At 72.9% G+C, this 55,697-nt stretch carries 53 protein-coding genes and 1 riboswitch (1 of these 54 running past the window's edge); of the genes, 33 read left to right on the forward strand and 20 right to left on the reverse strand.

Annotated features, from left to right (window positions below; genetic code table 11):
* The first annotated feature begins 67 nt into the window (after positions 1–67).
* The 3 genes from ACFC0D_RS22520 (at position 68) to ACFC0D_RS22530 (ending at position 1,204) form a co-directional block, all read left to right on the forward strand.
* Positions 68–619, forward strand: a complete 552-nt coding sequence (locus ACFC0D_RS22520) for a DUF5994 family protein (RefSeq protein WP_376438826.1) — start codon at positions 68–70, stop codon at positions 617–619.
* Positions 620–623: 4 nt separating this feature from the next.
* The gene (locus tag ACFC0D_RS22525) at positions 624–833 is read left to right on the forward strand and encodes a hypothetical protein (RefSeq protein WP_376438691.1); all 210 of its coding nucleotides are present in this window, start codon (positions 624–626) and stop codon (positions 831–833) included.
* A gap of 104 nt (positions 834–937) precedes the next feature.
* Complete coding sequence (locus ACFC0D_RS22530; RefSeq protein WP_376438694.1) at positions 938–1,204, forward strand: hypothetical protein; 267 nt, start codon at positions 938–940, stop codon at positions 1,202–1,204.
* Positions 1,205–1,294: 90 nt separating this feature from the next.
* On the opposite strand, the gene ACFC0D_RS22535 is transcribed toward ACFC0D_RS22530, so the two are convergent.
* Together ACFC0D_RS22535 and ACFC0D_RS22540 are read right to left on the reverse strand one after the other, a co-directional pair.
* The gene (locus tag ACFC0D_RS22535) at positions 1,295–2,101 is read right to left on the reverse strand and encodes a hypothetical protein (RefSeq protein ID WP_376438696.1); all 807 of its coding nucleotides are present in this window, start codon (positions 2,099–2,101) and stop codon (positions 1,295–1,297) included.
* Positions 2,102–2,292: 191 nt separating this feature from the next.
* Positions 2,293–3,549, reverse strand: a complete 1,257-nt coding sequence (locus tag ACFC0D_RS22540; RefSeq protein ID WP_376438699.1) for an aminotransferase class V-fold PLP-dependent enzyme — start codon at positions 3,547–3,549, stop codon at positions 2,293–2,295.
* Between ACFC0D_RS22540 and ACFC0D_RS22545 the strand changes: the two genes are divergently transcribed.
* From ACFC0D_RS22545 to ACFC0D_RS22570, 6 genes are all read left to right on the forward strand, one after another.
* Positions 3,548–5,011, forward strand: a complete 1,464-nt coding sequence (locus tag ACFC0D_RS22545) for a PLP-dependent aminotransferase family protein (protein WP_376438702.1) — start codon at positions 3,548–3,550, stop codon at positions 5,009–5,011. The genes ACFC0D_RS22540 and ACFC0D_RS22545 overlap by 2 nt on opposite strands.
* 37 nt (positions 5,012–5,048) lie before the next feature.
* A complete protein-coding gene (locus ACFC0D_RS22550; RefSeq protein ID WP_376438705.1) occupies positions 5,049–5,504 on the forward strand; it encodes a hypothetical protein in 456 nt (151 codons plus the stop codon).
* Positions 5,505–5,689: 185 nt separating this feature from the next.
* Entirely contained in the window at positions 5,690–6,172 is a 483-nt protein-coding gene (locus ACFC0D_RS22555; protein WP_376438708.1) for a hypothetical protein, read from the forward strand.
* Positions 6,172–6,822, forward strand: a complete 651-nt coding sequence (locus ACFC0D_RS22560) for a hypothetical protein (protein WP_376438711.1) — start codon at positions 6,172–6,174, stop codon at positions 6,820–6,822. The genes ACFC0D_RS22555 and ACFC0D_RS22560 overlap by 1 nt, the downstream gene beginning before the upstream one ends.
* Before the next feature lie 2 nt (positions 6,823–6,824).
* On the forward strand, positions 6,825–11,552 hold the full coding sequence (locus ACFC0D_RS22565) for a putative T7SS-secreted protein (protein WP_376438713.1): 4,728 nt from the start codon (positions 6,825–6,827) through the stop codon (positions 11,550–11,552).
* A complete protein-coding gene (locus ACFC0D_RS22570; protein WP_376438715.1) occupies positions 11,549–12,148 on the forward strand; it encodes a pentapeptide repeat-containing protein in 600 nt (199 codons plus the stop codon). Before ACFC0D_RS22565 ends, ACFC0D_RS22570 begins: the two co-directional genes overlap by 4 nt.
* Before the next feature lie 13 nt (positions 12,149–12,161).
* Here ACFC0D_RS22570 and ACFC0D_RS22575 read toward each other — a convergent pair whose 3' ends face one another.
* From ACFC0D_RS22575 to ACFC0D_RS22585, 3 genes are read right to left on the reverse strand one after another with little or no spacing between them, the layout of a single operon-like run.
* The gene (locus tag ACFC0D_RS22575; RefSeq protein ID WP_376438718.1) at positions 12,162–12,680 is read right to left on the reverse strand and encodes a GNAT family N-acetyltransferase; all 519 of its coding nucleotides are present in this window, start codon (positions 12,678–12,680) and stop codon (positions 12,162–12,164) included.
* A gap of 35 nt (positions 12,681–12,715) precedes the next feature.
* On the reverse strand, positions 12,716–13,306 hold the full coding sequence (locus ACFC0D_RS22580; RefSeq protein ID WP_376438721.1) for a helix-turn-helix domain-containing protein: 591 nt from the start codon (positions 13,304–13,306) through the stop codon (positions 12,716–12,718).
* A gap of 44 nt (positions 13,307–13,350) precedes the next feature.
* Positions 13,351–13,650: a hypothetical protein gene (locus ACFC0D_RS22585; RefSeq protein ID WP_376438724.1), complete on the reverse strand. Its 300-nt coding sequence runs from the start codon at positions 13,648–13,650 to the stop codon at positions 13,351–13,353.
* A gap of 162 nt (positions 13,651–13,812) precedes the next feature.
* On the opposite strand from ACFC0D_RS22585, the gene ACFC0D_RS22590 reads away from it, so the two are divergent.
* Positions 13,813–14,556: a PP2C family protein-serine/threonine phosphatase gene (locus ACFC0D_RS22590; protein WP_376438727.1), complete on the forward strand. Its 744-nt coding sequence runs from the start codon at positions 13,813–13,815 to the stop codon at positions 14,554–14,556.
* 14 nt (positions 14,557–14,570) lie between these two features.
* Here the strand turns inward: ACFC0D_RS22590 and ACFC0D_RS22595 are convergent, their stop codons facing one another.
* Entirely contained in the window at positions 14,571–15,878 is a 1,308-nt protein-coding gene (locus tag ACFC0D_RS22595) for a hypothetical protein (protein ID WP_376438729.1), read from the reverse strand.
* 185 nt (positions 15,879–16,063) lie between these two features.
* Between ACFC0D_RS22595 and ACFC0D_RS22600 the strand changes: the two genes are divergently transcribed.
* From ACFC0D_RS22600 to ACFC0D_RS22615, 4 genes are all read left to right on the forward strand, one after another.
* Entirely contained in the window at positions 16,064–17,023 is a 960-nt protein-coding gene (locus ACFC0D_RS22600) for a D-2-hydroxyacid dehydrogenase family protein (RefSeq protein WP_376438829.1), read from the forward strand.
* 71 nt (positions 17,024–17,094) lie between these two features.
* Positions 17,095–18,048 carry a nucleoside hydrolase gene (locus ACFC0D_RS22605; RefSeq protein WP_376438731.1) on the forward strand — a complete coding sequence of 318 codons (954 nt, stop codon included), beginning with the start codon at positions 17,095–17,097 and terminating at the stop codon, positions 18,046–18,048.
* A gap of 70 nt (positions 18,049–18,118) precedes the next feature.
* Entirely contained in the window at positions 18,119–19,735 is a 1,617-nt protein-coding gene (gene abc-f / locus ACFC0D_RS22610; protein WP_376438832.1) for a ribosomal protection-like ABC-F family protein, read from the forward strand.
* Positions 19,732–20,214 (forward strand): hypothetical protein, encoded by a 483-nt coding sequence (locus tag ACFC0D_RS22615; protein WP_376438733.1) that lies wholly within the window; start codon positions 19,732–19,734, stop codon positions 20,212–20,214. The genes abc-f and ACFC0D_RS22615 overlap by 4 nt, the downstream gene beginning before the upstream one ends.
* Positions 20,215–20,260: 46 nt before the next feature.
* Here ACFC0D_RS22615 and cobN read toward each other — a convergent pair whose 3' ends face one another.
* Complete coding sequence (cobN, locus tag ACFC0D_RS22620; protein ID WP_376438736.1) at positions 20,261–23,869, reverse strand: cobaltochelatase subunit CobN; 3,609 nt, start codon at positions 23,867–23,869, stop codon at positions 20,261–20,263.
* 34 nt (positions 23,870–23,903) lie between these two features.
* A riboswitch (cobalamin riboswitch) is annotated at positions 23,904–24,047 on the reverse strand.
* Between the two features lie 63 nt (positions 24,048–24,110).
* On the opposite strand from cobN, the gene ACFC0D_RS22625 reads away from it, so the two are divergent.
* From ACFC0D_RS22625 to ACFC0D_RS22640, 4 genes are all read left to right on the forward strand, one after another.
* A complete protein-coding gene (locus ACFC0D_RS22625) occupies positions 24,111–25,646 on the forward strand; it encodes a cobalamin biosynthesis protein CobG (protein WP_376438738.1) in 1,536 nt (511 codons plus the stop codon).
* Entirely contained in the window at positions 25,643–26,296 is a 654-nt protein-coding gene (locus ACFC0D_RS22630) for a precorrin-8X methylmutase (RefSeq protein WP_376438740.1), read from the forward strand. Before ACFC0D_RS22625 ends, ACFC0D_RS22630 begins: the two co-directional genes overlap by 4 nt.
* On the forward strand, positions 26,293–27,795 hold the full coding sequence (locus tag ACFC0D_RS22635; protein ID WP_376438743.1) for a precorrin-2 C(20)-methyltransferase: 1,503 nt from the start codon (positions 26,293–26,295) through the stop codon (positions 27,793–27,795). The genes ACFC0D_RS22630 and ACFC0D_RS22635 overlap by 4 nt, the downstream gene beginning before the upstream one ends.
* A 122-nt stretch (positions 27,796–27,917) precedes the next feature.
* Positions 27,918–29,612 carry a fibronectin type III domain-containing protein gene (locus ACFC0D_RS22640; RefSeq protein WP_376438746.1) on the forward strand — a complete coding sequence of 565 codons (1,695 nt, stop codon included), beginning with the start codon at positions 27,918–27,920 and terminating at the stop codon, positions 29,610–29,612.
* On the opposite strand, the gene ACFC0D_RS22645 is transcribed toward ACFC0D_RS22640, so the two are convergent.
* Positions 29,602–30,327, reverse strand: coding sequence for a cobalt-precorrin-6A reductase (locus ACFC0D_RS22645; protein WP_376438748.1), 726 nt, complete (start codon positions 30,325–30,327; stop codon positions 29,602–29,604). The two genes, ACFC0D_RS22640 and ACFC0D_RS22645, sit on opposite strands and share 11 nt — an antisense overlap.
* Before the next feature lie 12 nt (positions 30,328–30,339).
* Between ACFC0D_RS22645 and ACFC0D_RS22650 the strand changes: the two genes are divergently transcribed.
* A complete protein-coding gene (locus tag ACFC0D_RS22650) occupies positions 30,340–31,458 on the forward strand; it encodes a cobalt-precorrin-5B (C(1))-methyltransferase (protein ID WP_376438751.1) in 1,119 nt (372 codons plus the stop codon).
* A 94-nt stretch (positions 31,459–31,552) separates the two neighbouring features.
* Here the strand turns inward: ACFC0D_RS22650 and ACFC0D_RS22655 are convergent, their stop codons facing one another.
* Positions 31,553–32,230 (reverse strand): hypothetical protein, encoded by a 678-nt coding sequence (locus ACFC0D_RS22655; protein WP_376438754.1) that lies wholly within the window; start codon positions 32,228–32,230, stop codon positions 31,553–31,555.
* A 98-nt stretch (positions 32,231–32,328) separates the two neighbouring features.
* Here ACFC0D_RS22655 and ACFC0D_RS22660 point away from each other — a divergent pair, with 98 nt between their 5' ends.
* Positions 32,329–32,403, forward strand: coding sequence for a 50S ribosomal protein bL37 (locus ACFC0D_RS22660; protein WP_099895366.1), 75 nt, complete (start codon positions 32,329–32,331; stop codon positions 32,401–32,403).
* A 154-nt stretch (positions 32,404–32,557) separates the two neighbouring features.
* On the opposite strand, the gene cobM is transcribed toward ACFC0D_RS22660, so the two are convergent.
* Genes cobM through ACFC0D_RS22675 form a run of 3 tightly spaced genes read right to left on the reverse strand, consistent with a single transcriptional unit; the run spans position 32,558 to position 34,722 of the window.
* Positions 32,558–33,307 carry a precorrin-4 C(11)-methyltransferase gene (gene cobM / locus ACFC0D_RS22665; RefSeq protein ID WP_376438757.1) on the reverse strand — a complete coding sequence of 250 codons (750 nt, stop codon included), beginning with the start codon at positions 33,305–33,307 and terminating at the stop codon, positions 32,558–32,560.
* Positions 33,304–34,545 (reverse strand): precorrin-6y C5,15-methyltransferase (decarboxylating) subunit CbiE, encoded by a 1,242-nt coding sequence (gene cbiE / locus ACFC0D_RS22670; RefSeq protein WP_376438759.1) that lies wholly within the window; start codon positions 34,543–34,545, stop codon positions 33,304–33,306. Before cbiE ends, cobM begins: the two co-directional genes overlap by 4 nt.
* 48 nt (positions 34,546–34,593) lie before the next feature.
* Positions 34,594–34,722 (reverse strand): DUF6126 family protein, encoded by a 129-nt coding sequence (locus ACFC0D_RS22675; protein ID WP_329118674.1) that lies wholly within the window; start codon positions 34,720–34,722, stop codon positions 34,594–34,596.
* 184 nt (positions 34,723–34,906) lie between these two features.
* On the opposite strand from ACFC0D_RS22675, the gene ACFC0D_RS22680 reads away from it, so the two are divergent.
* From ACFC0D_RS22680 to ACFC0D_RS22695, 4 genes are read left to right on the forward strand one after another with little or no spacing between them, the layout of a single operon-like run.
* Positions 34,907–35,983 carry an LLM class flavin-dependent oxidoreductase gene (locus ACFC0D_RS22680; RefSeq protein ID WP_376438762.1) on the forward strand — a complete coding sequence of 359 codons (1,077 nt, stop codon included), beginning with the start codon at positions 34,907–34,909 and terminating at the stop codon, positions 35,981–35,983.
* A gap of 3 nt (positions 35,984–35,986) precedes the next feature.
* Positions 35,987–36,613 carry an FMN reductase gene (locus ACFC0D_RS22685; RefSeq protein WP_376438765.1) on the forward strand — a complete coding sequence of 209 codons (627 nt, stop codon included), beginning with the start codon at positions 35,987–35,989 and terminating at the stop codon, positions 36,611–36,613.
* 53 nt (positions 36,614–36,666) lie between these two features.
* Entirely contained in the window at positions 36,667–37,089 is a 423-nt protein-coding gene (locus tag ACFC0D_RS22690) for a universal stress protein (RefSeq protein ID WP_376438767.1), read from the forward strand.
* Between the two features lie 45 nt (positions 37,090–37,134).
* Entirely contained in the window at positions 37,135–37,506 is a 372-nt protein-coding gene (locus tag ACFC0D_RS22695) for a VOC family protein (protein WP_376438770.1), read from the forward strand.
* Here ACFC0D_RS22695 and ACFC0D_RS22700 read toward each other — a convergent pair whose 3' ends face one another.
* The 3 genes from ACFC0D_RS22700 to ACFC0D_RS22710 all read right to left on the reverse strand — a co-directional run bounded on the left by ACFC0D_RS22700 (position 37,507) and on the right by ACFC0D_RS22710 (position 40,496).
* Complete coding sequence (locus tag ACFC0D_RS22700) at positions 37,507–38,373, reverse strand: ABC transporter permease (RefSeq protein WP_376438772.1); 867 nt, start codon at positions 38,371–38,373, stop codon at positions 37,507–37,509.
* Complete coding sequence (locus tag ACFC0D_RS22705) at positions 38,370–39,446, reverse strand: ATP-binding cassette domain-containing protein (protein ID WP_376438775.1); 1,077 nt, start codon at positions 39,444–39,446, stop codon at positions 38,370–38,372. The genes ACFC0D_RS22700 and ACFC0D_RS22705 overlap by 4 nt, the downstream gene beginning before the upstream one ends.
* A 288-nt stretch (positions 39,447–39,734) precedes the next feature.
* Entirely contained in the window at positions 39,735–40,496 is a 762-nt protein-coding gene (locus tag ACFC0D_RS22710) for an SDR family oxidoreductase (protein ID WP_376438778.1), read from the reverse strand.
* A gap of 124 nt (positions 40,497–40,620) precedes the next feature.
* Between ACFC0D_RS22710 and ACFC0D_RS22715 the strand changes: the two genes are divergently transcribed.
* Positions 40,621–43,908 carry a BTAD domain-containing putative transcriptional regulator gene (locus tag ACFC0D_RS22715; RefSeq protein ID WP_376438781.1) on the forward strand — a complete coding sequence of 1,096 codons (3,288 nt, stop codon included), beginning with the start codon at positions 40,621–40,623 and terminating at the stop codon, positions 43,906–43,908.
* A 51-nt stretch (positions 43,909–43,959) separates the two neighbouring features.
* On the opposite strand, the gene ACFC0D_RS22720 is transcribed toward ACFC0D_RS22715, so the two are convergent.
* The 4 genes from ACFC0D_RS22720 to ACFC0D_RS22735 form a co-directional block, all read right to left on the reverse strand.
* Positions 43,960–44,400 (reverse strand): hypothetical protein, encoded by a 441-nt coding sequence (locus ACFC0D_RS22720; RefSeq protein WP_376438783.1) that lies wholly within the window; start codon positions 44,398–44,400, stop codon positions 43,960–43,962.
* A gap of 72 nt (positions 44,401–44,472) precedes the next feature.
* A complete protein-coding gene (locus tag ACFC0D_RS22725) occupies positions 44,473–44,886 on the reverse strand; it encodes a RidA family protein (RefSeq protein ID WP_376438786.1) in 414 nt (137 codons plus the stop codon).
* Positions 44,883–46,070 (reverse strand): MFS transporter, encoded by a 1,188-nt coding sequence (locus ACFC0D_RS22730; protein WP_376438789.1) that lies wholly within the window; start codon positions 46,068–46,070, stop codon positions 44,883–44,885. Before ACFC0D_RS22730 ends, ACFC0D_RS22725 begins: the two co-directional genes overlap by 4 nt.
* A 79-nt stretch (positions 46,071–46,149) precedes the next feature.
* Complete coding sequence (locus ACFC0D_RS22735) at positions 46,150–46,623, reverse strand: RrF2 family transcriptional regulator (protein ID WP_376438835.1); 474 nt, start codon at positions 46,621–46,623, stop codon at positions 46,150–46,152.
* A 192-nt stretch (positions 46,624–46,815) separates the two neighbouring features.
* Between ACFC0D_RS22735 and ACFC0D_RS22740 the strand changes: the two genes are divergently transcribed.
* From ACFC0D_RS22740 to ACFC0D_RS22775, 8 genes are all read left to right on the forward strand, one after another.
* Entirely contained in the window at positions 46,816–47,595 is a 780-nt protein-coding gene (locus ACFC0D_RS22740; protein ID WP_376438792.1) for an alpha/beta fold hydrolase, read from the forward strand.
* Between the two features lie 163 nt (positions 47,596–47,758).
* Positions 47,759–48,193 (forward strand): hypothetical protein, encoded by a 435-nt coding sequence (locus tag ACFC0D_RS22745; protein WP_376438794.1) that lies wholly within the window; start codon positions 47,759–47,761, stop codon positions 48,191–48,193.
* Positions 48,190–48,633 carry a hypothetical protein gene (locus tag ACFC0D_RS22750; protein ID WP_376438797.1) on the forward strand — a complete coding sequence of 148 codons (444 nt, stop codon included), beginning with the start codon at positions 48,190–48,192 and terminating at the stop codon, positions 48,631–48,633. The genes ACFC0D_RS22745 and ACFC0D_RS22750 overlap by 4 nt, the downstream gene beginning before the upstream one ends.
* A 4-nt stretch (positions 48,634–48,637) precedes the next feature.
* Complete coding sequence (locus ACFC0D_RS22755; RefSeq protein ID WP_376438799.1) at positions 48,638–49,645, forward strand: endonuclease/exonuclease/phosphatase family protein; 1,008 nt, start codon at positions 48,638–48,640, stop codon at positions 49,643–49,645.
* A gap of 27 nt (positions 49,646–49,672) precedes the next feature.
* Positions 49,673–49,912, forward strand: a complete 240-nt coding sequence (locus tag ACFC0D_RS22760; protein ID WP_376438838.1) for a DUF2630 family protein — start codon at positions 49,673–49,675, stop codon at positions 49,910–49,912.
* 333 nt (positions 49,913–50,245) lie between these two features.
* Entirely contained in the window at positions 50,246–52,207 is a 1,962-nt protein-coding gene (locus ACFC0D_RS22765) for an FUSC family protein (RefSeq protein WP_376438802.1), read from the forward strand.
* Between the two features lie 199 nt (positions 52,208–52,406).
* Positions 52,407–53,879, forward strand: a complete 1,473-nt coding sequence (locus ACFC0D_RS22770; RefSeq protein WP_376438805.1) for an APC family permease — start codon at positions 52,407–52,409, stop codon at positions 53,877–53,879.
* Positions 53,880–54,021: 142 nt separating this feature from the next.
* A complete protein-coding gene (locus tag ACFC0D_RS22775) occupies positions 54,022–55,011 on the forward strand; it encodes a hypothetical protein (protein WP_376438808.1) in 990 nt (329 codons plus the stop codon).
* Positions 55,012–55,050: 39 nt separating this feature from the next.
* Here the strand turns inward: ACFC0D_RS22775 and ACFC0D_RS22780 are convergent, their stop codons facing one another.
* Positions 55,051–55,697, reverse strand: partial view of a PhoX family phosphatase gene (locus ACFC0D_RS22780; RefSeq protein WP_376438811.1) — the 3' end only. It continues 1,420 nt past the right edge of the window; the window shows 647 of its 2,067 coding nt (coding positions 1,421–2,067); its start codon lies off the right edge, out of view — the gene reads right to left on this strand; the stop codon is at positions 55,051–55,053.

Here is a 55,697-nt window from a genome sequence, read left to right on the forward strand (position 1 = left end):
GACGTCGTTTCCGGCGATCAAGACACTGGGCCGCCCTGCAGGACGGCCCGGAGACGGGTCCGCGATCATGACGACCTTCGCACCCCCTCTTTCGGCGCGCCTTTCGCTGACGCCGAAGACCACACTCACCGGCCTGTTGGACGGTGCCTGGTGGCCTCGTTCGCGTGACCTCACCGCCGAACTTCCGCCCCTGGTCGACGCGCTGGAGGGCCGCTACGGGCGCATCACACGCGTCATGGTGAACCCCACCCGCTGGCCCGTCGTCCCTCACAAGGTTCCCGTCACCGGGCACACCGTGCACGTCGGCTGGTTCACCGAACAGGATCCCGACAAGATGATCCTGCTCTCCTACACCGTCGGCCGCTGCGATCTCCTGGTGATCCCGCCCGAGAGCGAACCCGCCGCAGCCGCCCGGCTCATGACCGCCGCCACCATCCCCGGCAGCGCCCTCACCGCCGGTGTGCTGATGTCCGACGAAACCGCGACCGGCCGCCGTATGCGGGACGCCCGAAACAGCGAGGACGCCTGGGAGACCGAAGGCGGGTCCGCCATACCGCCGCTCCGGCACCCGGTCGTCGGAGCGCGGATGATCCCACTACCGGGGAACCCGCGGAGGTGACGTCATGGAGACCTTGATCGCGCTCGCGGCAGGCGCCCTCCTGATCGCGCTCGGCATGCGCCTGATCCACCAACTCAACGCCCAGCACGACGCACGCATCGCGGCCTACCACTTCAGCGACCCCTATCCGGCCATCGCCCGTCCACCCGGCCACAGCCACCACCCGTCGACAGGGAAGGCCCCCAGCCGCCGGCTCACGGGTACCTGGCCCTGACCACCTCGGACCACTCCTCCGACCGAAGGCCGCGGGTGGGGCACCCGACACCCGGGACAACCCACCCGCCGGCCTCTCGCTCACCCGTGAAGGGACCAAGCCCCTTGTACCCCAACGACACCCCGACCCTGCCCTCGGCCGGACACGCCGAGATCCGCATCGTCGCCGCCACCCCCGAAGCCGCCCGCGCGGTCGCCGAAGTCATCCGCCGCTGCTTCGCCGGGACGGAACAGCGCAGCTACCCCGTACCCGAAGGCGGCACCCGGCTCCACCTCACCGTGGACACCGAGTCCGCCGCAGGACCCGCCCTCTCCTGGCTCACCACCAGCAGACCGCTCACCCGCACCGGCGCCCACGTCGACGAAGTCTGAGAAGCGTCGGACCTTCGCTCGGACCAAAGGACTCGATCAGGAGGAAGAACGCGGCTGAGCCGGACTGCCCGATGGCACGCCCTCCCGACGTCATGTCGCCGCCCGGTGCTGGTGCCCCACCTCGCGTGCGAGGTCCAGTCCGAGGACGCGGTCGAGGAAGGCGAACGTCTCGAACTTGGCACCGGCCGGTACGTCGGCGCGCGTCGCCAGGGTGACCAGCGCGTCCAGGACTGCGGGGACGCCGAGGTCGTCAGCCAGCACGGCATGGGCGTGTCGCAGTACGTCGGCAGGGATCGGCCGGGACGGCTCCTGTGCCCAGTCGGCCACCAGCTGCCGCCAGTCCGCCAGCATCCGCCGGGCCTCGTCGAGGGCGGTACCGGTGACCACGACCGGCTCGCGGTGGGCGTGCCCGAGCATCAGCATCCTCACGGCCAACGGATCGGGCCCGTCCGGGTCGACAGGGTCCAGAAGTCCGGATGAGAGGAAGTCGGCACGTTCCGGGCCGACTCGGCCCACGTCGATACGGACCCCGCCGCCCGCGTCCTGGGTGGCGTTCCCGTACGCGTGGACGTGTACGTCGGCAGCGGCGCAGAGCGTTCCGTTCGGATGGTGAACACCGACGGTGGCGGGCGGGTGGATGCCAAGGGCGGACATGGCGCGCTCAAGCGCCTGGTCCTGCTCATGCGGCAGGTCCGGCGTGGTGACGAATGTGCGGGACTGCAGGCCGTGCAGCTCCGCGGTGCGCGCCAGGACGTCACCGACCAGGAGCGTCCGCAGGTCCATCGTGCCGATCCCGGTGTCGCCGGCCGGCAGGTGGACGCAGATGCTCAGCAGATGGCGGCTCACGGAGGGAATCTCCACGAGGTGGCCGGTACGGGTGTCGACGATACGCAGCATGATGCGGAGGCTAGTCGCGGAAACCTCCGGCACCGGGGACGAGCCGACGAGCCGGTGGCACGGGTCGGATTCCCGTCATCCACTCCTGAACGAAGGCCCAGGTCACCGACCTGGGCCTTCTTCCTTGTCAGGTCAGGCCGCGGACCCGGACACCGGCTCCGCGGTGTCCGTCCGTGTGGCGACGGTCGGCGTCATCGTCGTCCCTGGCTGCGGTCGGGGGCCTGGCGGGCGAGGTCGGCGACCGTGGCGGCGACGTGGTCCACCTCCTCCTCGGTGTTGTAGTAGTGCGGCGACAGACGCAGGCACCAGTCGACGTCCTTGTCCCCGAAGTCGAACTGGGCGAACTCGCGGAAGCTGAGTGCCGAGTTGATGCTCCGGGCGTCCAGGGCCGCCTTGAACGGCTGCGGCTGCCAGCCCTCCACCGCGAAGGTGACGAGCGCGGCCAGCCGCGGACCGCGGTCGAGCACCCGTACCCCCGGGATGGGCTCGAGTCGTTCGCGCAGCCGGGCCGCGAGCGCGGGTGTGCGCTGTTCGATGGCCTCGATGCCGACCTCGCGGGCGTACCGTGTGGCGGCCGCGCTGCCGAGCACCGTGGCGTAGGGGAACTCCCATTCCTCGAACCGGGCTGCCGTCGGGGCGGGCTCGTAGGTGCTCGGCCCGGTCCAGCGGGCCCCGTGCATGTCGATGAACAGCGGCTCGTGGCCCGCCCGCAGGACGCGATCGGACACGTACAGGAATCCGGAGCCGCGCGGGCCGCGGAGGAATTTGCGGCAGGTGGCGGTGAGGAGGTCGCAGCCGATCTCCTCCACGTCGATGACGAACTGGCCCACCGACTGGCAGGCGTCCACCAGGTAGAGCAGGTCCAGCTCCCGGCAGTGCCGGCCGATCTCGGCGATCGGCGAGACCAGTCCCGAGTTGGTGGGGACATGGGTGGCGGACACGAGGCGGGGCCGGTGGGTCCGCATCAGCGCGGCCATCGCCTCCACGTCGACGCCCCCGTCGGCGGTGTCGGGGGCGTGGACGATGCGTACGCCGAACCGCTTGCGCAGGGACAGGAAGGCGATCTGGTTGGAGACGAAGTCGTCGCGGGTGGTGAGGATGACGTCGTCGGCCTCGAAGGGGATCGAGGACAGCGCGTTGGCGTAGGCGTGGGTGGCGCTGCCCGCGAAGGCGATGTTGTCGGGCGTGGTGTTGATGAGCGCGGCGATCTCCGTGTAGAACGCGCGCACTTCGGTGGCGCGGGCGGCCGACGCCTCGTAACCGCCCATCCGTGCTTCGAGGTTCAGATGGCCGACCATCGCGTCGAGTACGGGGGCGGCAAGCAGTCCGCAGCCCGCGTTGTTGAAGTGGATGACGTTCCGACACCCCGGGGTGTCGGCCCGCAGGGCGGCGACGTCCAGCTGAAGTGCTTCTCGACCAGGGCCAGTAGCGCTATTCTTGTCTCTCATGAATGACGGTAGCACTTCTGGGGAGTTGGCCGACAGGCTTCGGCCGCTCCTCTCCCGGCTCTCGCCCGGTGACCGGCTGCCGAGCAGTCGTGAGCTGATCAAGGAGTACCGGGTCGGCCCCGCGACGGTGGCGCGGGCCATCGCCGCACTGGCCGCGGAGGGCGCGGTGGTGACCCGTCCGGGCAGCGGGACGTACGTGGCGCAGCGCACCCGCCCCCGTGACGAGGACTCCGACACCGGCGCCGGCACCGACTGGCAGACGGTCGCCCTCACGGACCGCGCCGTCGACACGCACCTGATCGCCGACCCGCTCGGCCCCTCACCGGCCGGGACCATCCCCCTGGACGGCGGTTACGTGCACCGCTCCCTCCAGCCCACCCGGGCCCTGAGCTCGGCACTGGCGCGGGCGGCACGCCGTCCGGACGCCTGGGACCGCGCCCCGGCCGGCGGTCTGACGGCGCTGCGCACCGTCTTCGCACGCATCGTCGGCGGCAGCGTGGCTCCGCAGGACGTCCTGGTCACCGCCGGCGGACAGAGCGCCCTGTCGATCGCGTTCCGGGCCATCGCCGGACCCGGCAGCCCGGTCCTGGTGGAGTCGCCCACCTACCCCGGCGCCCTGACCGCCGCACGCGCCGCGGGGCTCCGGCCGGTGCCGGTCCCGCTCGACTCCGACGGCTTGCGGCCCGACCTGCTGGCCGACGCGTTCGCGATGACCGGCGCCCGGCTGCTGTACTGCCAGCCCGCCTTCCAGAACCCGACCGGTACGGTGCTGGCGCCCGAACGGCGCCGTCAGATCCTCGATGTGGCGCGCGCCTCGGGCGCGTTCGTGATCGAGGACGACTTCGCACGGCACCTCGGACACGGCGGCGCCGTACCGCGGCCGCTGGTCGCCGACGACCGCGACGGCACGGTCGTCCACGTCACCTCACTCACCAAGCCCGCGGCACCGAGCCTGCGGATCGGGGCACTTGTGGCCCGCGGACCGGTCATGGAGCGCATGCGCGCGGTGCGCCTGGTCGACGACTTCTTCGTCACCCGCCCGCTCCAGGAGGCCGCGCTGGAAGTGCTCAGCTCCCCGTCCTGGGACCGGCACGTCCGCTCCCTCGGCACGGCACTGCGCGAGCGCTGCGCCGTACTGGCCGCCGCGGTCGCCCAGGAGATGCCGGGCGCGGCCCTGTCCGGGCTGCCGACCGGAGGCCTTCACCTGTGGGTCCGTCTGCCGCCCGGCGTGGACGACACCGTCCTCACGAGCGCCGCCCGGCAGCATGGTGTCGCCGTGAGCGCCGGCAGCCGCTACTTCGCCACAGAGCCGCCGGCGGCCCACCTGCGCCTCGGGTTCGCCGCCACGGCAGACCATGCGGAACTGACGCAGGGAGTACGCCGACTGGGAGCCGCGCTCGACCACATGATCGACGACACTGTGACGGTCCGGACCGAAGCGCATCCCGGCAGGAGGCCGTAACGCCATGATCCACCGCTCTTCTCGTGTTCTCGGGGCCATGACCGCCCTCGTGGTCCTCGGCGGGACGGTGAGCGGCTGTGGGTCCGACCTGTTCGAGCGTTGTGTCCCGGAGGAGTCCTCCGCGGCGAGCTCGGCCGATCTCACCGGCACGTTCGAGGGCGAGCTGGATGCCGACGGCGCACGGCTGACCCTCACCACCGCCCCGGGGCAGGCCGGCGGCACGCTCACGGCGGAGAACTGGCCGACCGGGGACCGTCATCTGGCCGAACTCGGCGACACCTTCGACGGTTCCGGCACGTGGGAGGTCGACCGGCAGTCGGACCCGGACGACATCCCTCGGTTGCGGCTGTATTTCGAGAAGCCCGAGGGCATTCTCCGCGGGGACACCGTGGACCTCCTGACGATCACCGCGGACTCCGAACGCACGGTCGTCTACAAGCACGACGACCCGGACACCTGCCCGGACTTCGTCCTGGAGCTGAAGAAGCCCTGAGGGAGCCGCCACCGTGGCGGCCGTGACCCATACCTTCCGGCCCCGTCCGGCGGAGACTCGGGTAGCGGCGTCGGGCGGGTGCACGCTCACCGTCCTCACTCCTCCGTTGCGGAACCGATCCCCCGCGCCAGGCGTGTTCTCCTCTCAAAGCGGGGAGGCGCAAAGCGACGTCGGGAGGAGAGCCGATGAGCGACGGTGCGGCACTTGCGGAACGGATCGCCGAGCGGCGGGCCGGGCGGGGCGATCCCAGGGACATGGTGGGGGAGTTGCGTCGGGCCCTGCTGCTGGTACCGGTGGACTCCCGTGGCCTGTGGACGGCGGAGCTCGGCGGCGTGCGCTGGATCTGTGCCTTCACCGACGAGGCCTCGCTCGCCCGGTTCGCCCGAGCCCGCGGCGCTCACGTGCCGGAAGAAGCCGCTGTGCCTGAGCGATCCGATGGGCCTGAGCGATCCGATGCGCCGGAAGGGCCGGCGGCCGGTCCTCCCTGGGAGTTCGCCGAGCTGCGCGGCGCCCGTCTCCTGGACGAGATCATCCCCGCCATGGCCGTCCCCGCCGGAGTCGCCGTCGACATCGCCGATCCCGACGGGGCGATGCTCTTCCCGCCTGCCCACGGCATCGTCCCCGACGCCGTCGCCGTCGACGTACCGGCCGAGGACGGGGGCCTCTGATGGGCGGCGGCGGACCCGAGGACCTGCGGTTCGACGCGGAGAGCATCAAGCAGGTCACCGAGGGCCTTCGGGCGGCCACCGCCGAGCTGCGCGACATCGGTTCGGGCACGGGCGCCGTGCTCGGCAAGGGGTTCTCGGACCTGTCGATGACCGGCATGGAGGCCGGGCACCACGGCCTCTCCGTGGACTTCGAGGACTACTGCGAGCGCTGGGAGTGGGGCGTACGGGCACTGGTCCAGGACGCCAACACCCTCGCGGCGGCGCTGGGTCTCGCCGCCGGGATCGTCTGGGAGGAGGACCAGTACCTCCAGGGCACGTTCAAGATCGCGGTGAACGCCGCCGTCGGCAATCCGCACGCCTCCGAGGCGGATGTCGTCAAGCAGAACTGGGGTGACGTGTTCACCCCCGACTACCTGAACCCCGACTGGAGCGCCGAGTCCTTCGAGCGCGCCGGGGACGAGGCCGCGCAGACCTGGAAGGACACCGGGCGGGCGCTCGTCACGGAGGGGAACGGCGGGCGCCAGTCGCGGATCCTCAACGAGATGCTCGGCGTGGACCAGGGCGCCTTCGACCGCGCGGTGGACGACACCTTCGGCCCGTCTCCCGAGGAGCGTGCCGCCCAGCAGCAGCCGAACGCCGGGGGGAACTGACCGTGGGCATCGGGGATTTCGTCAGCGACATCACGCCCGACGTCGTCGAGGACGCGGTCGAGGACGGCGTGGAGTGGGCCGGGAACCGGGTCGAGGACGCCGGCAACTGGACCGCGGACCGGCTGGAGGACGTCGGCTGGGAGTCCGGCGCGGACTGGGTGCGCGAGCAGTCGCGCTCGCTGGCCAACCGGATGGGCGCCGAGGTCGACGAGATGGACCTCGGACAGACCGAGGACAAGACCAAACTGATCTACGGCAGCCCGACCAAGCTGCGCTCCACAGCCTCCCACCTGCGGGATCTCCAGTCGTCCTTCGACAAGGTGGGCAAGGGACTCAAAGGGCTCGACTCGTCCGCCGTCAAGGGTGAGGCCGCGGACGCGTTCCGCGAGAGCGTGGCGATCGAGCCGCCGAAGTGGTTCAAGGGCGCGGACGCCTTCGGGAAGGCCGCCGACGCCATCGCGAGCTTCGCGCTGACGGTGGAGTGGGCGCAGATGCAGGCGCAGATGGCCATCGACAAGTGGAAGGCCGGCACCAAGGCCTCCGAGAACGCCGCGAACGCGCACAACAAGCAGGTCGACGACTACAACAAGGCCGTCGACGGCTACAACGCCCAGCCCGCCGACAAACGGAACCCGTCCTCCCTGCCGCCGAAGCCGGGCACGTTCAGCGATCCCGGCAAGGCGCAGATGGAGGAGGCGCAGGAGATCCTCGCCGAGGCCCGCAAGCAGCGGAACTCGGCCGCCGAGACGGCGCGTACGGCGGTCCGCGCGGCCCGGGACGAGGCCCCGGCCAAGCCGAGCTACGCCGAGCAGGCCATGGACGGCCTCGAGGAACTGCAGGTGATGAAGGACCACTTCGGCGCCGGCATCATCAAGGGCACGGCCGGCCTGGTCACCTTCGTACGGGGTATCAACCCCACCGACCCGTACAACATCACCCACCCCGCCGAGTACCTCACCAATCTGAACAGCCTCGCCTCCGGCCTCGTCCTCGCCGCCAACGACCCGTGGGGCACGGGCAAGGCGATGATCAACGACTTCATGAAGGATCCCGCCGAGGGCTTCGGACGGCTCGTGCCCGACGCGCTGCTGACCGCGGCGACCGCCGGTGCCGGTGGCGCGGTCAAGGGCGTACGGGTCGCCGCGGACGCGGCCGACATGGCCAGTGACGCCAACCGGGCCCGCAGGCTGCTCGACAACGGACCCAACGGCACCCACAACCGGCCCGACGGGCAGCGGCTGGTCGACGAGACCGACCCGGTGGACCTCGCCTCGGGGCGGATGTTCCTGCCCCAGACCGACGTGGTCCTGCCGGGCACGTTGCCGCTGGCCTTCACCCGGCGCGTCGAGTCCGGCTACACCGCCGGCCGCTTCTTCGGCCCGTCCTGGTCCTCCACCGTGGACGAGCACCTGGAGATCGACGCCCGAGGGGTCGTGCATGTCACCGACGACGGCCTCCTGCTCACGTACCCGCATCCCGTGCCCGGCGTCCCCACCCTTCCCGAGTCGGGCACCGTGCGCCGCCTCCTCACCCGCGACGCGAGCGGCGACTACGTCCTCACCGACCCCGAGTCCGGCCTGACCCGCCACTTCACCGCGCCGCCCGGCGTCGAGCCCGGGGACGACGGGGACGCCTGGCTCGTCCACACCGCCGACCGGAGCGGCCACACCGTCAGCGTCGACCGCGGTACGGACGGCACACCGCTCACCCTCGCCGACTCGGCGGGCCGCCGCCTGGCCGTCGCCACGGCGGACGGCCGGGTGACCGGCCTGGCCCTGGAACTCCCCGACGGCGCCCGGCAGGACGTCGTCCGCTACGCCTACACCGACGGCAACCTCACCGGCGTCACCCGGCCCTCCGGCGCCACCCTCACCTTCGAGTACGACGACCGGCGGCGGGTGATCGCCTGGATCGACTCCAACGACAGCCGCTACGACTACGCCTACGACGAGCACGACCGGGTGATCGGCGAGGGGGGCCAGGCCGGACACGTCCAGCTCACCCTGGCGTACGGCACTCCCGACCCCGCCACGGGCCACCGCGTCACCACGCTGACCACCGCCGACGGCCGCGTCGTCCGCCATCTGATCGACGGTGCCTGCCGGGTCGTCGCCACCACCGACCCACTCGGCCACACCACCCGCTTCGCCCATGACACCCGCGGCAACCTGCTGACCCGCACCGACCCCCTGGGTCGTGTCACCGCCTTCTCGTACGACGAGGAGGGCCGACTGCTCGCGGTCGTCCGCGCCGACGGCAGCCGCATCGGCACCGTCCGCGACGCGCGGGGCCTGCCGGTGGAGTTCACCGACGCGGACGGCGGGCGCACGCTCCAGGAGTTCGACGACCTGGGCAACCTCGTCGCGGTCACGGACCCCGGCGGCCGCACCACCCGGTACGCGTACGACGACCGCGGCCATCTCCGGGCCGCCACCGACGTGTTCGGCGCCGTGACCGCCTTCCGCTGCGACCCGGCCGGACTGCCCGTGGAGGTCACCGACCCGCTCGGCGGCACCACCCGGTGCGAACGGGACGCCTTCGGCCGGCTCACCCGCATCACCGACGCTCTCGGCGCGACCACCACCCTCGAATGGAACGCCGACGGCGATCCCGCCCGGCGCACCCTCCCCGACGGCTCCACCGAGTCCTGGACGTACGACGGCGAGGGCAACTGCACCGCCCACACCGACGCGACGGGCCTCACGACACGCTTCGAGTACACCCACTTCGACCTGCTCTCCGCCCGCACCGGCCCGGACGGTGCCCGCCACACCTTCGAGCACGACGCTGCGCTGCGCCTCACCAAGGTCACCGACCCGCAGGGCCTGACGTGGACGTACGACTACGACCGGGCCGGCCGGACGGTGTCCGAGACCGACTTCGACGGGCGTACCGTCGGCTACACCCTCGACCCGGTCGGACAGGTGGTCACCCGCACCACCCCCACGGGCGAGACCGTCTCCTACGAGCGGGACGTGCTCGACCGGGTCGTCCGGAAGGACGCGGCAGGCGCCGTCACCACCTACGCGTACGACACGGCCGGACGGATGATCCGGGCCACGGGCCCCGACTGCGAGCTGCTCCGGACGTACGGCCGCCGCGGCGAGCTCAAGGCCGAACTCGTCGACGGCCGCCCCCTCGTCCACGGCTACGACGACGCCGGGCGCCGGGCCCGCCGCGTCACGCCCACCGGACACGTCACCTCCTACGGCTACGACGCGGCCGGCCTTCTCACCCGGCTGACCAGCGGCACACGCCGGATCGCGTTCGCCCACGACGCGGCGGGACGCGAGCTGCGCCGCGCCTTCGGCGACACGGTGGCCCTGGCCTCGGCCTGGGACGAGGCCGGCCGGCTGACCGGACAGCACCTCACCGCCGGCGACCGCACGGTCAACCGCCGCACGTACACCTACCGCGCCGACGGGCACCTCACCGCGCTCGACGACATCCTGCGCGGCTCGTTCCGCTACGACCTGGACGCCACGGGCCGGGTGACGACGGTGACGGCCGCCGGCTGGACGGAGACGTACGCCTACGACGCGGCCGGCAACCAGACCTCCGCGTCCTGGCCCGAAGGCCATCCCGGCCACGAGGCGACCGGGCCCCGCAGCTACACCGGGACGGTGGTGACCCGCGCCGGCGCGGTGCGGTACGAGCACGACGCCGGCGGCCGGATCACCCTGCGCCGCAAGACCCGGCTGTCCCGGAAGGCCGACACCTGGCGGTACACCTGGGACGCCGAGGACCGCCTCACCGCCGTCACCACGCCCGACGGCACACGCTGGCGGTACCGGTACGACCCGCTGGGCCGGCGCACGGCGAAACAGCGTCTGGCCGACGACGGTGAGACGGTCGTCGAGGAGGTCCGGTTCACCTGGGACGGCTCGACCCTGTGCGAACAGACCACCACCGCCCCCGGGATGCCCCACCCCGTCGCCCTGACCTGGGACCACCGGCAGAACCGGCCGCTGGCCCAGACGGAACGCGTCCTCGGCACGGACGCCTCCCAGGAGGTGTTCGACGAACGCTTCTTCGCGATCGCCACCGACATCGTGGGAACCCCCACCGAACTCGTCGACGAGGCGGGCGAGCCGGCCTGGCACGCCCGCGCCACGCTCTGGGGCACCACCGCGTGGAACAGTTCCGCGACGGCGTACACCCCGCTGCGATTCCCTGGGCAGTACTACGACCCCGAGACCGGCCTCCACCACAACTACTTCCGGCAGTACGACCCCGAGACCGCCCGCTATCTGACGCCCGACCCGCTGGGCCTCGCCCCGGCACCCAACCCGGCCGCCTACGTCCACAACCCGTTCACCTGGTCCGATCCGCTGGGTCTCTCGCCGTACCGGGGCCTCGGCCTCAGCGACGAGGCGATGAACGCCATCCAGAAGCTGGAGAACATCAAGGCCGACCCGATCGGCCGCATCAACTCCGACCCCGACCACAACCACTACTCGGCCGCGCGGCGGGAGGCGGGCGGTGAGGTGGTGGCCCGTAAGCCGGACGGAACACCGTACGACCACGTCGCGGACCTCACGCAGGCGCAGCAGGGGCTGGAGAACGTCCGCAAGGCGCTGTGGAGGGAGATGGAGCGGCTGCCCGACGGCATGACCGAACGCGGCCTGGAAGTCCTCCTGAAGAAGCACGACGAGACCGTCTACCACCTCGACCGTGTGAAAGGCTTCCTGCACCAGATCCAGAACCGGAACGGAACTTCAGGCGGATGACCGACGAGAACGGCCACGAGGCCGAGGTACGGGACCGGTGGGCCGGGCCGGAGGGCGCCTCCGTCCTTGCCGGACTGCGCGACGCGCTGACCGGCGGCGGCGACTGGCGCTCCCTTGTGCGCGCGTGGACACAGCCCTGGGGCAACGACAACGACCTCGCCGGGATCCCGCTGGCGGGGGTCGACCTCACGGGCGTGGACCTGACGGGCGTCCACCTGAGCTACGCCGACCTGCGGGGCGCCGACCTCAGCGGCTGCGACCTCACCGACGCGTTCCTGACCGGCACCGACCTGGGCGGAGCCACCCTGGTGAACGCGACGCTGACGCGGGTGAACGGCGGCCTCTGCGACCTGACCGGCGCCGACCTCAGCGGCGCCCGGGCGGACGACGCGACGTTCTCCCAGGCGCGGCTGATCGGCGCCACCTTGCGCGGAGCCTCCCTGCGCCGCGCGAAGCTCGTCGGCGCCGAACTCACGGACGCCGACCTGTCGCACGCGGATCTCACGGAGGCCGTGCTGATCGCGGCGCGAACCGAGGGGACGGTCCTGACCGACGCGATCCTGGAGGGCGTACGGCGCGGGTCGCTGAGGCCCTGAGGGGCGTCCCGCCCTACGCCAGCGCCTTGTAGAAGAAGCTGCAGTCCTGGAGCGTGCCCGTGGGGTCGGTGGCGTACGCGGGGACCTTGCCGAAGCGTGTCCAGCCGGTCGTGGCGTAGAGGCGGTCGGCCGTGCTGTCGGTCTCCGTGTCGAGCAACAGCAGGGTGACGCCCGCTTCCCGGGCGGCCCGTTCGGCCGTGGTCAGCAGGCGGCGGGCGAGGCCCTGGCCCCGGGCCTTCCGGTGGACCATCAGCTTGACGATCTCGGCGCGGTGGCGGCCGTTGGCCTTCGGTTCGAGGGCCAGGCTCACCGTGCCGACGAGGCCGTCGGGGCTGTGGGCGGCCCAGACCCTGAGGGTGCCGGAGTCGAGCGCCGGCTGCCGGGTGTGCCACCAGGCGGTCGCGGCCTCGTGGTCGAAGGGCTGGAGGAAGCCCAGCGACGCGCCGCTCGCGACGGCGTCGACCAGGACGTCGGCGAGGCCGTCGACGGCCGGGGCGAACGCTTCGGGGGAGAGGTGGGTGATGGTGGGCACGGTGTCGGTTCCTCTGAGTTCTCGGAGCGGCGCGCTCAGGGCAGGACGATCAGGAGCGCGTACCGCACCGGCTCCGCGCCCGGGCAGCGGAAGCGCGAGCGTCCCCAGAGCCGGAACCGCAGACAGTCCCCCGCCGCCAGCTCGTGCACGCGACCGCCCTCGGTCACCTCCAGGGCGCCCTCGAGGACCCAGATGTGCTGCTCGAGGCCCGCGACCGGAGGCCCGTCGTACGCGATGTCCCCACCGGGCCCCAGCACCCCTTCGACGAGCTCGCCGCGCAGCCCCGGATGCGGGGGAGACACCGAGCGGCGAGTGAACCCCACGGACTCGTCGCGCCACACCTCCTGGCGCCCGGCGCGGACCACCAGGGGCGGCTCGGACTCGACCTCCGCGAGGAGCTGGGACATCGTCAGCCCGTACGCCGCGCACAGCCTGCCCAGCAGGACCGCCGTCGGGCTCAGCTCGACCCGCTCCAGGCGCGACAGGGTCGACCGGCTCGCTCCCGTACGTCCGGCCAGGTCGTCCAGCGACCAGCCGCGCTCCGTGCGCAGCTCGGCGAGACGGCCCGCCAGGCGGGTGTCGAGCGCGGTCGCCCCGGATTCGGCACCTGATTCCACTGATCCCATATCTGAGAACCTATCTCAGATATGGGATCCACTGCCAGGGTCTTCTACGGTGCCAGCCGGCTGAACGCCACCTCGAAGTGCTCCACCGACACCACCCGCTGCCCCTCCCGCTGCGACGACTCGTCCCGCACCTCGGCCGCCCTGCCCTCGCTGGCCACCATGGCCTCCTCGTCCTCCCACAGGGTCAGCGACGTCGCCTTTCCCGTGGCCCGGTCGACGAGGTAGTACGCGCCCTTGAAACCCGGCAGCGTCTCCACCAGCTTGACGATCACCTCCGACTTGGCGGCCAGGTCGCCCTCCACGGGAACCGGTGACCCCTGGTACGTGCTCAGCCTCGCGTACATCGACGGACGTCCTTTCCTCGGCGGCCAGGCAGCTCAGCACCAGCGTGCGACGGCGGGCCGCGCCCCGCATGTCAGCGCGGGACAATAGGGACGAGGAGGGCGCGGGGAGGACGCGAGGAGAGGCCGGGGAGCGCGCACGGAGGGCATGAGGAGGCGGACACCGTGACGCCGTACATAGCCGTGACCGCCCTGAGCCATGCGGGGCTGCTGCGCGACCACAACGAGGACAGTCTCGTCGTCGGTCCGTGGACGCTCTGCGGGACCGTGACCGACAGCCCCCAGACGATGCTGTTCCCCCTCGACCGGCCCCTTCTGGTCGCCGTCGCCGACGGACTGGGCGGGCAGCCGGCCGGTGAGGTGGCCAGCGGTCTTGTCGTGCGCCGGCTCGCCGCGCTCGCTCCGGCGCTGGTCGGCACCGAGGCGATGGGCGAGGCGCTGGAGCTGTGCAACCGGGCCGTGTACGCGGCGGCCGACGGCCGCCCGGACCTCGCCACCATGGGGACCACGGTGGCGGGCACGCTCGTCCTTGAGGGGTCGCTGCTGTCGTTCAACGTCGGCGACAGCAAGGTCTACAACGCGGCGCGGGCCGGGCTGCGCCAGGTCAGCGTGGACGACAGCCCGCCGCCCCCACCCGGGCAGCGCACCACCTCGGCCGTCCTGCAGACCCTCGGCGGCAGCCACACGTACAACGCCGTCACGCCCCATGTCGCGAGCTTCCCGCTCAACCTGGGCGACCGCTATCTGGTGTGCAGCGACGGTCTCACCGACCCGGTGCCGGACGAGGAGATCGAGGACCTGCTGCGGGTGCACGACGACGGCAAGGCGGCCTTCGAGCTGTGGAAGGCCGCCATCGACGCCGGCGGACCCGACAACATCACCCTCGCGCTCGTCCGGGTGGGGGACTGAACCTCGTGGGGCCCTCACACGGGCTCCCGCTCCGGCTCCTTCTCCCCTCCCTCCCCCTCCTTCTCGTCCTCCGCGAGGAACTCCGTCACCGCCAGCGCGAACAGCAGCGCCAGCGCCAGGCCCACGACGACCCAGCCCGTCGGATGGCTCCAGAGGATGTACACGACGATCGCCGCGGCCACCAGGATCCAGGTGATCCACGTCCGGTGCCGGCTGACGAACGGGCCGACCGGGCCCGTCCGCAGGCCCACACGGTCGGCCGTCTGGCGCGTGGCCCGGATGCCCGAGTGCCACAGCTCGCGGACCACCGTGGCGTACCGGCCGGGGCCGGAGAGCCAGGCCGCGAGCGCGAGGACCAGCCCGAGGACCACGACCATCCGGATCGTCGTCCGCAGGAGGCGGACGAGGGCGTCGTAGACGGACTCGGCGGCCGCCTGCGAGACGGTGTCGGGCAGGGCGTTGAGATAGACCGTACGGAAGACGGTCAGGCCGACGGCGAGCACCAGGGCCGCGGCGACGAAGCCGAGGGCCGCGGCGACCAGGGCGCGGCGCCGGTGGGCGGAGAGCAGCACACCGGCCGCGGCGAGGAGGACGGCGATGACCGGCAGCCAGAAGCCCATCAGTTCGAGGAGCCGGAAGCCGGTCTTCACCTTCCCGATGTCGTCGGCCTTGAGGATGGTGAAGTCGGTGTGCACCTCGGGGATCTTCTCGGCGACCGAGAGGCCGGACTCGACGAGGCGTTGCTTGACCCGTTCGATGACGGGCGCGAGGTCGAGCGTCACCGTGTCGTTCTTGATCTGCACCGCGCCCTCGCCGCTGCCGGTCAGGGCGCGGACGACCGAGGTGTGGATCGCGCGGTTGGCGTCGGTCCACACCGTCTCGAAGGCGTCCGAGGCGACGATCTCCTCCGCCTTGTCGTGGACGAAGCTCTGCACCGCGCTTTCCAGGGAGTCACCCAGGCGGCCCAATGCCCGTGCCAGGAGCGGGCGCTGTTCCGGGGCGACCCCTTCCAGGAGGTCCTGGAGGTCGATGTGTTGCATCACCGCGCCGGTGACCCGGTTGGCCACGGCGGCCTGGATGTCCGGGTCCGAGGCGAGCGGTTTCACCGTGGCGACGTAACGGTCGGTGTCGCCGACGATGTCGGCCGTCCAGGCGGCGACGATGCCCAGCGGGGCGAGCACGCAGCCGAGGACGATCAGCAGCGCGGCGAAGAAGGAGCGCAGCCGGTGGCGGCGCACGGGCGGCCGCCCGGCCTCCGCCTCCAGGGCGGCGACCCGCGCCCGCAGCGCCTCCAGTTCGCGGTCGGACTCTGGTGTGTTCATCCCTCCGCTTTCCCGAGCATTCGCCGATATCTCTACGAATCAGGCCAATTCTCCGAGCGGGTGGTGGGTTTGTCGCTCCGGGCTGGGCCGATCGCGCCCCGTCACCCGAGTGCCGCAGCACCGGAGTGCGGGCCACGGACCTCTGTCGTACGGTCGGCCGTCCGCGCGATCATGGGGGCATGGTCATGAAGCAGCGCTGCGCCGTACTCGACGACTATCAGGGCGTCGCCCTCTCCTCCGCCGACTGGACTCCGCTCGCCGACCGCGTCGACGTACGCGTGCTGAGCGAGCACCTGACCGACCGGGACTCGCTCGTCGCCGCGATCGAGGACTGCGAGATCGTGGTCGTCATGCGGGAACGGACGCCGCTGGACGCCGAGTTGCTGAAGCGGCTGCCGCGACTGCGGCTGATCGTCACGTCCGGGATGCGCAACGCCTCGATCGACCTGAACGCGGCGGCCGGACTGGGGATCACCGTCTGCGGTACGGCCAGCAGCTCCGAGCCGCCCGCCGAACTCACCTGGGCCCTGATCCTGGGCCTGGCCCGCCAGGTACGGACCGAGGCGCAGGCGCTGCGCGAGGGCGGGCCCTGGCAGTCGACGGTCGGGATGGACCTGGCCGGCCGGACCCTTGGGCTCGTGGGCCTCGGCAAGATCGGCGGCCGGGTCGCCCGCATCGGCCTCGCCTTCGGCATGGACGTCCACGCCTGGAGCCCGAACCTGACGCGGGAACGGGCCGCCGAGCACGGGGTGACCCTCGCGGCGGACAAGCGGGAGCTGATGGAACGCAGCGACATCGTCTCGCTGCACATGGTCCTGTCCGACCGCACCCGGGGGCTCGTCGGCGCGGCCGAACTCGACGCGATGCGCCCGTCCGCGTACCTGGTCAACACCTCCCGCGCGGGCCTGGTCGACGGCGAGGCGCTGCTGCGGGCGCTGCGCGAGGGCCGGATCGCGGGGGCGGGGCTCGACGTCTTCGCCACCGAACCCCTCACAGCCGACGACCCCCTGCGCACCCTGCCGAACGTCCTCGCCCTGCCGCACCTCGGATACGTGACGGAGGGCAACTACGCCCGCTACTTCGGCCAGGCGGTCGAGGACATCGAGGCGTACCTGGCGGGGGAGCCGGTGCGGGTTCTGGGGTAGGCGGCGCGGGGGCGGGCACCCGGCCCGCGCGGACGAGTGACGGCCGGGCGACCGTGTGGGACGGTGGACGTATGCCGGTACCCGTGATCCTCGACTGCGATCCCGGCCACGACGACGCCTTCAACATCCTGCTGGCCGCGGCCCATCCGGCCGTCGACCTGCTGGCCATCACCACCGTGGCGGGCAATCAGACGGTGGAGAAGACCACCCTCAACGCCCGCCGGGTGTGTGCGGTCGCCGGGATCCGCGGAGTGCCGATCGCGGCCGGCCGGTCCCGGCCGCTGCACGGCGCGCCGCTGGTCGCCGAGAACATCCACGGCGGCTCGGGGCTCGACGGGCCCGGGTTCGGCGAGGGTGAGCCGGACGTACCGCAGGATCCGCGCGACGCCCTCACCCTCACCCGGGACATCCTGCTCACCCAGCCCGCGCCCGTGACGCTCGTCCCGACCGGACCGCTGACCAACGTCGCGACGCTGCTGCTCGCCCATCCGGAGCTGACGCACCGGATCGAGCGGATCGTGCTGATGGGCGGGTCGACCGGGCGCGGGAACACCACACCGGCCGCGGAGTTCAACATCCTGTGCGACCCGGAGGCGGCGGACATCGTCTTCGACAGCGGGCTGCCGATCACGATGTTCGGGCTCAACGCCACCCATCAGGCCCAGGCGACCCCGGACGTCATCTCCCGTATCGCCGCGCTGGGCACGCCGCTCGCCAAGCTCTGCATCGAGCTGCTGACCTTTTTCGCCGCCACCTACCGCGAGGTCTACGGCTTCGACGCACCACCGTTGCACGATCCGCTGACCGTGGCGCATCTGATCGACCCGTCCCTGATCAGCCTGGTGCGGGCGGCGGTGACGATCGAGCTGACGGGTACGCACACGCGCGGGGCGACGGTCGTGGACCTGGACGGCGTGACGGGCCGGCCGGCCAACGCCGAGGTGGGCATGGAGGTCGACGTGCCGGGCTTCTGGGACCTGATCGTGGAGGCCGTGCGGGTACTGGGCGAACGATCCCGGAACTGACGAGACGCAACGTCTTGCGAAATGACGAGCGATCCCTTACGTTCGAGGAACACGAGACGAGACGTCTCGTATCGCTTTCTCCGAGGCAAAGGATCCGCCCTTGTTCCGTGTCCAACTCACCGACGTCACCAAGCGCTACGACGACCGGCTCGTCCTCGACCGGGTCTCCCTCACCGTCCGCCCCGGCGAACGCGTCGGCGTCGTCGGCGACAACGGCTCCGGAAAGTCCACCTTCCTCCGGCTCCTCGCCGGCCTGGAGCAGCCCGACAACGGCACCGTCGCCGTGGACTCCCCCGGCGGTCTCGGCCACCTCGCCCAGACCCTGGACCTCCCCGGCACCGCACGCGTCGGCGACGCGGTCGACCTCGCGCTCGCCGACGTACGGAAGCTGGAGCGGGCGATCCGGGCCGCCGAGGCGGAGCTCGCCCGCACCGGCGACCTCGAGGGGTACGCGACCCTCCTCGCCGCGTACGAGGCGCGCGGCGGGCGGGACGCCGACCGCAGGGTCGAGACGAGCCTGCGGCAGCTCGGCGAGCGGGAGCCGCTCGACCGCGACCGCCCGCTCGGCACGCTCTCCGGCGGACAGCGCTCCCGGCTCGCCCTCGCCGCGACCCTGGCCGCCGACCCCGAACTGCTGCTGCTCGACGAGCCGACCAACGACCTCGACGACGAGGCCGTCACCTGGCTCGAGGAACGGCTGCGCACCCACCGGGGGACGGTCGTCGCCGTCACCCACGACCGGGTCTTCCTCGACCGGGTCACGACCGCCGTCCTGGAGGTGAACGGCGAGCTGCGCACGGTCCGCAGATACGGCAACGGCTACGCCGGCTATCTGACCGGCCGGGCGGCCGAACGGGCCCGGTGGGAGCGGGAGTACGAGGAGTGGCGGACGGAGCTCGCCCGCCACACGGCACTCGCCGACACCAACATCGACCGCTTCTCCGCCATCCCGCGCAAGGCCCCGGCGGCCTTCAGCGGGGCCGGCGCCTTCCGCGCCCGCTCGCGGGCGCACGGCGCGATGAGCAGGATCCGGGCCGCCCGCGAGAAGCTCCAGCGGCTCACCGAGGACGCTGTGGCGACACCGCCGGAGCCGCTGCGGTTCACGGCGTCCATCGAGGGCGCGGCGGGCGCGGTCGCGCTGACGGACGTACGGATGGAGGGCCGGCTGCGGCCGGCCTCCCTGCGCCTGGCCCCCGGTGAACGCCTCCTGGTCACCGGCCCGAACGGCGCCGGCAAGTCCACCCTGCTCAAGATCCTCGCGGGCGAACTGACCCCGGACGGCGGGACGATGACGGCCCCTCCCCGGGTCGGGATGCTCCGCCAGGACACCGAACTGCCGGACGACCCCCGCACGGTCGCCGCGGCGTTCGGGGAGGGCCGGGAGGAGGAGCTGCTACGGCTCGGGCTCTTCCGGGCCGCCGATCTGTCCACGCCGGTACGGGAGTTGTCGACGGGCCAGCGCCGCAAGCTGGAACTGGCGCGCCTGGTCACCCGCCCAACGGACCTGCTCCTCCTCGACGAACCGACCAACCACCTGGCCCCCGGCCTGGTGGAAGACCTGGAGGCAGCCCTCGCCACCTACCCGGGCACCCTGGTGATCGTCACCCACGACCGCCGAATCCGAGCGGGCTTCCGGGGCCGACGCCTCGAACTGGCCGCGTGGGCTAGCGCACCGTGTCCGGCGTGAACGGAGGCTGCTCGAAGGTGGGTACGGGGATCACGATCACGTCGTCCCCGGGCGTGTACGGCGGAGGTATCTCCGGCGTGGGCAACGGCCGGGGCGGCGCCGGGGGCGGGTTGGGCCCGGAGTTCGGGTTCTGCGGCTCCGTCCGCGACCGGGTGCCGGTCTTCCGCTTCGTCTCCTTCGCCTTCGGGCGCGGTGACACGTACGCCGTCGGCGGCGGGGTCGTACGGGTCGCGGACGGCGTCGCGGACGGGCTCACCGACGTCGACGCACTCGGCGAAGGCGTCGGCGAAGCTGTCGGTGAGGCCGAGGAGACGGAAGGGGAACCGGACGGGGACGGGGGACGGCTCCGGTCTCCGTCCGTACCGCCGCCCCCGCCGCATCCGCTCAGTACGAGCCCGGCCAGCAGCGCCACCGCCGCCGGACCGGATCCTCTTCCGCCGAGGGCACGCATGCCCCTCACCCCACCCCTGGAGACCTGATCCGCACATTCGTGCGGCCGGAATCGTACCGTCGGCGGGCCGGCCGTCAGCCCTCCCCGTCGTCCTCCAGATCGCCCTCCGTGTCCAGGAACACCTGCCGCAGCGCCGCCAGGGTCTCCGGGTCCGGCTTCTCCCACATGCCGCGCGACTCCGCCTCCAGGAGGCGCTCCGCGATGCCGTGCAGGGCCCAGGGGTTGGCCTCCTTCAGGAAGGCCTGGTTCTCCGGGTCCAGGACGTACGTCTCCGTGAGCTTGTCGTACATCCAGTCGGCGACCACACCGGTCGTCGCGTCGTAGCCGAAGAGGTAGTCGACCGTCGCCGCCAGCTCGAACGCGCCCTTGTAGCCGTGACGACGCATCGCCTCGATCCACTTCGGGTTGACCACCCGGGCGCGGAAGACCCGCGAGGTCTCCTCGACCAGGGTCCGGGTGCGGACCGTCTCCGGACGGGTGGAGTCGCCGATGTACGCCTCGGGCGCCGAGCCCGTCAGCGCGCGGACGGTCGCCACCATGCCGCCGTGGTACTGGAAGTAGTCGTCCGAGTCGGCGATGTCGTGCTCGCGCGTGTCCGTGTTCTTCGCGGCGACGGCGATCCGCTTGTACGCCGTCTCCATCTCCGAGCGCGCCGGACGCCCTTCGAGACCACGCCCGTACGCGTACCCGCCCCACACCGTGTACACCTCGGCGAGGTCCGCGTCCGTACGCCAGTCGCGCGAGTCGATCAGCTGGAGGATGCCCGCGCCGTACGTGCCCGGCCGCGAGCCGAAGATACGGGTGGTCGCCCGCCGCTCGTCGCCGTGCTCGGCCAGGTCGGCCTGCGCGTGCGCCCGTACGAAGTTGTCCTCGGCCGGCTCGTCCAGCGAGGCGGCCAGCCGCACGGCGTCGTCGAGAAGCCCGATGACGTGCGGGAACGCGTCCCGGAAGAAGCCCGAGATGCGCAGCGTCACATCGATGCGCGGACGGCCCAGTTCGGCGAGCGGGATCGCCTCGAGACCGTTCACCCGGCGCGAGGCGTCGTCCCAGGTCGGGCGGATGCCCAGCAGGGCCAGCGCCTCGGCCACGTCGTCGCCCGCCGTGCGCATCGCGCTCGTCCCCCACAGGGACAGACCGACGGACGTCGGCCACTCGCCGTTGTCGGAGCGGTAGCGCTCCAGGAGCGAGTCGGCGAGCGCCTGACCGGTCTCCCACGCGAGGCGGGAGGGAACGGCCTTGGGGTCGACGGAGTAGAAGTTCCGGCCGGTCGGCAGCACGTTCACCAGACCGCGCAGCGGCGAGCCGGACGGGCCGGCCGGCACGAAGCCGCCGTCCAACGCGTGCACGGCGTGGGTGAGTTCGTCGGTCGTGGCCGAGAGCCGCGGAACGACCTGCTCGCAGGCGAAGCGGAGCACCGCCTGGACGTCGGCGCCGTACGCGGCGGCGACCGCCGGGACCGCGTCCACGGACCAGTCCGCCGCCTCCATCGCCTCGACCAGCTCGCGCGCAGTCGCCTCCGCCTCGTCGGCGGTCGTCCGGGTCGCGGCCGACTCGTCCAGCCCCAGGGCCTCACGCAGACCCGGCAGGGCCTGCGTACCGCCCCAGATCTGCCGGGCGCGCAGGATCGACAGCACGAGGTTCACCCGCGCCTCGCCCACCGGCGCCCCGCCGAGCACATGCAGACCGTCCCTGATCTGCGCGTCCTTGACCTCGCACAGCCAGCCGTCGACATGCAGCAGGAAGTCGTCGAAGCCGTCGTCCTCCGGACGGTCCTCGAGCCCCAGGTCGTGGTCGAGCTTCGCCGCCTGGATCAGCGTCCAGATCTGCGCGCGGATCGCGGGCAGCTTCGACGGGTCCATGGAGGAGATCTGCGCGTACTCGTCGAGCAGCTGCTCCAGGCGCGCGATGTCGCCGTACGAGTCGGCGCGCGCCATCGGCGGCACCAGGTGGTCGACGAGCGTCGCGTGCACGCGACGCTTGGCCTGCGTGCCCTCGCCCGGGTCGTTGACCAGGAACGGGTAGATCAGAGGGATGTCGCCGAGCGCCGCGTCCGGGCCGCAGGCGGCCGACAGGCCGGCGTTCTTGCCGGGCAGCCACTCCAGGTTGCCGTGCTTGCCGAGGTGGACCATCGCGTCCGCCCCGAAGCCGCCGTCCTCGGCGCGCGCCGCGATCCAGCGGTAGGCGGCCAGGTAGTGGTGGGACGGCGGGAGATCGGGGTCGTGATAGATCGCGATCGGGTTCTCGCCGAAGCCGCGCGGCGGCTGGATGAGGATCAGCAGGTTCCCGCGCCGCAGGGCGGCGAGGACGATGTCGCCCTCGGGGTTGCGGGACCGGTCCAGGAACATCTCGCCGGGCGCCGGGCCCCAGTGCTCCTCGACCGCCTCGCGCAGCTCGGCCGGGAGCTGCGCGTACCAGCGCTTGTAGTCGGCCGCCGGGATGCGAACGGGGTTCTTCGCCAGCTGCTCCTCGGTGAGCCAGTCCTGGTCGTGGCCGCCGGCCTCGATCAGGGCGTAGATCAGCTCGTCGCCGTCGCCGGAGACCAGGCCGGGGATCTCCTCGACCGGACCGAAGTCGTAGCCCTCCTCCCGCAGGCGCCGCAGCAGCGCGACGGCGGAGGCGGGGGTGTCGAGGCCGACCGCGTTGCCGATCCGGGAGTGCTTGGTCGGGTACGCGGAGAGGACGAGCGCGAGCTTCTTCTCGGCGTTCGGGATATGGCGCAGACGGGCGTGACGGACCGCGATCCCGGCGACGCGGGCCGCGCGCTCGGTGTCGGCGACGTACGCGGGCAGCCCGTCCTCGTCGATCTCCTTGAAGGAGAACGGGACGGTGATGAGCCGGCCGTCGAACTCGGGGACGGCGACCTGGCTCGCGGCGTCCAGCGGGGAGAGACCCTCGTCGTTCTCCTCCCAGGCCGAGCGCGAGCCGGTGAGGCAGAGCGCCTGGAGGATCGGTACGTCGAGGGCGGCGAGCGCGCCCGCGTCCCAGGCCTCCTCGTCGCCGCCGGCCTGCGCCTCGGCGGGCTTGGTGCCGCCGGCCGCGAGGACGGTGGTGATGATCGCGTCGGCGCCGCGCAGACGGTCGAGCAGCTCCGGCTCCGGGGCGCGCAGGGACGCGACGTACAGCGGCAGGGCCTGGGCGCCGGCGTCCTCGACGGCCTCGCAGAGGGTGTCGATGAAGGCGGTGTTCCCGCTCATGTGGTGGGCGCGGTAGTAGAGCACGGCGACCGTCGGGCCGTCGGTCGTCCGGGGCGTGCGCTCCAGCGGGCCCCAGGTCGGCGCGGCGGCCGGGGCGTCGAAGCCGTGGCCGGTGAGCAGCACGGTGTCGGAGAGGAAGCGGGCCAGCTGCTCCAGGTTGGCCGGGCCGCCGTGCGCGAGGTAGGCGTGGGCCTCGGTGGCGACACCCACCGGGACGGTGGAGGTCGCCATGAGCTGGGCGTCGGGGGCCTGTTCGCCGGAGAGCACGACCAGCGGCCTTCCGGCGGCGCGCAGCGCGTCGAGGCCGTCCTCCCATGCCCGCAGCCCGCCGAGGAGCCGCACGAGAACGAGGTCGACGTCGTCCAGGAGCCCGGGCAGGTCGTCCAGGGCGAGGCGGGAGGGATTGGCGAACCGGTACTCGACGGGGCCGCCGGCCGCGCGGGCGCTGAGCAGGTCGGTGTCGGAGTGCGACAGCAACAGAATTCGCATGCGTGCGCAGGCCTTCCTCGGGGTTGTCCGCGCCCCGGGTGGTCGTATGGACGGCGGGAGTTCCTGACTCACCGGGCCGCTGGTGCGACCTGGCTCACAGTGGCGGGACCGCGCCGGATTCTCACCGGGCTTCCTCCCCGGGGTCCTGGGACCCCATGCCGTCTGCATAGTAGATCGTGCTCACGGCGGGCAGGGGTCGTCCCCAGGGGTCGTCCCGATCCACGTGGGTATGCTCGCCGCCATGCCGCCCACCCCACCCACAACGCCCAACCGGGGCGAACCTCTCATACGGGACCGTGGCGATGCCTGCCCCGGCGCGCTGCGCCTGCACCCCGCCGATGACGGCGGTCTGGCCCGACTGCGCCTGCCCGCAGGCTTGTTGACGTCTCGTCAGGTCCAGGTCCTGGCGTCGGCGGCGGAGTCGCTCGGCGACGGCCGGGTCACGGTCACGTCCCGGGGGAACGTGGAGCTGCGCGGCCTCGGCGAGGGCTGTGGCATCGATCTGGCGGAGCGGCTGACGGAGGCGGGCCTGCTGCCCTCGGCCACCCACGAACGCGTCCGCAACATCGTCGCCTCCCCGACCGCGGGACTGGACGGACTCGGCCACGCGGACGCGCAGTTGTGGGCCCGCGAACTGGACACCCTGCTCTGCGCGACCCCCTGGACGGCGGCCCTCTCGGGCCGCTTCCTCTTCGTCCTGGACGACGGCCGCGGAGACGTGGCGGGGCTGGGCGGAGATGTGACCTTGATCGCAGGAGGACCGTGGGCGGCCGGCGACGGGGGGACGGGCGAGAGCACGTCGCCCGGCGGGAGCAAAGCCTCGACGGGCGGGAGTCCGCACCCCGGCGGGACCGGAGCCTCGGCGGCCGGGAGCCCGTCGCACGGCGAGACCGGAGCCTCGGTGGGCGGGAGTCTGTCCCCCAATGAGAGCGAAGCCTCGGCCGGCGGCTGCGTCGGCCCCGCCCCGCGCGCGGCCGACGCCCTGCTGTACGTCGGCGGGCAGGCGTTCCGCGTCGCGGGCGCCGACGCGCCGCGAGCGGCGCTCGCCGCGGCCGACGCGTTCCTGCGGGCCGCACAGGCCGCCGGGAACGGCGCATGGCGTGTGAAGGAGCTGCCGAACGCAGGCGCACCGAACACGGAGGCCATCGACACCGCCGGCCTGACGGCACTGCCGGGCACCGCGACTCCCGGCGCCGGAACGGCCGACGCGCCGGACGCCGGGACCGGCCTCCTCGACCTCGCCGCCGCGCTCGCACGGGCCGGGGTCGACGCCCGGCCCGTCGTCCCCGCACCGCCGCTGCCGCACGGCGCGCCGCCCGCGCCCGGGCCCCTCGGCGGGAACGCGCTGCACGTGCTCGCGCCGCTCGGACGGCTGACGGCCACCCAGCTGCGGGCGCTGCTGCCCGCCGACGAGGTACGGCTCACGCCCTGGCGCGGGGCCGTCGTCGTCGGGGCCACCCGAACGCGGCTGCCCGAGCTGGAGGCGGCCGGGCTGGTCACCGACCCCCGCTCCCCCTGGGTCGGCGTCGGCGCCTGCACCGGGCGGCCCGGCTGCGCCAAGTCCCTCGCCGGCGTCCGCGCGGACGCCGTACCCGGCACTCCCGGCCTCCCCGTCCACTTCTCGGGGTGCGAGCGCCGGTGCGGCCACCCCCAAGGCGCCCCCGGCAGCTGGGTCGACGTCCTCGCCACCGCCGAGGGCACCTACCTCGTGGACGGCCGCCCCACCCCCCGTACCTCCCTGACCGAAGCAGTCGCAACGGCCCGCACAACGAGATGAGCGAGAACGACACGATGTTCGCCTACGAGAAGGACGGCGCGGAGATCTACCGCCAGTCCTTTGCCACGATCCGCGCCGAGGCGGACCTCGCCGATCTGCCCGCCGACGTCGCCACGGTCGCGGTCCGCATGATCCACGCCTGCGGCATGACCGACCTCGTCCGCGACCTCGCCTACTCGCCGCAGGTCGTCTCCCGCGCCCGCGCCGCCCTGCGCGCCGGCGCACCGATCCTGTGCGACGCGCAGATGGTCGCCAGCGGCGTGACCCGCAAGCGCCTGCCCGCCGACAACGACGTGGTCTGCACCCTCTCCGACCCCTCCGTGCCCGCCCTCGCCGCCGAGCTCGGCACCACCCGCAGCGCCGCCGCCCTCGAACTCTGGCGCGACCGCCTCGAAGGCTCCGTCGTCGCCATCGGCAACGCGCCCACCGCCCTCTTCCACCTCCTGGAGATGATCGCGAAGGGTGCGCCCCGCCCGGCCGCCGTCCTCGGCATACCGGTCGGCTTCATCGGCGCCGCCGAGTCCAAGGACGCCCTCGCCGCCCAGACCCTGGGCCTCGACTACCTCGTCGTACGGGGCCGGCGCGGCGGCAGCGCGATGACCGCCGCCGCGATCAACGCCATCGCGACGGAAGCGGAGATCCAGGCATGAGCGCCAACGCCCCCGGCAAGCTGTACGGAGTCGGCCTCGGCCCCGGCGACCCCAACCTGATGACGGTCGCCGCCGTGAAGGCCATCGCGTCCGCCGACGTCGTCGCCTACCACTCGGCCCGCCACGGCCGCTCCATCGCGCGCTCCATCGCCGCCGAGCACCTCCGCGAGGACCACATCGAGGAGCGGCTGATGTACCCGCTCACGGTGGAGACCACCGACCACCCCGGCGGCTACCGCGGCGCGCTCGACGACTTCTACGAGGAGGCCGCGGCCCGCCTCGCCGCCCACCTCGACGCCGGCCGCACCGTCGCCGTCCTCGCCGAGGGCGACCCGCTCTTCTACGGCTCGTACCAGCACATGCACAAGCGGCTCGCGGACCGCTACGACACCACCGTCATCCCCGGCGTCACCTCCGTGTCCGCCGCCGCGGCCCGGCTCGGCGAGCCGCTGTGCGAGGCGGAGGAGGTCCTGACGATCATCCCCGGCACACTGCCGGAGGACGAGCTGACGGCCCGCCTCGCGGGCACCGACTCGGCGGTCGTGATGAAGCTCGGCCGCACCTTCCCCACCGTGCGCCGCGCCCTGGAGCGCGCGGGCCGCCTCGACGACGCGCGGTACGTGGAGCGGGCGTTCATGGCGGGCGAGCGGACGGAGATCCTCGCCGAGGTGGACCCGGAGACCGTGCCGTACTTCTCGGTCGCCGTCCTGCCCTCCCGTATCGACGCCGTCACCCCCGAGTCCCGGGAGACCGGCGGCGAGGTCGTCGTCGTCGGCACCGGCCCGGCGGGCGCTCCCTGGCTGACGCCGGAGTCGCGCGGCGCGCTGGTCAACGCCGACGACCTCGTCGGCTACACCACCTACCTCGACCGCGTCCCGGCGCTGCGCCCCGGCCAGCGCCGGCACGGCTCGGACAACAAGGTCGAGTCCGAGCGCGCCGAGTTCGCCCTCGACCTCGCCCGGCGCGGGCGCCGCGTCGCGGTCGTCTCGGGCGGCGACCCCGGTGTCTTCGCCATGGCCACGGCGGTCCTGGAGGTCGCGTCGGAGGAGCGGTACGCGGACGTTCCCGTACGGGTCCTCCCTGGTGTGACGGCCGCGAACGCGGCAGCCGCCGCGGCGGGCGCCCCGCTCGGCCACGACTACGCCACGATCTCCCTCTCGGACCGGCTCAAGCCCTGGGACGTGATCGCCGCCCGCCTGCGCGCCGCCACCCGGGCGGACCTGGTCCTGGCGCTCTACAACCCGGGCTCGAAGTCCCGTACGCACCAGGTGGCGGCCGCCCGCGACCTGCTGCTCGAACTCCGCTCGCCCGAGACCCCGGTGGTCGTGGCACGGGACGTCGGCGGCCCGGAGCAGTCGGTACGGGTCCTCACCCTCAAGACCCTGGACCCCTCCGAGGTCGACATGCGCACCCTCCTCCTGATCGGCTCCTCGCAGACACGGGCGGTCGAGCGGGGCGACGGCCGCACCATCACGTGGACGCCGCGGCGGTACGGCTGAGATTCGGGGCGCGAGATCCGAGGTGGGGGGCGGGCACAACCCTTCCCCCACCTCAGGAGTCACACAGGAGTTCCCCCGTTTCACATGCTCCACATAGGTCCGGAAAGGGCCCACCCCCTGTGATGACTCGTACCCGGCTGAGCGCCCTGGCCGTCACGGCCGCCCTCGCCGCCTCCGGTGGTCTGCTCACCGCCACCCCGGCCGCCGCGGCCGTCACCTGCACGGCCCCGGTGTGGAAGGCGGAGTTCTTCGCCAACTCCACGTTCAGCGGCACCCCCAAGCTGACCTCCTGCGACAGCGCCATCGCCGAGAACTACGGCTACGGCGATCCGGCGGGCGGCAGGCTGCCGCGGGACAACTTCTCCGTCCGCTGGTCGGTGACCCGCGACTTCGGCTCCGGCGGTCCCTTCACCTTCACCGCCGCGGCGCAGGACGGCATCCGCGTCAACCTCGACGGCGTCCGCAAGATCGACCTGTGGCGGAACGTCTCCACCACCCAGACGAAGACGGTCGACCTCACCGTTCCGGCCGGCCGCCACACCATCACCGTGTACTACGCGGCCTGGACCGGCGCCGCGAACGTCAAGTTCGGCTACGCACCCCGCACTTCGGCGACCGTGGACAAGGTGCGTCCGCTCGCGCCGACCGGCGCCACCGTCGCGTACGACAAGGCCCTCGGCAAGGTCACCCTGCGCTGGGCGGCGAACAAGGAGATGGACCTCGCCGGCTACCGCGTCTACCGGCGCCTCGGCACCTCCACCGCCTGGACGAGGGTCAGCAGCGCCACCGCCCCGGTCACGGCCGCCTCGTACGTCGACTCCCCGCCGGCGACCGGCCAGACGTACCTGTACGAGCTCCGCGCCGTCGACAAGGCCGGCAACGAGTCCCCGGGCGGCGCCGACCTGACCGTCGTGTCCGTGGACAGGACCCCGACCGCCGCCCCGACGGGCGTGGCCGCGTCCGACGGCTACACCGGCGTCGTCCTGGCGTGGCAGCCGGTCACGGGCGCGGCGACGTACACCGTCCACCGGCAGCGCACCGGCACCACCGACCCCGTCGCCCAGGTCGCGACCGGTGTCACCGCCACCACCTGGAAGGACACCACCGCCACCGAGCGGACCGGCTACACCTACTGGGTCTCGGCCGTCGACGCCGCCGGCAACACCTCGGCCCGCACCGCCGTCACCGCCACGCGCGGCGACTACGCGCCCGGGGCCCCCACGGGCCTGACCGCGGTGGACACCGGCAGCCACATCCGGGGCTTCGCCCTGCGCTGGACCGCCCCGGCGGACACCGACGTGGCCTCCTACCGTGTCTACCGCAACGGCTCCCTCCTCGGAACCGCCTCCTCCCCCTCGTACACCGACGAGAACGGCCTCTGGCACGGCACGACGTACCGGTACACGGTCACGGCGGTCGACCGGGCCGGCCACGAGTCCCCGGCCTCCGCCGAGGCTGTGGTCACGACCGAGGGCGACCTGATCGCCCCGGCGCCCGTCACCGGACTCAAGGCGACGCCGCGCGAGGACGGCGTGCTCGTCGAGTGGGACGCGAGCACGGAGCCCGACCTCAAGCGGTACGAGGTCTACCGGGCCGAGAAGTACGACGACGGCGACGGCGGCACCATCTGGCTCGCCCACCGCGTCGAGTACCTCTCCAAGACGGCCACCTCGTTCCTGCACCCGAGCGAGGCGGACGGCGAGAACGTGATGTACACCGTCATCGCCGTGGACCAGTGGGAGAACATGCTCCGGGCCGACGACCCGAGCCTGAACTGGGCCGAGGTCACCGAACTCGGAACGCCCGTCACCCCATAGCCACCCAGGCGGCGGCCTCCTCCGGGGTCGCCGCCACCGGGACGCCGGAGGGGACCGGGGGCCGGCGGATGACCACCACCGGGACGCCCGCCTCGCGGGCCGCCGTCAGCTTCGGGGCGGTCGCCGCGCCGCCGCTGTCCTTTGTCACCACGACGTCGATCCGGTGGCGGGCGAGGATCTCCCGCTCGCCGTCCAGGGTGAACGGGCCCCGGTCCAGGACGATCTCGGTGCGGGCCGGCATCGGGGCGTCCGGGGCGTCCACCGAACGGACCAGGAACCACTGCGGGCAGGCCGCGAAGGCCGCCAGGCCCATGCGGCCTGTCGTCAGGAACACCCGGTCGCCCAGGCCCTCCAGGGCACGGGCCGCCTCCTCCAGCGAGGCCACCGGACGCCAGTCGTCGCCCTCCCCCGGGACCCAGCCGGGACGGCGCAGCGCCAGCAGGGGAACATGGGCGGTGGCGGCCGCCCGGGCCGCGTTGAAGCTGATCCGCTCGGCGAAGGGATGGGTGGCGTCGATGACCGCGTCCACGGCGTGCCCCGCCATCCACTCCACGAGACCGTCGACGCCCCCGAACCCGCCGATCCGAACCTCGCCCGCCGGCAGCCGGGGGCTCGCCACCCGGCCCGCGAGCGAGCTGGTGACCCGGACCTCGCCGTGCAGCAGTCCGGCGAGGGCGCGGGCCTCGGTGGTCCCGCCGAGAATGAGTATGTGCACAGGAGCCTCTTCGTGACTTCAGGCGGCGGGCGTGAGGCCCAACTCAAGCACACCGGCCTCCGCCCGGGCTGGACGACCGGTGCCTGTGCGACGGCGGCCACCACCGCCGCGTACACCGCCCTGCTGACCGGCGACTTCCCCGACCCGGTGACGATCACGCTGCCGAAGGGCCAGACGCCGTCCTTCGCGCTGACCGCCGAGTCCCTGTCGGGCGGGTCCGCGATGGCCGCCGTCGTCAAGGACGCGGGCGACGACCCCGACGTCACGCATGGGGCCGTCATCCGCTCGACGGTACGGCTCCTGCCACCCGGCTCCGGCGTCGTCTTCCGCGCGGGGCCCGGCGTCGGCACCGTCACCCTGCCCGGTCTCCCCCTGGACGTCGGGGAGCCCGCGATCAACCCAGTGCCCCGGCATCTCATGCGCGAGCACGTCGCCGCGGTCGCCGCCGCGCACGGCGCCCCCGGCGATGTCGAGATCACCGTCTCCGTCGACAACGGCGCCGAGATCGCCCGCTCCACCTGGAACCCCCGCATCGGCATCCTCGGCGGCCTGTCGATCCTCGGCACGACCGGCGTCGTCGTCCCGTACTCCTGCTCCGCCTGGATCGACTCCATCCGCCGGGGCGTCGACGTGGCCCGCGCGGGCGGCCTCACCCACGTCGCGGGCTGCACGGGTTCGACCTCGGAGCGCACGGTCGGGGAGATCTACGACCTCCCCGAGATCGCCCTCCTCGACATGGGCGACTTCGCGGGCGCCGTCCTCAAGTACATCCGCCGCCACCCCGTCGACCGGCTCACGATCTGCGGCGGCTTCGCCAAGCTCTCCAAGCTGGCCGCCGGCCACCTGGACCTCCACTCGGCCCGCTCCCAGGTCGACAAGGCCTTCCTCGCCGACCTGGCCCGCACGGGCGGCGCCCCGGAGGCCCTCGCCGCCGAGATCACGGCCGCCAACACGGGCCTCGCCGCCCTCCGCCTCTGCGAGGCCGCCGCCGTGCCCCTGGGCGACCTGGTCGCCGCCCGCGCCCGCGACGAGGCCCTGGCCGTGCTGCGGGGCGCCACCGTCGCGGTGGACGTGATCTGCATCGACCGCGCGGGGACGGTCGTGGGCCGCTCGTCGGTGGCGGGGCCGTAATCCGAGAGGGCGTCCTGGGGGACGCCCTGCTGCGGGGGGAGCGGGTGGACGCGACGGGGATGTCGGTGCCGGCGCCGGAGTGGGCCGAGGCCCGTCAGGCCGTCGGGTAGCCGATCTCCGCGATGTCCTCGGCGAGGTCGGCGGGCGCCACCTCCGGGTTGAGGGCCGCGACGACCTCGGGCGTGAGGGGGCGCAAGGCCAGGACGTGGCGTACGGCCGCCAGGTCGACCGGGGTCTCGTAGTAGTCCGAGGCCCACTCGGCGTACGCCTCGGCCGAGCGGTCGACGAGCAGTTCGAAGATCCTTTCCGAACCGTCCGGCTCGCCGTCGCCCCAGTTGGGGAAGTCGATCGTTCCGGCCCGCCAGGCCGTGTCCGTCGGCTCGCGCCACAGGCAGGCGGTGACCAATGCCACCCCGTCCTCGTCCGAGAACGCCGGCTCCTCCACGTACGGGCGGAACAGGTCCGGCACCGAGTCGAGTACACCCGGCCAGGGTTTCGGATCCTTGTCCATGGACGCCCAGGGACTCATCGGCGACTCGTGCGAGAAGCCCCGTATGTACGCGCCCGCCGGCGAGAAGACGATCGCGTACGCATCGCCCTGGCCGTCCCGCATCGAGGCCATCTGCTCGTTCTCCGACCACCGCGCGTCGAAGGAGTAGTACCGGTCCTCCCACTCCGGGCTCAGTACGGCTTCCAGCACGGCCAGGCCCCGGCAGTGGTCGCGCAGTTCCTCGATGCCCGGCAGCACGCGGGCGACGTCGTGTACGGTCACGCGCCCATTCCACCGCACCCCACTGACACCGGATGCGCCGTCTCCCCCGCGAACCTAGGCTTGCGAAGGCAGGACCCCCACGAGAGAGGGATGTGCCCATGGCGAAGCGAGGCAACAAGAAGCGCGCCCGCAAGAAGAAGAAGGCGAATCACGGCAAGCGGCCGAACGCCTAGAAGCCGGGGCCGGACACTCGTCGGGTGTCCGGCCCGGGCGCGTCACGGGGGCGTCGAGGCCCCACCGCTCCGGCGGCCGGCGGGCCGGTGTCCGTCACGGGCCCCGTCGAGGCCCCACCCCCCGACGGCGGCTGGCCGGCGGGCGGGGAAGAGCTCAGCAGACGTGCCGCTCCCGCGCCGGGTCGTAGAGGTGGCTGTCGCGGAACTGCGAGGCCGCCAGCGTGCGGCCGACCAGGATCACGGCCGTCTTCGTGATGCCGGCCTCCTTCATCTGCGCCGCGATGTCCTCCAGCGTGCCCCGCAGCACGATCTCGTCGGGGCGGCTCGCCATCGCCACGACCGCGGCCGGGCAGTCGGCGCCGTAGTGCGGCAGCAGCTCGGACACGACCCGGTCGACGTAGCGGGCGGCCAGGTGGAGGACGAGCAGGGCGCCGCTGCGGCCGAGCGTGGCGAGGTCCTCGCCCTCCGGCATGGGCGTGGCCTGCTGGGCGATGCGGGTGAGGATGACCGTCTGGCCCACGGTCGGGACGGTGAGTTCCCGCTTGAGCGCGGCGGCGGCGGCGGCGAACGCCGGGACGCCGGGCACGACCTCGTACGGGATGTCCAGCGCGTCGAGCCGGCGCATCTGCTCCGCCACGGCGCTGAAGACCGACGGGTCGCCGGAGTGGAGCCGGGCCACGTCCTGGCCTGCTTCGTGGGCGCGGACGATCTCGGCCACGATCTGGTCCAGGTCGAGGTCCGCGGTGTCGACCAGGCGCGCGTCCGGCGGGCACTCGGAGAGCAGCTCGCGGGGGACGAGCGAGCCCGCGTAGAGGCAGACGCCGCAGGCGGCGAGGGTGCGGGCGCCCCGCACCGTGATCAGGTCGGCCGCGCCCGGGCCCGCGCCGATGAAGTAGACGGTCATGCTCCAACTCCTGCTTTCGTTACGGACCACTGCGTGACCGGCATCGCCTGGCGCCAGCCGGTGAAGCCGCCGACCGGGACGGCCTGGGCGACGGCGAGCCGGACCAGCTCCCCGCCGTACCGGCGGTAGCGCTCGGCCAGCAGCGCCTCGGACTCCATGGTCACCGTGTTGGCGACCAGCCGGCCGCCGGCCGGGAGCGCGTCCCAGCAGGCGTCGAGCAGGCCGGGGGCGGTCAGACCGCCGCCGATGAAGACGGCGTCGGGGGTGGGGAGGCCGGCGAGTCCGTCGGGGGCGGCCGCGGTGACGACCCGCAGCGTGGGGACGCCGAGGGAGGTGGCGTTGCGCGCGATCCGGGCGGCCCGCTCGGGGTCCTTCTCGACGGCGATCGCCCGGCAGGAGCGGTCGGTGCGCATCCACTCGATGCCGATGGAGCCGGAGCCGCCGCCGATGTCCCAGAGCAGTTCGCCGGGGGCGGGGGCGAGGGCCGCGAGGGTGGCCGCGCGGACGTACCGCTTGGTGAGCTGTCCGTCGTGTTCGTACGCCTCGTCCGGCAGGCCGGGTACGGCGCCGAGGCGCGGCGCGTCGGGCGCCCGTACGCAGTCGAGGGCGAGGACGTTGAGGGCGTCGAGGCGCTCGTCGTCGGACCAGGTGTCGGCGGTGCCGTCGACGAGCCGCTCATGAGGCCCGCCGAGCTGTTCGAGCACCCGCATCCGGCTGCCGCCGTACCCCTTCTCCCGCAGCAGGGCGGCGACCAGTGCCGGGGTGTGGCGACTCTCGCTGAGGACCAGGAGCCGGACTCCGTCGTGGAGGGAGGCGGTGAGGGAGGCGAGCGGCCGGCCGACCAGGGAGACGGTCTCGACGGCCTCCAGGGGCCAGCCGAGGCGGGCGCAGGCGTACGAGACGGAGGACGGGTGCGGCAGGACGTGGAGCCGGTCGGCGCCGACGGTCTCGGCGAGGGTGCGGCCGATGCCGTAGAACGTCGGGTCGCCGCTGGCGAGGACCGCGATCCGGCGTCCCTCGCGGGCGGCGAGCAGTCCGGGGACGGCGGGGCGCAGCGGGGAGGGCCAGGTGACGCGCTCGCCGGGGCACTCGGCGGTGGGCAGCAGGTGGAGCTGGCGGAGGCCGCCGACAAGGACCTCGGCGGCGCGCAGGGTCCGGCGGGCGTTCTCGGGGAGGCCGTCCCAGCCGTCCGCGCCGATTCCGACGACCGATATCGCGTGCGGGGGAACGGTGCTCACGTGGGCGAACTCTACGGGAGGGCCTGTTCGCCCTCCTCGTGACCGTGGTTACTTCTGGGCGTTCTGCCCCACGTAGAAGAGCAGCCAGACGAAGCCGGCGAACGCGTGCGTGGCGAAGACGTACACGAAGACGCGCAGGAGGACGCCGCGCTCTTTCCAGCGCTCGTAGTCGGACATGCCCTCCAGAGTACGGGCCGGAGGAGGGGCGGGCCCGGCCACTCCTAGCTAAACGGATAGTTATCCGGTACGGTGAAGGCGATGAGAGAGACCCCACGGAATACAGGGCTCGGAGCCACGGTTGAGCGTGATGATTTAAGCTTCAACCAATAGCCCGGGAACGCCCCAGCGAGAGGTGAGCACGATGCAGTTCGGGATCTTCACCGTCGGCGACGTGACGACCGACCCCACCACCGGCCGTACCCCGACCGAGCACGAGCGGATCAAGAACACGGTCGCCATCGCCCTCAAGGCGGAGGAGGTCGGGCTCGACGTCTTCGCGACCGGCGAGCACCACAACCCGCCCTTCGTGCCGTCCTCCCCGACGACCCTCCTCGGGCACATCGCCGCACGGACCGAGAACCTGATCCTCTCCACCTCGACCACGCTGATCACCACCAACGACCCGGTGAAGATCGCCGAGGACTACGCCACCCTCCAGCACCTCGCCGACGGCCGCGTCGACCTGATGATGGGCCGCGGCAACACCGGCCCCGTCTACCCGTGGTTCGGCCAGGACATCCGCCAGGGCATCCCGCTCGCCATCGAGAACTACGCGCTCCTCCACAAGCTGTGGAGGGAGGACGTCGTCGACTGGGAGGGCAAGTTCCGCAGCGCCCTCCAGGGCTTCACGTCCACGCCCCGCCCCCTCGACGGTGTCCCGCCGTTCGTCTGGCACGGCTCGATCCGCTCCCCCGAGATCGCCGAGCAGGCCGCGTACTACGGCGACGGCTTCTTCGCCAACCACATCTTCTGGCCCAAGCAGCACACCGAGAAGATGGTCAGCCTCTACCGCCGGCGGTACGCGCACTACGGCCACGGCACCCCCGAGCAGGCCGTCGTCGGCCTCGGCGGCCAGGTCTTCATGCGCAAGAACTCCCAGGACGCCGTACGGGAGTTCCGCCCGTACTTCGACAACGCGCCCGTCTACGGCCACGGCCCGTCCCTGGAGGAGTTCAGCCGCGAGACCCCGCTGACCGTCGGCTCCCCGCAGGAGGTCATCGACCGCACGCTCTCCTTCCGGGAGTACGTCGGCGACTACCAGCGCCAGCTCTTCCTGGTGGACCACGCGGGTCTGCCGCTGAAGACGGTCCTGGAGCAGCTCGACATCCTCGGCGAGGAGGTCGTCCCGGTGCTCCGCAAGGAGTTCGCCAACCTGCGGCCGGCCGGTGTCCCGGCGACCGCCCCGCTCCACCCCGCCGTACGCACCCAGGAGGCGTGAGTCATGCAGACCCTGAAGCTGGTCGCCGTTTCCGCCGGGCTGAGCGCCCCGTCCTCGACGAGGCTGCTCGCCGACCGGCTCGCCAAGGCGGCCCGGGAACGGCTCACCGAGCAGGAGTACGTGGTCGAGGTCCGGGTCGTCGAACTGCGCGACCACGCCGTCGACATCGCGAAGAACTTCGTCACGGGCTTCCCCTCGGCGGAGCTCCAGGAGTCGATCGACGCGGTGACGGGAGCGGACGGGGTCATCGCGGTGAGCCCGGTGTTCACCGCCTCGTACAGCGGTCTGTTCAAGTCCTTCTTCGATCTGATCGATCCGGCCGCGCTGACCGGCAAGCCGGTGCTGATCGGCGCGACCGGCGGCACCGCCCGCCACTCCCTCGTGCTCGACCACGCCATGCGACCGCTCTTCTCCTACCTGCGGGCGCTGGTCGTCCCGACGGCCGTCTACGCGGCCTCGGAGGACTGGGGTTCGGGCGGCGACGAGTACACGGACGGGCTGCCGTCCCGGATCGCCCGGGCGGGCCACGATCTCGCCGACCTGGTGGCGGCGCGGGGCCCGGCGGGGGAGGCGGACGACGACGAGGTCGTGCCGTTCGAGCGCCAGCTCGCCGATCTGCGCCTGGATTGATCCTCTTTGTTACGTTGGGGCGCAGATGTGCCGCGCAACGAACGGAGATCGACATGGCCGGCAGGATCGTGGTGGGCGTGGACGGTTCGGAGCAATCCCTGAAGGCACTGCGGTGGGCGGCCGGGCAGGCCGCCCTCACCGGGGACTCCCTCCAGGCGGTGATGGGATGGGAGTACCCGGCGTCCTGGGCGACGGCGCCCGGGGTACCGCCGGACTTCCACCCCGAGCAGCTCGCCGAACAGTCCCTGGACGAGGCCCTGTCGCAGGCGCTGGATCCGGCCGTCGCCGCCGGCGTTACCCGTACGGTCGTCAGCGGCAACCCGGCCCAGGCCCTGGTCGACCAGGCCGAGGGCGCGTCCCTGCTGGTCGTCGGCGACCGAGGCCACGCCGGCTTCAAGGCCGCGGTCCTGGGCTCCGTCTCCACCCGTGTGACCCAACACGCCCCCTGCTCGGTGGTGGTCGTACGGGGCGAGTGACCAGGTTGCCGTGCGACAGGATCCCAGCGGGCGCATGATGCCCTCATGGACATCAAGCTGGAACTGATCGGCGTCCCCGTCACCGACATCGACCGGGCCAAGGCCTTCTACGAGCAGGTGGGCTTCCACGCCGATCACGACATCCCCGTCAGCGACGACATCCGCTTCGTCCAGATGACCCCGCCCGGATCGGCGTGCTCGATCACCTTCGGGAAGGGCATCACGCAGATGAAGCCGGGCTCGCTCGACAACATGCAGGTCGTCGTCACGGACATCGAGGAGGCCCACGCCGATCTCAAGCGGCGCGGCATCGAGGTCAGCGACATCGACGACCAGCCGTGGGGCTCGTTCGTGTACTTCGCCGACCCGGACGGCAACCGCTGGGCGGTCCAGCAGACCACCCCGCGAGGGCAGTGACTACTTGCGGTTGTAGAGCCGCATCGTGATCGCTCCGAAGACGACCACGAACAGCGCCGACCAACCGAGCGACCAGGCGATGTCCGCCGCCGGCCAGTTCCCGGCCATCAACTCGCGTACGGCCGTCGCCAGGTGGGTCACCGGGCTGTTGTTCACGAAGGCCTGGAGCCATCCCGGCATCGTGCTCGGGTCGACGAAGACGTTGGACAGGAACGTCAGCGGGAAGATCACCATCATGCTGACGCCCATGACGGACTTCTCGCTGCGCAGCATCAGTCCGAACATGGTCCAGATCCACGAGAACGCGAACGAGAACACCAGCAGCAGCGCGACCCCCAGCAGGACGCCGGCGATGCCGCCGTCCGGGCGATAGCCGATGATCATGCCGACGGTGAGCATGACCGCGGAGGCGATCAGATAGCGGACGACGTCGCCCAGCAGATAGCCGACCATCGGCGCGGGCCGCCAGATCGGGAGCGTACGAAAGCGGTCGAAGACACCCTTCTCGATGTCGGTGTTGACCGAGACGCCCGTGTACATCGTGATCATCACGACGCTCATCACCAGGATGCCCGGCAGCAGGAACTGGATGTACGCCGAGACCGAACCGGCCAGCGCGCCTCCGAAGAGGTACGTGTACATCAGCACCATCATGATCGGGAACGCCGTCACGTCGAACAGCTGCTCCGGCACGTGCTTGATCTTCAGCATCGCCCGCCAGCCGAAGGTCATCGAGGCGGAGAGGGCGCTGGGGCGCGGCGGGCGGGACTGGCCCACGAGCAGCGCCGCGAGTTCGTCCGCCTTCGGGGCGACGAAATCGAGGGTGTCGGTGGTCTGCGTGTCCTTGCCGGTGGTGACGGTGGTCATGCCGTCGGTCCCTTCCGGTCGGTGTCGGTTCCGTCGGTGCCGGGGGCGGGGGCGGGGGCGCCGGGAGTATGGGCGCCGGGGGCGGGGGCGCCGTTCCCTTGGGGGCCGGTCGCGTCCGCGGGCCTGTCCGTCAGCGCCAGGAACACCTCGTCGAGGCTGGGCTGACCGAGCCCGAAGTTGTCGACCGTGATCCCGGCCCGCGCCAGTTCCGCAAGCGCCCGCGCGGCCTGCTCGGCGGCGCCGAGGTCGGTTCCGTGGCCGTTGACGGTGGCGGTGAGCGCGACGGGGTCGGGTTCGAGCTGCACGGACGCCTTCAGGGCGCTCCGGAGGACCTGCTCGGCCTCCGGGCGCTGCTCGGGGTCCCGGAGCCGTACGTGCACCGAACCCGAGCCGACGGAGGCCTTCAGCTCGCCCTTCGTGCCCTCCGCGATCACCTTCCCGTGGTCGATGACGGCGATACGGGAGGCCAGCTGGTCCGCCTCGTCCAGGTACTGGGTGGTGAGCAGGACGGTCGTGCCCTGGGCGACCACGGCGCGGACGATGTCCCAGACCTGGTTGCGGCTGCGCGGGTCGAGGCCGGTCGTCGGTTCGTCGAGGAACAGCAGGTCAGGGGTGTTGAGGATGGACGCGGCGATGTCGATACGGCGCCGCATGCCTCCCGAGTAGTTCTTGATCTGCTTGTCGGCGGCGTCGGCGAGCCCGAACGCGGTGAGCAGCTGCGCGGAGCGGTCGCGGGCGGCGGGGCGGGTGTGGCCGAGGAGGCGGCCGAGCAGGACGAGGTTCTCGGTGCCGGTCAGGTCCTCGTCGACGGAGGCGTACTGGCCGGTGAGGCTGACCCGGCCGCGCACGGTGTCGGCGTCCTTGACGACGTCGTTGCCGAAGACGCGGGCCCGGCCGCCGTCCGGGCGGAGGAGGGTGGCGAGCATCTTGACGGCGGTGGTCTTGCCGGCGCCGTTGGGTCCGAGGACCCCGTAGACGGTGCCGGCGGGAACGCGCAGGTCGATGCCGTCGACGGCCCGGTTCTCACCGAAGACCTTGACCAGACCCTCGGTCTCGATGGCGAGGTCGGTCATGCGCTGTCCTCCCGGCTGCCGGCGTCGGTTCCGCTTCAACCAGTCTCCGACGGGCCCGGCCGGTATGCCAGGGGGAGGACGGGGGGTCGTTTGTACGGGTGGGGGGCTGAGGCGTCACTGGGGCGGTGGGGGATGGCGGGGCGGCCGGGGACGGACGGGCGCGGCGAGGCAGGTGGTGTCCCGCCCGGGCCCGCGGCGAACGGACCCCGCCCCGTCGCCCGCCGTCGCCTGCCGTCGCCCCCGCCGGCCGGGCCCAGGTGTCCGCCCCGCCGCCCCGGCCCCGCCCCGTCAGCCCGCGGCCGTCACGTGCTGGACCAGGCCGCCGTCGACCGCCAGTTTCACGCCCGTCGTGAAGGTCGCTTCCGTCGCCAGGAACAGCGCCGCCTTCGCCACCTCGTCCGCCGTGCCGTGGCGGCGCAGCGGCGTCGCCTCGTCGCCGGCCTTCTGGAACGCCGCGAGCTGCTCCTCCGTGATCCCCTGGACCCCGCCCCCGGGTGTGTCGATGTAGCCCGGCGAGACCGCGTTGACCCGGATCCCCCGTCCGACCAGCTCGGACGCGAGCGCCTGCGCGAACGACCAGAGCGCCGCCTTCGTCGCCGAGTACACGCTCATCCCCGGCGTGCCCGTCACATCGGCGACCGAGGTCGTGAAGACCAGCGCGCCGCCGTCCCTCAGCAGCGGCAGGAGCCCCTGCACGGTGAAGTAAGGGCCCTTGATGTTCACCGCGAACATCCGGTCGAACTGGTCCTCCGTGGCCGCCGCGATCGGCGCCAGCTCCGCGATGCCCGCGTTCACGAAGAGCAGGTCCACGCCGCCGAGCCGCTCCTCGATCAGCGCCGGCAGCGCCCGTACGGCGTCCATGTCGGAGAGGTCCGAGGAGACGACGTGGACGGACGGCCCGAGCTCGGCCGCCGCCTCCTTGAGGTTCTTCGGGTTACGGCCGGTGAGCAGCACCTCGGCGCCGCCCTCGACGAGGCGCTTGGCGATGGCGAGGCCCATCCCCATGGTGCCGCCGATGATGACGGCCTTCTGACCTGCGTACGTACTCATGTGCGCGCAACTCCCCGCGTGTGGTGGTCGGTACGTGGACGACTCTGCGCGGGGCGGCTGACGATCGACTGACGGAAAGCTGTGGGTGAGGGGGTGGGTGAGAGGGGTGGGTTACGGTTTCGCCATGCGGTTCGGGGTGCTCGGTCCACTGTCCGTACGGGACGCGTCGGGGCGGGCCGTGACCGTCCCCGAGGCGAAGGTGCGCCTCCTGCTCGGCTGCCTCCTGGCACGCGAGGGGCGGCCCGTCCCCACGGACCTGCTGATCGACGCGCTCTGGGGCGACCGCCCGCCCGCCCGCGCCGCCAACGCCCTCCAGGTCAAGGTCTCCGCGCTGCGCCGGGTCCTCGGTCGCGAACGCGTCCTGCTGCGGGCACCCGGCTATCTCCTCGCCGTGGAGGAGGGCGAATCGGACGCGGCTCGGTTCCGCGCGCTCGTCGCCCGCGGGGCGCGCGTCCCGGACGCCCGGGAGCGGGCGACGCTGCTCGCCGAGGGGCTCGGCCTGTGGCGGGGCGACGACGCGTACGCGGACGTCGCCGACCACCCTCTCGTACGGGAGGAGGCGGGGCGCCTGGCCGAGGAGCGGCTCGCGGCCCTGGAGGACCACGCCGAGGCGCGGCTGGTGACGGCGGAGCCCGGCGCGTGCGCGACCCTGGCCGCCGAACTCGCCCCGCTCGTGGCCGCGCACCCCCTGCGTGAACGCCTGCGCGCGACCCACCTGCGCGCGCTGTACGGCGCCGGGCGCCAGGCCGAGGCCCTCGCCTCGTACGAGAACCTCCGCGCCCACCTGGCGGAGGACCTGGGCGCGGATCCGAGCCCAGGACTGACGGCCCTGCACACGGCGATCCTCCGCCAGGAACTGCCCCACCCGGACCGAAACCGACCCGCCGCACTTCCGCCCACCGGGCGGGACGCCGGCCGACCCGCCACACCCCCGACCACCGGGCAGGACCCCGACCGACCCACCACACCCCCGACCACCGGGCAGGACCCCGACCGACCCGCCACACCCCCCACCACCTCGCCGGACACGGGCCTCCCCGCCACAACCCCCACCACCGGGCCGGACGCCGGCCGCCCCACCACACCCCCCACCACCTCGCCGGACCCCGGTCTCCCCGGCGAACCGCCGATCGCCGGAGCCGGTCCGGCGCGCGGCGCCGCAGCGCGCGAACCCGGTGCTCTCCCGCCCGGCAGGGCGCCCGTGCCGCTGACGCACCTCGTCGGGCGGCACGACGAGGTGCGTGAGCTTCGCGGGCTTCTCGTCGGCGCGCGTCTCGTGACGCTCACCGGCACCGGTGGTGTCGGGAAGACGCGGCTCGCGCAGGAGGTGGCAGGGGGCGGGTGGTTCGTCGAGCTCGGCGCGGTGCGTGGTGGGGCGGATGCCGACGAGCTCGCCGAGGCCGTCGCCGGGGCGCTCGGGATCCGGGACGACACGGCCGCCACCCTGCCCCGCCTCGGCAGTCCCGGCGACGGCACGCAGCGCCTCGCCGCCGCGCTCCGCGACCGGCCGGGCCTGCTCGTCCTGGACAACTGCGAGCACGTCGTGGACGCCGTCGCGGTCCTGGCCGGCGGACTCCTGCGCACCGTTCCCGGGCTGCGGATCCTGGCCACCGGCCGGGAGCCGCTCGGGGTCCCCGGGGAGCATGTGCGCCCGATCGAGCCCCTCCCGCCCGCCGACGCCGTATGCCTCTTCGCCGAGCGCGCCGCCGCCGCCTCCCCCGCCTTCGCGCTCACCGAAGACAACCGCGCCGAAGTCGCCGAGATCTGCGCCCGCCTCGACGGCATCCCGCTCGCCCTCGAACTCGCCGCGACACGTGTACGGGCCCTGGGAACACGGGAGTTGGCGGTACGGCTCGGAGACCGGTTCCGGATCCTGACGACCGGGCGGCGCGGTGTCCCGCCCCGCCAGCAGACCCTGCGCGCGGTCGTCGACTGGAGCTGGGAGCTGCTCTCCGCCGCCGAACGGATCGTGCTGTGCCGCCTCTCCGTCCACCGCGACGGCTGCACGCTCGACGCGGCCGAGGCCGTCTGCGGCGACGACGGACTCGACGTCGTGGACCTGCTCGGCCGGCTCGTGGACCGCTCGCTGGTGGTCCGTGACGGCGAGCGGTACCGGATGCTGGAGTCGATCACGGCGTACGCGAAGGAGCGGCTGCACGAGAGCGGCGACGAGGCCGCCGCGAGCGACCGGCACCGCGCCTACTACCTGGCCCTCGCCGAGCGCGCCGCACCCCTGCTCCGGGGCGCCGGGCAGCGGGAGTGGCTGCGGCGGCTGGACGCGGAGGGCGCGAATCTGCGGGCGGCGTTCGACGCCTGGCCGTCCGCCTCCGCGCCGGAGCGGTTCGCGGTCGCGTTGTCCTGGTACTGGCTGCTGTCCGGGCGGCTGCGCGAGGGCCGACGCCGGTTGGCGAGGGCGGGCGACGGGGCCGAAGTGCGGTGCCTGGAGGCCGGGTTCGCGTTGCTGTGCGGGGAGAAGGCGGACACGGAGTCGCTGCCCTACGGGGCCGTCGCCGACCCGGAGGCGCGGGCGAGGGCGCGCTGGCTCGTGGCGTACGGGCACTTCAACACCGGGGAACTCGCGGAGAGCGAGCGGATCCTCGACGGCGTCGACGGACTCGGGGACGCCGGGCCCTGGGTCGGGGCGGCCGTCCACACCCTGCGGGCGGCGCACGCACTGCTGCGGGGAGACCTGGTGGCGCAGGGCCGGCACGGGCGCGAGGGGCGGGCCCTGTTCCGCGCGCTGGGCGACGTCTGGGGGCAGTCGCAGTCGGTGTCCCCGCTGGCGGCGCTCGCCCAGATCGACGGGGACTACGCGGAGGCCGCGCGGCTGCACGAGGACGGGCTGCGGCTCGCGGAGGAGCTGGGGCTCGCGGCGGAACGCTCCGCCCGGCTCTCGGGCCTCGGCCGGCTCGCGCTGCTCGCGGGCGACTGGGAGCGGGCAGCGGCGCTGCACGAGCGGGCCCGGCGGGGAGCGGCCGAGCACGGCTACAAGTTCGGCGAGGTGTACGCGGAGATGGGGCTCGCGCTCGGGGCGCGGAGGGCGGGCCGTCTCGACGAGGCGGAGAGGCTGCTGCTCGGGATCCGGGACTGGTACCAGGAGGTGTCGTCGGAGGCGGGCAATCACCTCGTCCTCGTGGAGCTCGGCTTCGTCGCCGAACTCCGCGGCGACGCGGAGACGGCCCGCGCCTGGCATCTCCAGGCACTCGCCGCGGCCCGCGCGACCCGGGACCCGCGCGCCCGCGCGCTCGCCCTGGAGGGGCTGGCCGGCGCGGAGGCCGCTGCGGGCCGCCCGGGTCGGGCGCGCTCGCTCCTGGCGACGGCGACGGCACTCCGCGAACGGGCCGGCGCGCCCCTGCCGACGGCGGAACGGGCCGACGTCACCCGTATCGCCTCGGCGGCTTCCCGCCACTGACGGCGGAGCCACCGGACCGACAGGGGACCGGTGGCTCCGAGGAACCGGCGGCTACGGGGAGGTGCGGGCGGGTGGCTGGGAGGTGCGGGCCGGGGGCTGGGAGCGGGCGGGCGTGTCCTCGTGTGTGTAGAACAGGTAGAACGAGGCGACTCCCGTGACGGCGGCCGACACGAGGCCCAGCACCGCCCCGGAGAGCACGCTGTTGTCGGACAGGCTGAACAGGAAGCCGACCGCGCAGCCGGCGAGCACCGCCCAGGCCGCCGCGCGCAGCTCGACCGGCAGGGTGTGGCCCCACTGCCGCAGCGCGTACACCGCCCCGGCGAGCACGATGCCGGAGGCCAGCCCGATGCCGACCTGGTTCCAGGTGATGATGCCGCCCGAGCGCTGGATGGCGGCGGCCCAGAAGCCGTACGCGAAGCCCAGCGTGACGGGCAGACCCCAGCCGTGGGTACTCAGGTGCCGTCGGGTCGGCACCGCTGCGTGTGCGGCCATGGCAGGAGCTCCTTCACTCTCGCCCCCTCCATCCTCAAGGGCACACCCGAAGCCCCCGCCCCCGCAACTGGATCAGTCCGCAGGTCGCACCGCGACCGCGTCGATCTCGAAGAGCATCCCCGGCAGCGCCAGGGACGCGACCCCGCTGAGCGTCTGTGCGGGCAGCCGGTCGCCGAAGGCACCGTGGAGCGCCTTGCCCAGCACCTCCAGCTTCGCGAGGTCGTGGTCGACGATGTATGAGCCGAGTCGTACGACGTGCTCGAATCCGAGCCCCACGCCCTCCAGTGCGAGCCGGAGGTTGGTGAAGGACAGCTCGACCTGGGCGGCGAAGTCCCCGGGGACGGGGGAACCGGTCGCGTCGGAGGCGTACTGGCCGCCGATGAAGACCGGTTCGCCGGGGGCGGAGGCGGCGTGGCTGTAGCCGAAGGGGGACGGGTCGTGGAGCGTCGCCGGGTTGGTGATCGTGCGCCGGTCGGTGCTGGTCATGAGGTGTGGTTCCTTCCGGGGAGTACGGCCGTCAGGCAGGCGGCCAGAGTGAGCGCGGCGCCCGTGCAGAGCACCGCGACGAGCGTGGTCGCGTCGACGAGCAGCCCACCGAGGAGGGCACCGAGCGCGATCGAGAGGCAGAAGACGCTGACGTAGAGGCCGGTCGCCGTCTCCACGTCCTCGGGTGCGGCGGCCATGAACCAGGACTGCAGCCCGACGGAGACCCCGCCGTAGGCGAGCCCCCACAGGAGCAGCAGGGCGGCGCCGGCCGGGGTCGTCCCCCCGGTGAGGGCGAGCGCGAGGAGCGCGGCGGTGAGGCCGGCGGAGAGGACGGCGAGGGTACGGCGGGGGGAGCGGCCGGCCGCCGGGCCCGCGGCGAAGTTCCCGGCCACGCCCGCGAGTCCGTAGCCGAGGAGGAGCACGCCGACGAGTCCTTCGGAGATGTGGACGTGCTCGGCGAGCACGGGCCGGACGAAGGAGTAGGCGAGGAAGTGGCCGGTCACCAGGAGGAGGGTGAGGAGCAGTCCGGTGCGGACGCGCGCGTTGTCGCGCGGCAGCCGCAGCAGCCCTCCGAACCCGGTGCGGAGTCGGGGGGCGCGCCGGGTGCCCGGCAGGTGGGGCAGCAGCGCCGCGAGAGCCGCCGTCGCCACCACCGCCATCACCCCCACTCCCGCGAACGCCCCACGCCAGCCGGTCCATTCCGCCGCCGTGGTGGCCGCCGGGACGCCGAGGACGGAGGCGGCGGAGACCCCGCCGAAGATCACGGCGGTGGCCCGTCCGATGTCGGAGGTGGGGACGAGCCGGGGCGCAAGGCCGCCCGCGAGGGCCCAGAAGCCGCCGATGGCGATCCCGAGCAGGACACGGGCGCCGAGGACGAGCGCGAAGTGTCCGGCGGCCGCGGTGGCGAGGTTCGCGGCGGCGACGAGCGCCATCAGGACGACGAGGACCGCCCGCCGGTCGGCGCCGGCCGCCCGAAGGGCGATCAGCGGGGCGGCGACGGCTGCCACGAGGCCCGGGACGGTCACCATCAGGCCGGCCGTACCGGCGGACACGTCCAGCTCGGACGCGACCGGGGTGAGCAGGCCCACCGGCAGCAGCTCCGCCGTCATCACGGTGAAGATGCCGATCGTGACCGCCCCGACGCGGGCCCAGCTCCCCTGCTCTCTATCCTGGACGTTCAACATCCAGAATTACCCCCTTGAAAAGCCCTCCCGTTCGGGAGGGCACGTCGACATCGGACCCCTGGTCGGATCGGCCGGCCGGTCAGGCGTTGGCGAACCAGTGGCGGATACGGTCCGGGGCCGCGGGCGCCTGGAGCTCCGCCCGTTCCCGGACGTCGTCCAGGGTGCGGGCCGCCAGCTCCCGCCTCCAGGCCAGCTCCGCCGCACCCATGGCGCCCGCGATCGCGCACTCGGCCCCGTAGCTCCCGGCCGGTCCGGCACCGGGCCCCTGCTGTCGGATCTCGGAACAGCGGAACGCCTCCTCCGGGCCCTCGATCGCCGTGACGACGTCCATGAGGGTGATCCGGTCGAGCGGCCGCGCCAGCCGGAAGCCGCCCTTGGGGCCGGAGACCGAGCTGACGATCCCGGCCCGGGAGAGGGCCTGGAGCTGCTTGTTGAGGTAGGCGGCGGGCAGCTCGTGGTACGCCGCGAGCCGCGCTGCCGTCACCGCCCGCTCCGGCCCGATCCAGGCCAGATTGAGGCAGCTGTGCAGCGCCCATTCGACGCCCTCGTTCATCCTCATGTTCTGGATATTAGATGTCCAGGATCCCCGACGCAAGCGCGGCGGGCCGCCGCGGCGCGTCGTCCGGACCGGGAGCACGGGCGGGGCGAGCCCCATCCGCACCGCGTCCGCCGCCCCGGAGCCCACTCCGCCCCGGAACCGGCGCACCATTGCAGCGAGGGGGAGCGGCTGCCTAGCCTCGGCACCATGCCCTCCGCAGAGATCAACGGACTCACGATCGGCTACGAGGACCGGGGCACAGGCCCCGCGCTCGTCCTGGTCCACGGCCATCCCTTCGACCGCACCATGTGGCAGCCCCAGATCGACCGCTTCTCGGCCACGCACCGGGTCGTCGCCCCCGACCTGCGCGGCTACGGAGCGACCACCGTCGTCCCCGGCACCACCCCGCTCTCCACCTTCGCCGAGGACCTCGCCGCCCTCCTCGACCACCTCGGCATCGAGGAGTTCGTCCTCGGCGGGCTCTCCATGGGCGGCCAGATCGTCATGGAGTGCCACCGCCTCTTCCCCGACCGCATCCGAGGCCTGATCCTCGCCGACACGTTCCCCGGCGCCGAGACCGAGGAGGGGAAGGCCGGCCGCCGCGCCGTCGCCGACCGGCTGGTCCGGGAGGGCATGAAGGGGTACGCCGACGAGGTCATCGACCGGATGGTCGCGCCGTACAACACCCATGCCTCGCCCCACGTCCACCGGATGATGTGCGCCACCGATCCCGAGGGAGCGGCGGCGGCACTGCGCGGCCGGGCCGAGCGCCCCGACTACACGGACATGCTCCGCACCGTCTCCGTGCCCGCGCTGGTGGTCGTCGGCCGCGACGACGCGTACACCCCGGTGGCGGACGCGGAGGCGATGCACGCGCTGCTTCCCGACTCCGGACTCGTGGTCGTGGAACGGGCCGCGCACATGCCGAACCTGGAACGTCCGGAGGAGTTCGACGCGGCGCTCGCCGCGTTCCTCGACGCTGTCTGAGCTCGGCCGTGCGCCCGGCTGTGGCCCAGTGCGTGCGTCCGGCCGCGTGCGGCTGCCCGAGCCGTGCGCGCCCGGCCGTGTGCGCCGTGCGCGTCCGGCGTCCGCTCACTCGTTCGGAGCAGTTGAACGATCGCTTCCAGGGCAACGGCCGGACGATGAGCCCATGAGCCAGAACACCGCACCCCGCGCGCCCCAGGCTGCTTCCGGCGGCACAGGGGCCTCCAGCGGCACTCTGTTCGCCGGTGTCCTCATGGTGGTCATCGGCATCCTGGACATCCTCCAGGGCATCGCCGCCATCGCCGAGGACGACGTCTACACCCGCGTCGGCGACTACGTCTTCAAGTTCGACCTGACCAGCTGGGGCTGGATCCACCTCATCCTCGGCATCCTCGTCGGCCTCGCGGGCGCCGGGATCCTCAAGGGATCCGAGTGGGGACGGATGGGCGGCATCACCCTGGCCTCCCTGAACGTCGTCGCCCAGTTCCTCTTCCTGCCCTATCACCCCTGGTGGGCGCTCTTCTCGATGGCCATCTCGATCTTCGTGATCTGGGCGCTGGCCACGGACGACACCTCCTTCCGCAAGAGCGGCGTGGCATGAGGCGCGGCCGCGCCCTCGCCGTCTCCGCCACCGCCCTCCTCGCCCTGGCGGTGACCGGCGTCACCGGCTGCACCGAGGAGAGCCAGCAGGCGGCGGAGGACATCGTCGCCTCCGCCACGGCCGCGGCCGCCTCAGCGGCGCAGGAGAAGATGAACCAGGTCAAGGACGGGGTGAACGCCACCGGCGATGTGAAGGCCGGCCCGACCGCGGTCGACGGAGACCGGACCACCGCGGAGCTCACCGCCACCAACCCGCTCGACAAGAACGCGGACTACACGGTCCTGGTCAACTTCCGTGACGACGGCGGCAATCTGCTCGACGTCGTCGTCGTGAACATCGACGGCGTGGAGCCGGGGAAGTCCAAGACCGGGACGGCGCGCAGCAATCGCACGCTGTCGGGGGAGACGACGGCGGAGGTCCAGCAGGCGCTGCGACACTGAGGGCGTGACCTCTGTCCGTACCGCCGTCGAGTCCCTCCCGCCCCCCGTACGGCCCGGACGGCGCCTCGCCGCCTGGGCCGCGGGACTGTCGCTCGCCGTGCCGAGCGTGGTGGTCGGATGCCGGCTCATCGGCGTCGACGCGGTCACCCCCGTACCGCAGTTGCTGTCCTTCCTGCCCTGGCTGGCCGTCCCGGCCGGTCTCGGACTGCTGCTCGCGCTGGTCGCGCGGCGGCGGCTGCTCGCCGGATGGGCGGCGGTCGTCCTCGCGGTGACCGCCTGGTTCGTCCTGCCGTACGGCCCGGACACGACCACCGCCCGCGGCCCCGTCGTCGAACGGCTCCGCGTGCTCACCGCCAACGTCGAGTTCGGCCAGGGCACGCAGGCGCTGGCCGAGACGGTGCGCCGGGAGCGGCCGCAGCTCGTGTACGTCTCCGAGTGCGACCGCGACTGTGTCCGCACCCTCGTCGCCGCCGTGGGCGCGGACCTCCCCCATCGCGCGGTCGTGGACGACTGGGGCGCGAAGGGATCGGCCGTCCTGAGCGCGTACCCGCTGGCCGCGCAGCCCCCGATCCCGGCCGTGATGGGAATGCCGGGCGCCACGGCGCGGATCGGCGGCCGGACCGTGCAGCTCCGGCTCGCGCACCCGCTGCCGCCGATCCCCCGCCAGATCGACCGGTGGAAGCGCGAGCTGGGACGGGTGGAGGACTTCGCCGCCGCGCACCGCGACGGCGGGCCCGTGATCCTCGCCGGCGACTTCAACGCCTCCCAGGACCACGCCGCCTTCCGCTCGCTCCTCGACGCCGGCGGGCTCCACGACGCCGCCCGGCTCGCGGGCGCGGCGCGGACTCCGACGTGGCCGCGGGAGGGCCAGGGGGCGCTGCCGCCGTACGTCCAGATCGACCATGTGCTGGTCAGCGACGACTTCCGGGTGCGCGGGGTGCGGTTCCTCGACCTCGCGGGGTCGGACCACCGGGCCGTACTCGCCGAGCTCGACCTGCACACGGGCCGCTGATCGGCCACGCTGGATTACATGGACCAGATGTACGACGACGAGCAGATACTGGCGAACATCGGCGCCCTCGTCGAGGAGGAGCGGGCCCTGCGGCAGCGGGTCGGCGGGCTGCTCGACGAGGAGCGAACCCGGCTCGCCGAGCTGGAGGTGCAACTGGACCAGTGCTGGGACCTGCTGCGCCAGCGGCGAGCGAAAGCGGAATTCGGCGAGGACCCGGACACGGCGGCGGTCCGCCCAGCCGCGGAGGTGGAAAGCTACCGCAGCTGACGCCCCCGCCCCACCAGGTTGTGGGCAGGCGTTCCGCAGGGCTGGGGGTCCCCCCGGACGGAGTCTGGGGGAGGGTGGGCACAACCCACAACGGCGCCGCACCCGTAGGCACCGGGAGCCTGGGCCCGGCAAGGGCGCCGTTCCGTTGTGCCCACCCCTTCCGCCCCAGCGGAACAGTTGCCCACAACGGGGTGGGACGAGCGGGAGGGTGGGTACCGCCCAGCGGGACGATTGCCCACACGGTGGGCGGCAGGCCGGGAGGCTCGTGGGCACCGCCCGTGGAACGAATGGTCGCAACGGGGATGGACAGGCTCCCCGCCGTAAGTTGGTCGCATGGCGCGTACCCCCCGGCTCACCCCGCCCCCCTGGCTCACCGCCGGGCTTCGACCCGCTGCCGCGCCCATCCCCTGGGCCGCCGTCGCCCGCGCCTCCGTCGCCCTCGCCGCGCCCCTCGCCGTCGGCTTCGCGATCGACGAGCCCGTCTACGGCGCCCTCGTCTCCATGGGCGCCCTGTCCGGCGTCATCGGCGACACCGCAGACGCGTACCGGATGCGGTTCTACAACATCGCCGTCCCCCAGCTCTTCGGCGCGCTCGGCGTCACCCTCGGCACCCTCGTCTTCGACCAGGGCTGGCTCGCCGTCGTCGTCCTGACCCTCGTCGCGCTCGTCTCCGGGATGATCTCCTCGATCGGCGCCGTCGCCTCCGTCTCCGGCCTGCTGCTCCTCCTCAACGCGGTCGTCGGCGCCGGCCTGCCCATGCCCGAGCCCTGGTGGAAGGCGCCCCTGCTGCTCACCCTCGGCGGCGTCGTGGTCCTGTTCCTCACCCTGCTCGGCTGGCCGATGCGCGGCGGCATCCCGGAGCGGGTGGCGGTGGCCGGCACGTACCGGGCCGTCGCCGAAGTCCTCGAAGCCGCCGGGTCGGAGACGTACGAAGAGAAACGCCAGGCCGTCACCACCTCCCTCAACCAGTCCTACGACCTCGTCCTCGCCCGGCGCGCCCGCTTCCACGGCCGCGCGCCCACCCTCGTCCGGCTGCTCGCCCAGCTGAACGTGGTGATCCCGCTGGTGGAGGCCGCCCCCGCGGCGCACTTCGCGGCCCGGCGGTTCCACCGGCCGCTGCCCGCCGAGATCCCGGCCGCCGTGCGCGAGCTGGCCGACACGATCGAGGAGGACGGCCGCACCGGCACCCCCGTCCTGGACCTCCCGGAGGCCGTGCGCCCGTCCGAGAAGGCCGTCGACCAGGCCCTGCGCCATGCCGCGACCGTCGTACACGAAGCGGAACCGAACCCCTTCAACGTCGACGACCGCCTCGGCCGCCCCGCCGCCCTGCGCGTACGGGTCCGGCGCACGGCCCGCTCCGTCCTGTTCTCCGAGGCGTCCTGGCGGTACGGGCTGCGGCTCGCGCTCTGCATCGGCCTCGCCCAGGCGCTGGTCTCGCTCATCGACGTACCCCGCTCCTACTGGGTCGCCCTCACCGTCACCTTCGTCCTGAAGCCGGACTTCGGCTCCGTCTTCTCCCGCGCCGTGCTGCGCGCCGCCGGCACCGCGGTCGGGCTCGTCACCGCCGCCCTGGTCTTCGCCGAGGTGCCTCGCGGCTGGTGGTACGTCCCGATCATGCTGGTGCTCGCCGGGCTGATCCCGGCCTTCTCCGCGAAGGGGTACGCCTTCCAGACCGCGGCGATCACCCCCGTCATCCTGCTGCTCTCCGACCTCCTCAACCACCAGGGCTTCGACCTCGTCCTGCCCCGGCTGTGGGACTCGCTCGTCGGGTGCGCGATCGCGCTGGTCGCCGGATACCTGCTCTGGCCGGAGTCCTGGCACAGCCGGATCGGCGACCGGCTCGCGGACGCCGTCGCCGACTCCGCGGACTATGTGAACCGCGCGTTCTGCACGCCCGAGCAGGCGGACCAGGCCGCCCGGATCCGGGCCCGGCGCAGGCTCTACCGCGACCTGTCGGCCGTACGCTCCGAGTTCCAGCGCGCCCTGACCGAACCGCCGCCGACCGGCACCGTCGCCTCCGCCTGGTGGCCGCTGGTCGTCGCCGTGGAACGGATCGTCGACGCGACGACCGCCGCCCGAGTCCGCGTCAACCACGGCGCACCCGCCCCCGACCCGGCGGAAGTGGCGGAAGTGGAACAAGAGTTGCGGGAGCTCGCCGACGGGCTGCGCAGCAGCGCCGTCCTGGTGGAGGTACGGACGGAGCTGAACGGCGACGAGGAGGGGGTTCTCGCACCGCTGCGCCAGGAGGTGAGCGCGGCCCGGGCCATCGCCACTCCCCGGCGCGAGACGGACTAAACACCCGACGCGGGGCGTACGGATGCCCTTACCGGCGGTCACTGAACGGAACCCTCCATACCGCCGTTACCGGAATCCACAGGTGCGACTACGATGCGCTCGATTCACCTTGATCCGTGCTCGTTCCGGCGAACAAGTGACCCGGCGACACGGTCACTTCGTCCTGCGCCACCCCCACGTGCCCCCAAGGACATCCGCCATGCGCACCACCACCGGCAGAGGCCTCCAGCCCAATGTCCTCGGGACCTTCGACACGATCGTCATGGCCGTCGCGGGCAGCGCACCCGCCTACTCGCTGGCCGCCACCACCGCCGTCCTCTTCGGCACGGTCGGCCTCGCCGGACCGGCGGCGCTGCTCTACTGCGCGATACCGATGCTGGGCATCGTGCTCGCTTACGCCCGCCTCGGCCGGATCGACGTCAACGCGGGCGCCGGATACTCCTGGGTGGGGCGCACCCTCCACCCCTTCCTCGGCTTCCTCTCCGGCTGGGCCCTCGTCGTCTCCGCGACCGTCTTCATGGTCGCCGGGTCGCTGCCCGCCGGCGCGATGACGCTCTCCCTGATCGATCCGGAACTCGCCGACAACACCCCGCTGGCCGCCGCAGTCGGCGCGGGCTGGTTCCTGATGATGCTGCTCGTTGTCCTCGGCGGCGCCCGGCTCACCGTACGGGCCCAACTGCTCATGTCGGGCGTCGAGATGCTGATCCTCGTCGCGTTCGTCCTGGCCGCCGTCCTGCACCGCGGACACGCCACCGCCTTCGACTGGTCCTGGTTCGGCTTCGAGCACTTCGACGGCCCGGCCGGCTTCGCCTCGGGTGCGCTGATCGCCGCGTTCTACTACTGGGGCTGGGACGTCACCAGCAACCTCAGCGAGGAGACCCGCAACAGCCGCCGCACCGCCGGGCTCGCCGCTCTCGTCGGCGTCGGCGTCGTCTTCCTGCTCTTCGAGGCGTTCACGGTCGCGGTCAACGTGCTGCTGAGCGCGGGGCAGATCGAGTCCGCGGGGGCGAACGTCCTGGCCGTCCTCGGCCAGGAGATCTGGCCGGGCGTCGGCGGAAAACTGCTGATCCTCGCGGTGCTGCTGTCCACGGTCGCCACTCTGGAGACCACCCTCATCCAGGTGACCCGCTCGCTGTTCGCGATGGGCCGCGACCGCACGATGCCGGCCGCGCTCGGCACCGTGCACCGCCGCTGGAACACACCGTGGGTGGCGATCGCCGCCGTCGGGGCCGCGGCACTGCTGATGTTCGGCGCGGCGGCCGCCGCCGGTTCCATGGGGTCGATCCTCCGCGACGCGGTCTCCGCGATCGGCCTCCAGATCGCGTTCTACTACGGCCTCGCGGGCATCGCCGCGGTCGTCGCGTACAAGGGGATGCTGCTGACCTCCGTACGCAACTTCCTCGTCGGCGGCGCCTGGCCGCTCCTCGGCGCCGCGTTCATGCTGTGGGCGTTCGTCGAGTCGCTGGGCGAACTCTCCACGACCTCCCTGACCATCGGCCTCGGCGGGCTGCTCGCCGGGGTCGTCCCGATGCTCGTGTACTGGCGGAAGGGGAGCGCGTACTACCGCCCGGCCCGACTCGACGCGGCGCGCGCGCTGGCGGCGGCGGACCCGTTCGGCCCGACGAGGCCGCGGGCCCGGCGGGCGGACGAGAGCTTGGCCACGGACTTCTGACGGCGGGGCTCCCACTCGCCACTCGACCACCGGTCACCGAGCCACCGGTCACTGAGCTTCTGGTTTCTGAACTACTGGTCACTGAACTACTGGTCACTGAACTACTGGTTTCCGAACTACAGGTTTCCGAGGGAGGACCCGGATGGCCGCTCTCCGCCGACCGTCCCGCTCGGCGCGCTCGACGCGCTTCACGCCCGACCTCGACCCGGACTTCGGGGACCGCGCGCTCACCGAGGCGCGCCACGACATGGTCATCGGCCGCTGGCAGGGCGTACGGGACCTGCTGCGGGCGACGGGCGAGGACTGGCCGCGCCGGACGCACCGGCTGCGGCTCCTGGCGCACGCCGCCGCGGGCAGCTCGACGGTCGACGCCTGGCGGGCGGCCGAACCGGACAGTCCGGACGCGGCGGTGCTACGGGCCGCGACCGAGGTGGTACGGGTCTTCGACACGGCCATCGCGGCCGGCCGGGGCAGCATCGTGGACCGGGGACGGCTCGACGCGACCGTGGACTCCTGCCTCGGCGCGGCGCAGGCGGCGCCCGCGGACCCGATGCCGTGGGTCTCACTCCTGTCGGTGGCGCGGCTCTACGAGGGCGGGGTGCAGCGGCGCGAACTACGGCAGTGGTTCGACGAGTTGCGGCGGAGGGACCCGTACAACACGGAAGGTCACGCGCAGCTGCTGCGCTACTGGTCGGCGCGGTGGCACGGCACGCACGGCGCGATGTACGACTTCGCCCGGGACGCGGCCGGCGTGGCGCCACCGGGCTCGCCGCTGCCGATCCTGGTCCAGCTCGCGCGGGTGGAGGAGTACCGCTACATCGCGGACGGCGCGCTCGGGCGGGGCCCGGTGCGCGGCTTCGACCAGCACTGGAAGCACGAGCTGGCGGTGACGGAGCTGCGCCGGACGCACGCCCGCTGGATCGGCGGCCGGGAGCCGGGTCGTCCGGTGGCACCGGAGGAGGTGCCGGACCTCAACTACCTGGCCCACGCGGCGTGTTACGCGGGCCAGGTGGAGGTGGCACGAGAGGTGCTGGGGATGCTCGGGGCGCGGGCATCGTGGGTGCCGTGGTCGTACACCGGGGATCCGGAGGAGCAGTTCGTACGGTTCAGGGAGGGCCTGGGGGTGGTGTGAGGGGCGGTGCCACGCCCCCCACACCACGTCTCACTCGGCTCAGACGCCGATGTCGCGACCGTCCTTGCGCCAGACGGCGACCACGGACGGGCGGACGATCTTGCCGGGTCCGTCGGGCCACTCCGACTTGGGGTTCTCGACGGAGGCACCGTCGATCTCGCCCGGGTGCTGGACGGCGACGACGACGCGGCGGTCCTGGATGATCGGGCCGCAGGTCTCGGCGCCCTTCGGGACCGTCAGGAACTGCTTGAGCTCACCGCGGCGCTCGCCCTTCGTGGCGACACCGAAGAGTCCGTCGTGCGAGCCGAGCTGGTTGCCGTCGGTGGAGATCCACAGGTTGCCGTGCGGGTCGAAGGCGACGTTGTCCGGGCAGGAGATGGGGGAGACCTTCTCCTTGGGGAAGCCCGCGAAGTACGTGGCCGGGTCGTTCGGGTCGCCGGCGACGAGGAAGAGACGCCAGGCGAAACCGTCGGAGGACGGGTCGTCCCAGTGCTCGGCGAGCTCCAGGATCTGGCCGTGCTTGTTGAGGTTGCGCGGGTTGGCCTCGTCCGCACCGGCCTTGCCGGCCTTGCCGCGGTCGGAGTTGTTGGTGAGCGCGACGTAGACGCGGCCGGAGCGCGGGGACGGCTCGACGTCCTCGGGGCGGTCCATCTTCGTGGCGCCGACCTTGTCACCGGCGAGGCGGG

It is taken from the genome of Streptomyces sp. NPDC056222 (assembly GCF_042264065.1).
Lineage (GTDB): Bacteria > Actinomycetota > Actinomycetes > Streptomycetales > Streptomycetaceae > Streptomyces.

Coding starts and splice junctions, on each gene's coding strand:
- ACFC0D_RS22750 (WP_376438797.1), top strand. CDS start 48,190: ATGAGGCGCGGCCGCGCCCTCGCCGTCTCCGCCACCGCCCTCCTCGCC.
- cobM (WP_376438757.1), bottom strand. CDS start 33,307: ATGACCGTCTACTTCATCGGCGCGGGCCCGGGCGCGGCCGACCTGATC.
- ACFC0D_RS22555 (WP_376438708.1), top strand. CDS start 5,690: ATGAGCGACGGTGCGGCACTTGCGGAACGGATCGCCGAGCGGCGGGCC.
- ACFC0D_RS22680 (WP_376438762.1), top strand. CDS start 34,907: ATGCAGTTCGGGATCTTCACCGTCGGCGACGTGACGACCGACCCCACC.
- ACFC0D_RS22560 (WP_376438711.1), top strand. CDS start 6,172: ATGGGCGGCGGCGGACCCGAGGACCTGCGGTTCGACGCGGAGAGCATC.
- ACFC0D_RS22580 (WP_376438721.1), bottom strand. CDS start 13,306: ATGGGATCAGTGGAATCAGGTGCCGAATCCGGGGCGACCGCGCTCGAC.
- ACFC0D_RS22690 (WP_376438767.1), top strand. CDS start 36,667: ATGGCCGGCAGGATCGTGGTGGGCGTGGACGGTTCGGAGCAATCCCTG.
- ACFC0D_RS22695 (WP_376438770.1), top strand. CDS start 37,135: ATGGACATCAAGCTGGAACTGATCGGCGTCCCCGTCACCGACATCGAC.
- ACFC0D_RS22675 (WP_329118674.1), bottom strand. CDS start 34,722: ATGTCCGACTACGAGCGCTGGAAAGAGCGCGGCGTCCTCCTGCGCGTC.
- ACFC0D_RS22710 (WP_376438778.1), bottom strand. CDS start 40,496: ATGAGTACGTACGCAGGTCAGAAGGCCGTCATCATCGGCGGCACCATG.
- ACFC0D_RS22520 (WP_376438826.1), top strand. CDS start 68: ATGACGACCTTCGCACCCCCTCTTTCGGCGCGCCTTTCGCTGACGCCG.
- ACFC0D_RS22725 (WP_376438786.1), bottom strand. CDS start 44,886: ATGACCAGCACCGACCGGCGCACGATCACCAACCCGGCGACGCTCCAC.
- ACFC0D_RS22745 (WP_376438794.1), top strand. CDS start 47,759: ATGAGCCAGAACACCGCACCCCGCGCGCCCCAGGCTGCTTCCGGCGGC.
- ACFC0D_RS22595 (WP_376438729.1), bottom strand. CDS start 15,878: ATGAACACACCAGAGTCCGACCGCGAACTGGAGGCGCTGCGGGCGCGG.
- ACFC0D_RS22740 (WP_376438792.1), top strand. CDS start 46,816: ATGCCCTCCGCAGAGATCAACGGACTCACGATCGGCTACGAGGACCGG.
- ACFC0D_RS22605 (WP_376438731.1), top strand. CDS start 17,095: ATGCCGGTACCCGTGATCCTCGACTGCGATCCCGGCCACGACGACGCC.
- ACFC0D_RS22700 (WP_376438772.1), bottom strand. CDS start 38,373: ATGACCACCGTCACCACCGGCAAGGACACGCAGACCACCGACACCCTC.
- ACFC0D_RS22600 (WP_376438829.1), top strand. CDS start 16,064: ATGAAGCAGCGCTGCGCCGTACTCGACGACTATCAGGGCGTCGCCCTC.
- ACFC0D_RS22760 (WP_376438838.1), top strand. CDS start 49,673: ATGTACGACGACGAGCAGATACTGGCGAACATCGGCGCCCTCGTCGAG.
- ACFC0D_RS22535 (WP_376438696.1), bottom strand. CDS start 2,101: ATGCTGCGTATCGTCGACACCCGTACCGGCCACCTCGTGGAGATTCCC.
- ACFC0D_RS22730 (WP_376438789.1), bottom strand. CDS start 46,070: ATGTTGAACGTCCAGGATAGAGAGCAGGGGAGCTGGGCCCGCGTCGGG.
- ACFC0D_RS22640 (WP_376438746.1), top strand. CDS start 27,918: ATGACTCGTACCCGGCTGAGCGCCCTGGCCGTCACGGCCGCCCTCGCC.
- ACFC0D_RS22635 (WP_376438743.1), top strand. CDS start 26,293: ATGAGCGCCAACGCCCCCGGCAAGCTGTACGGAGTCGGCCTCGGCCCC.
- ACFC0D_RS22540 (WP_376438699.1), bottom strand. CDS start 3,549: ATGAGAGACAAGAATAGCGCTACTGGCCCTGGTCGAGAAGCACTTCAG.
- ACFC0D_RS22685 (WP_376438765.1), top strand. CDS start 35,987: ATGCAGACCCTGAAGCTGGTCGCCGTTTCCGCCGGGCTGAGCGCCCCG.
- ACFC0D_RS22525 (WP_376438691.1), top strand. CDS start 624: ATGGAGACCTTGATCGCGCTCGCGGCAGGCGCCCTCCTGATCGCGCTC.
- ACFC0D_RS22630 (WP_376438740.1), top strand. CDS start 25,643: ATGAGCGAGAACGACACGATGTTCGCCTACGAGAAGGACGGCGCGGAG.
- ACFC0D_RS22720 (WP_376438783.1), bottom strand. CDS start 44,400: ATGGCCGCACACGCAGCGGTGCCGACCCGACGGCACCTGAGTACCCAC.
- ACFC0D_RS22625 (WP_376438738.1), top strand. CDS start 24,111: ATGCCGCCCACCCCACCCACAACGCCCAACCGGGGCGAACCTCTCATA.
- ACFC0D_RS22545 (WP_376438702.1), top strand. CDS start 3,548: ATGAATGACGGTAGCACTTCTGGGGAGTTGGCCGACAGGCTTCGGCCG.
- ACFC0D_RS22705 (WP_376438775.1), bottom strand. CDS start 39,446: ATGACCGACCTCGCCATCGAGACCGAGGGTCTGGTCAAGGTCTTCGGT.
- ACFC0D_RS22770 (WP_376438805.1), top strand. CDS start 52,407: ATGCGCACCACCACCGGCAGAGGCCTCCAGCCCAATGTCCTCGGGACC.
- ACFC0D_RS22775 (WP_376438808.1), top strand. CDS start 54,022: ATGGCCGCTCTCCGCCGACCGTCCCGCTCGGCGCGCTCGACGCGCTTC.
- ACFC0D_RS22765 (WP_376438802.1), top strand. CDS start 50,246: ATGGCGCGTACCCCCCGGCTCACCCCGCCCCCCTGGCTCACCGCCGGG.
- ACFC0D_RS22735 (WP_376438835.1), bottom strand. CDS start 46,623: ATGAACGAGGGCGTCGAATGGGCGCTGCACAGCTGCCTCAATCTGGCC.
- ACFC0D_RS22715 (WP_376438781.1), top strand. CDS start 40,621: ATGCGGTTCGGGGTGCTCGGTCCACTGTCCGTACGGGACGCGTCGGGG.
- ACFC0D_RS22585 (WP_376438724.1), bottom strand. CDS start 13,650: ATGTACGCGAGGCTGAGCACGTACCAGGGGTCACCGGTTCCCGTGGAG.
- ACFC0D_RS22570 (WP_376438715.1), top strand. CDS start 11,549: ATGACCGACGAGAACGGCCACGAGGCCGAGGTACGGGACCGGTGGGCC.
- cobN (WP_376438736.1), bottom strand. CDS start 23,869: ATGCGAATTCTGTTGCTGTCGCACTCCGACACCGACCTGCTCAGCGCC.
- ACFC0D_RS22550 (WP_376438705.1), top strand. CDS start 5,049: ATGACCGCCCTCGTGGTCCTCGGCGGGACGGTGAGCGGCTGTGGGTCC.